Raw genomic sequence first — 56,345 nt, 5'->3', positions numbered from 1 at the left:
ATCTAATGGATGCCGACACCGGAAAATTCTACTTCATCGAGGTCAACCCGCGCATCCAGGTCGAGCACACGGTCACAGAAGTCGTGACCGGCATCGATATCGTCAAGGCACAGATCCACATCCTCGATGGCCACGCGATCGGGACGCCTGAATCGGGCGTGCCCAAGCAGGCTGACATCCGCCTCAACGGCCACGCGCTGCAGTGCCGCATCACCACCGAGGATCCGGAACAGAACTTCATTCCCGACTATGGCCGCATCACCGCCTATCGTTCGGCGGCCGGTTTCGGCATTCGTCTCGATGGTGGTACTGCCTATTCGGGTGCGATCATCACCCGCTACTATGATCCGCTGCTGGTCAAGGTAACGGCGTCGGGCAGCACGCCGCAGGAAGCGATCAGCCGCATGGACCGCGCGCTGCGCGAGTTCCGCATCCGTGGTGTTGCCACCAACTTGACCTTCCTCGAAGCGATCATCGGCCATCCGAGCTTCCGCGACAATTCCTACACGACCCGTTTCATCGATACGACGCCGGAACTCTTCCAGCAGGTGAAGCGTCAGGACCGTGCGACGAAGCTTCTCACCTATCTCGCTGATGTGACCGTCAACGGCCATCCGGAAGTAAAGGGTCGTCCCAAGCCGCCGGCCGATGCCGCCGAGCCGGTCGTTCCCTATATCGACGCCGATATCAAGCCGGGCACAAAGCAGCTGCTCGACGAGCTCGGGCCGAAGAAATTCGGCGACTGGATGCGCAACGAAAAGCGCATCCTGATGACCGACACGACCATGCGTGACGGCCACCAGTCGCTGCTGGCGACGCGTGTCCGCACACATGATATCGCGAGGATCGCGGATACCTATGCGCGGGCGCTGCCGAACCTGTTCTCGCTCGAGTGCTGGGGTGGCGCGACCTTCGACGTCTCGATGCGATTCCTGACCGAAGACCCGTGGGAGCGTCTCGCTCTCGTGCGTGAAGGCGCGCCGAACCTGCTCCTGCAGATGCTGCTGCGCGGCGCGAACGGCGTCGGCTACAAGAACTATCCCGACAACGTGGTGAAGTATTTCGTCCGCCAGGCGGCCCAGGGTGGGATCGACCTCTTCCGCGTCTTCGACTGCCTGAACTGGGTCGACAACATGCGGGTGTCGATGGATGCCGTCATCGAAGAGAACAAGCTCTGCGAGGCGGTGATCTGCTACACCGGCGACCTCCTCAACTCGGCCCGTCCGAAGTATGACCTCAAGTACTATACCGCGCTTGCCGCGGAGCTGGAAAAGGCCGGGGCGCATATCATCGCGGTCAAGGACATGGCGGGCCTGTTGAAGCCTGCCGCCGCCAAGGTGCTGTTCAAGGCCCTGCGTGAAGAGACGGGTCTGCCGATCCATTTCCACACCCATGACACCTCCGGCATTGCGGCTGCGACTGTGCTCGCCGCTGTTGAGGCCGGCGTCGATGCGGTCGATGCCGCCATGGACGCCTTCTCGGGCAATACCTCGCAGCCGTGCCTTGGCTCGATCGTCGAGGCCCTGCGCGGCTCCGAACGCGATCCAGGTCTCGATCCGCACTGGATCCGTCGTCTGTCCTTCTACTGGGAAGCCGTGCGCACGCAGTATGCGGCCTTCGAGAGCGACCTCAAGGGGCCGGCTTCGGAAGTCTATCTGCACGAAATGCCGGGTGGCCAGTTCACCAACCTCAAGGAACAGGCCCGTTCGCTCGGTCTTGAGACCCGCTGGCATGAAGTCGCCCAGGCCTATGCCGACGCCAACCAGATGTTCGGCGACATCGTCAAGGTAACGCCGTCGTCCAAGGTCGTCGGTGACATGGCGCTGATGATGGTGAGCCAGGATCTCTCTGTGGCCGAGGTCGAAAACCCGGCCAAGGACATCGCTTTCCCTGATTCGGTTGTCTCGATGCTGAAGGGCGATCTCGGTCAGCCTCCAGGCGGTTGGCCGGAAGCGCTGCAGAAGAAGGTGCTGAAGGGCGAGGAGCCCTATACGGCCGTGCCGGGCTCGCTTCTGCCGCCGGCTGATCTGGACGCCGAGCGCAAGGTGATCGAGGAGAAGCTCGGTCGTGAGGTCAGCGACTTCGAATTTGCCTCGTATCTTATGTATCCGAAGGTCTTCACCGATTACGCGCTCGCGGCCGACATGTATGGTCCGGTCTCGGTCATTCCGACGCCGCAGTATTTCTATGGCCTGCCTGCCGGCGAGGAACTGTTCCTCGACCTCGAAAAGGGCAAGACGCTTGTCATCGTCAATCAGGCGCTTGGCCATACCGACGACAAGGGTATGGTGACCGTGTTCTTCGAACTGAACGGGCAGCCACGCCGTATCAAGGTGCCGGATCGGGCCCATGGAGCTTCAGGCAGCGCCGTCCGCCGCAAGGCGGAAACCGGCCATACCGCGCAGCTCGGTGCGCCGATGCCGGGCGTCATTTCGCAGGTTTCCGTCTCTGCCGGCCAGACGGTCAAGTCTGGCGACGTCTTGCTTTCGATCGAAGCGATGAAGATGGAAACGGCGCTGCATGCCGACCGCGACGGGACGATTGCGGAAGTGCTGGTGCGGATTGGTGACCAGATCGACGCCAAGGATTTGCTGATCGTGTACTCGGCCTGACGGCCGGCACCATTGCGAAACAGCAAAGAGGCCCCGCCAGCGCTGGCGGGGCCTCTTTCGTTTGCTGCATTGGCTGCCTATTCGGCTGCCTTGATCTTCTGCTTGCGCGCCGGTTTCTTGGCCGGCGGCGGTGCAGGCGGTAGATCCTCACTGGTTGCCTGCAGCTTGCCATCGAGGGTCACATCGTAGCCTTCTGCGGTCCGTGTGACGGCGACAGCGACCTTTCGACCATCGACGTCGACCTTGGCCTTGAAGCCTTCCCAATGTTCGGGCAGGGCAGGGTTCACGACAAGCTCGCCGTCCTTGCGACGGATGCCGAGGAAGCCTTCGACCGCGAAACGATAGAGCCAGCCTGCAGATCCCGTGTACCAGGTCCAACCACCGCGTCCGGCATAGCCGTCGCCGCCATAGATATCGGCCGCAACGACGTAAGGCTCGACGCGATAACGCTCTGCCTCGTCTGCCGTTCTTGCATGATTGATCGGGTTCAACATTTCGAAGACGCGCCAGGCATCGGCGAGACGACCGGCCTGGACCAGGGACAGGCCGAGCCAGATCGCCGCATGGGTATACTGGCCGCCGTTTTCACGCACGCCAGGCGGATAGGCGCCAATGTAGCCCGGATCGATTTCGGGTTTTTCGAAAGCCGGCGTGAAGAGGCGGACGATGCCATTCTCTGCGTCTACAAGCTTCGAGACGGCGGAATCGAGTGCCTTTCCGGTATGGGCGGGATCTCCCATTCCGGACAGAACGCTCCAGGACTGGGCGATGGAGTCGATCTGGCACTGGCGTGAGTCATTCGAACCGAGCGGCGAGCCGTCGTCGAAATAGCCACGACGATAATGCTCTCCGTCCCAGCCTGCCGTTTCCAGGGCAGCCTTGAGCTTTGCCACATGCTCGCTCCAGCGGGCACTGCGGTCTCGATCGCCACGCTTGTCCGCCTGCAGCCTGAAACGTTCCAATGTGGCGGCAAGCAACCAGCCAAGCCAGACACTTTCGCCATGGCCTTCGATCCCGACGCGGTTCATGCCGTCGTTCCAATCGCCACCGAGGATCAAGGGCAGGCCGTGTTCTCCGGTGCGGGCAATGGCGAGGTCGAGCGCGCGAGCCGCGTGCTCATAGAGATCTGCCGTTTCAGCGGCGGTATTGGGCAGGAAGAAGCTGTCATGTTGACCCTGCGTAAGCTGCGGTCCGTCGAGGAACGGGATCTGTTCCGACAGGATCGCCTGGTCACCCGTCGCCGAGACATACTGGTCGACTGCATAGGCGAGCCAGACGACGTCGTCGGAGATCATGGTGCGGACACCCGCGCCTGTCTGCGGCAGCCACCAATGTTGAACGTCCCCTTCTACGAACTGACGCGCAGCGGCATTCAGGATCTGGCGACGGGCGAGCTGTGGTTCGACCGTCAGGAATGCCAGCGTGTCCTGCAACTGGTCGCGGAAGCCGTAGGCGCCGCTTGCCTGGTAGAAGCCGGCACGGCCGAAGATGCGGCAGGCAAGCGCTTGGTAGGGCAGCCAGCGATTGACGAGGTTGTCGAATGCCTTGTCGCCGGTTTCCACGGAGAGCTTGCCGGTGAAGCCTGTCCAGAAGTCGCGGTTGGCCTTGAGGACCGTCTCGAACCCTGAGCCGCGAACCGTCTTCACAAGATCGACTGCGGCTTCCGCTGTCTCGGTTTCACCGAGCAGGAAGGTCATGTCGCGCGACTGACCGGGAGCAAGCTCGACATCGAAGGCAATTGCCGCACAAGGGTCGCTTTCGCTCTCGATCGAGCCCGTAAGTCCCGAGGCACGGGCGACGGCCTGTGGCAGCTTGATCGTGCCGTTGCGACCGATGAATTCGCGCCGGCTGGCCGTATAGCCATCCGGCTGTTCCGGTCCAGCCAGGAAGGCGAAGCGGCCCGGATAGTTGATGTCATACGGATTGGAGGCAAGCAGTGCCCCAGTCTCCTCATCGAAGGTCGACAGAACGAAAGGTGCGGTGCGGGCCGGATTGTTGCCGAGGACCCATTCTGCGTAGCCATAGATGCGGAACTTGCGTGGCTCCGGGCTCGCATTCTTCAGCCGGATCTTCGTGAGCTTCACCGGGCGCTCGCGATCCACAGTCTGGGTCAGTTCGATTTCGAGATCGCCATGCTGGCTGACGAAGGTTGAGTAACCCATGCCGTGGCGTGTCTCGAAGGTGGCCGCAGGATCGGTGTTCAGCGCGCTGACGGTCGCATAGGCGCGTCCGCTGCCAAGATCGGTGACGTAGAAGGCCTCGCCCGGACGGTTTACCACGGGATCGTTGGTCCAGGGCGTTACCTGGTAGTCGCGCGAGTTCTGGCTCCAGGTGAAGCCGGCCCCTTCTGCCGAGACGTGGAAGCCGAAGTTCTCGTTGGCGATGACGTTGATCCACGGCTGCGGCGTTGCCGCAGATCCGTCGAGACGCACGACATACTCCGAACCGTCTTTCGAGAAACCGCCGAAGCCGTTCCAGACGTCGAGGTCGGAACCGTCGATCACGCGGCCCGTTTTGGCGGGTGCCGACTGTACGGGCGGCAAGCCGGCCCATTCGAGCTCACCATCGATCGTGCGCGGAGTGGCGAAGAGCGAGACGGCGCGGTTCACCTGGTCGACGATCTTGCCGTTGCGGGTGTGGAGTACAACGCGGGCGGCTGCCAGGACTGCAAGTGTCGAGCCCTCGTCCTGCAGGTCGTCGCGGACCGTGAACACATGCTGGCGACCGCCGGGCAGGCGGTGGCGCAGATTGTCCGCCATCTGGTCGAGCGCATGCTGCATGTCCTGCGCATAGGAGGTCGCGCGCTCGTTAATAATCGCGAGATCGGCCACGACGCCGCGGCGACGCAGATATTCCAGTGCACTCATCGCCTCGCGGGCGATGTCCATGTCCATGTCGTCGTTGATGCGCAGCGCAAAGATCGGGAAGTCGCCCGAAATCGCCATGGGCCACAGCGCCGACTGCGACCTCAGCCCCTTGCGGACCGTTTCGGGATCCGCACGCAGGTGATTGTCGGGATAGGTCAGGTAACGGCCCAGATGCTGGAAGGCAGCCGCCTGCTGTGAGGTGATGCCGATGTGGCGAAGCTCGACCTGGGCACGCGTCCAGGCATGGATGAGCTCGTGGCTGAAGGCATCCGGATGACGGTAGCGTTCGATCGCCTGATCGATTTCCTCGCGGTTCGGGGCGGCCATGGTCCAGAAGATCACCTGGACCTTCTTGCCAGCCGGCACGCGCACCACGCGGCGGAGGCTGAGGATCGGATCGAGCGTAAATCCTTCCGAGCCGGAGAGGTTGGCGCCGGGGTCAAAGGCGGCTGCCTCTCCGAGGCTGCGGCCACGGCCGAGGAACTTGCGGCGGTCGGTTTCGAATTCCGTCGGGCGACCCTGGCCCGCACTGTCGACCACCAGATGGGCAACGCAGATATCCGGATCGGACGGGCTGCGCTTGTTGCGCTCGGCGCGGATCACGTCCCGGCGACGACCGAATTCGGTCTTGACGAACATGCGCGAGAAGAGCGGATGGGCGTTGTCGCTATCCTCGTAGGCCAGCACCGGCTCGGTGTAGGACGTGACCTCGATGTAGCGGTCTTCCGTGCCGGTGTTCAGGATCGTCAGTCTGCGGCCTTCGGCATCATGCTCGGTGCCGACGATGCATTCGACCGAGGTCGAGATGTCGCCGACGGTCTTGAAGAATTCCGCCTTGTCGTCGCCGAAGATGACCTTGGTCTTTTCATCTTCTGCGCGGCGCGGCGCCGATGTCGCCGACCACCACTCATTGGTGGCGGTATCGCGCAGGAAGAGGAAGGTGCCCCAGCGGTCTTCGGTCGTGTCGGGTTTCCAGCGGGTGACGGACTGACCGTTCCAGCGCGAGAATCCGGAGCCGGTGGCTGTCATCATCACAGAATAGTGGCCATTCGAAAGGAAGACGACTTCGCGGTCCTTGGTCGCGGGATCCTCGATCGTGCGGACTTCGGCGCGCAGAAGGTCCGCCTGGCCCTTGCCCGGGGTCTGTGGCTCGTATTTCGCGCTCATGACCGGGATTTCGCGGGGCGTCTTCTCCTGCAGGAGAAGTTCTGCCGCTTCGATCACCGGATCGGCGTGGAAGAGCGCGCGCAGGCGGCCGTTGAAGGCGACATTGGCGATGGCTGCGATCGACATGCCATGATGGTGGGCATAGTAGTTGTAGACGACAGCGCATTTCTTGCCGTCTGGCAGGCGCGTCGGGGTGAAGTCGACCGCGTCGTGGAAACCGTAAGCCCCGAGCGCGCCGAGCTTGCGCAGGCGTTTGAGGTTCTCAAGCGCTGCCTCGGGGTAATACTGGCTTGCGAGGATCGAGGCATAGGGTGCCACAACGGCGTTCTGGCCGAGGCCGCGTTTCAGGCCGAGTGTCGGCACACCGAAGTTGGTGTACTGATAGTTCATCTCGTGGTCGCGGGCATTGAAGGCTGCTTCCGAAATGCCCCAGGGGATGTTCAGCCGGCGGCCGTGGTTCATCTGTTCGATGACCACGAGATTGTTCGTCTGGTTGAGAATGCCACCCTGTCGCTCCTGCATGACGAGCGGCGGCATCAGATACTCGAACATCGAGCCCGACCAGGAGATCAGCGCAGCGCGGGCACCGATCGGCACGACCTGGCGACCGAGGCGGTACCAGTGTTCCGTCGGCAGATCACCCTTGGCAATCGCAAACAGGCTGGTCAGACGGCATTCCGACGCGAGCAGGTCGTAGCAGGCCTCGTCCAGTTCGCGGGCGTCGACGCGATAACCGATCGACAGCAGGCGACGCTCCGGTCGGAAGAGGAAGGTGAAATCCATCGAGAAGGCGAGGTTGCGGGCGCGCTCGGAGAGCTGGCTCAGGCGCTGGCGCAGCGGATCGATGTTCGAGAGGTCGAATGCGGTGTCGGCAATGTGGGCTTCGCAAACCGACACCAGCGATTCCGTCCAGCGAACGACTTCCGCACTCGCCTCCGAGCGAATTTCGTGGTGGAGATTTGCCGCCAGTTTTTGTGCGTCACGCGCGAGCACGGCAAGATTGATGATGCGGATCGAGGCGAATTCATGCTCGCGCTTGACGGCGGCAAGCGCCGTGTTGAAGCCGATGATGCGTTCCTCAAGACGACGACGGAGCGGACGCACCGTCTTTCGGTCGTCCGGCAGCTCGCCGAGGACTTCGAGCAGGATGCCGCCGACATCGCCGATGCCGTCGAAATTGCCCTGAAGGTGTGCGGACGGCGCCTCCGCCCATTCGCGGCAGGCCGAGGAGATCGCGATCAGATGGCCGGCGAGATTGCCGCTGTCGACCGCCGAAATATACTTCGGGCCAAGCGTGTTGAGCGTGTCCGTGTAGTACCAGTTGTAGAGATGGCCACGATACTTCTCCATCCGTTCGACGGTGGAGATCGTCTGCTCCATGCGCTCAATGGTCTGTTCGAAGCTCAGCCAGCCGAAATGGCGAGCGGAGACGACGGAGAGCAGATAGACGCCGATATTGGTCGGCGAGGTGCGATGGGCGATCAGCGGTTCCGGCGTTTCCTGGAAATTGTCCGGGGGCAGATAGTTGTCGCCGGCGGTCGTGAAGGTCTCGTAGTAGCGCCAGGTGCGGCGAGCGATCTTGCGCAGTTCGTACGAGACGTTTTCTGGAACCTCGAGGCTGTCTTCCGTTTCGGCAGACTGGCTGACATACCAGGCGAGTAGAGGCGACAGGACCCAGAGGAAGGCGAACGGAAGGCCGATCAGATAGCCATAGCCGCCGGGTATGGCCGCGACGCCGACCGAGAGGATGGCGAGGATCGGCGCATGGCGCATGTTCTCGTAATATGAGGCGATCGAGCCCTGGGCTGCCGACTGGACGCTGGCGGCCGTGCGCCATTCGAGCAGCAGCTTGCGGCTCACCAGCATGCGGTAAAGCGAGCGGGCGATGGCATCGGCCATCATGCAGGCATTGTCGGCGATGAAGACGATGCGGAGCGCGACCTGGGCGTTGATCGAGCGGACTTCCGACCACAGCGTTTGGAAATGCGCGGCCGGCACGATATCGGTCTGACGCGGGACGATGCCCGACAAAAGCGATAGGGTCGGGGCGACGAAGAGGCTGAAGATCAGAAGCAGCTGCCAGATGGTGGCGCCCACCGGCTCCATGGTGGCCCAGCCGAGAACCGAGGCGGCATACCAGGCAATCGGGGTCAGCGAGCGGCGCAGGTTGTCGACCATCTTCCAGCGGCCGAGGCTGGTGATGCCGCGGCTGGTATCGCCGATATAGGGGATGAGCTGCCAGTCGCCGCGGGCCCAGCGATGCTGGCGCGAGATCTCGACCTCGTATCGGGTTGGAAAGTCTTCGACCAGCTCGACGTCGGTGACAAGCGCGCAGCGGGCGAAGGAACCTTCGAGCAAGTCGTGGCTGAGCACGCTGTTCTCGTCGATGCGGCCCTTGATCGCCGTCTCGAAGGCGTCGACGTCGTAAAGGCCCTTGCCAGTGAAGGTGCCTTCGGCGGTGATGTCCTGATAGACGTCGGAGACCGTGAAGACATAAGGGTCGAGGCCGCGGTTCATCGAGAAGATGCGCTGGAAGACCGAGGCATCCTTGCCCGTGGTCAGAGAGGGCGTGACACGCGGCTGCAGGACGCCGTAGCCGCTGATCACGCGGCCGGTCTTCTCGTCATGCACCGGACGATTGATCGGATGGTGCATCTTGCCGACGAGCTTGGTGACGGCGTCGCGCATCAGGCGCGTGTCGGCATCGAGCGTCATCACGTAACGCACGTTTTCCGGCACCATATTGGCGCCCGGGAGATAGGAGGTGTCGCGATCGCCGCGCAGCAGCAGGTTCAGCTCGTGCAGCTTGCCGCGCTTGCGCTCCCAGCCCATCCAGCAGCCTTCGGCCTCGTTGTAGAGGCGGCGACGATGCAAGAGGTAGAAGCGGTTCCTGCCGCCGAAATCGTAGCGACCATTGAGCTGGGCGAGTTCGCGTTTGGCGTAATCGAGGACCTCCAGATCGGCAGGGGTCTCTTCCGTCTGGCTGTCCTTCCAGTCGCTCAAGAGCGCGAAATAAATCTCGCCATGCGGGTTGGTCAGGTAGTGGACTTCGAGATTGCGGATGAGTTCGTCGACGTCGTCACGCTTGGTGATCATGCAGGGCACGACGACGAGGGTGCGTGCTTCCTCGGGAATGCCCTGCTTGAACTCGTAGCCGGTCAGGCGGAACGGTTTGACGAAGAAGGTGACAAGCGTGTTGAACAGTCCCGTCGCGCCTTCGGAAACCGGCAGCGAGACCAGGACCAGCAGGACCATGATGAGCGAGGTCGGCAGGCCGGCCTGATTAAGGAAGTAACCGATAACCGCTAGGGCTGCGACGGTGAGCGCAATGACGGGGATTGCGATGGAGAGCCAGTTCAGGCGCTTTATGCCGTCGGTCAGGATCCGGGAGAGAGGCTGGCTGTAGCCGATGGCGTTTTCCAGCTCGGTCCGTCTGTTGCCGACGAGATAGCTTCCAACATCGAGCTGTCCATCGGGTCCCGCCGATTGTGTCGCCAGATCGATCGCCGTCTGGGCAATCTCGATCTCGCTCTGGTCGCAGCGACGCGCCAGCCTTTCGATCGTGTTGCGATAGGCGTTTCGCGAGCCGAAATCGAGTTCGCGGTAATCGGTGTGCTGGCCGAGGACCCGGTCGACATGGCTGACCTCTTCGACCCAGACCGACCATTCCTTGTCGTCGATCTCGCGCAGGCCCCGCACGATGTTGCCCATCGTAACGTTGCCGGAGGAGAGACGGTTGTGTTCGGCGTCCATCGCCTCCTGGGCGGTGCGGCCGGCCGCTTCCAGTCGGCTTTCCAGCCATTCGACGGCAAAGCTCGTGTTCTGCGAGCCATTGCGCAGGCGGTACAGGAACTGTGTCGCGAAGGTGTTGTCGTCAGCCAGCTGCTCGATCTGGCTGAGATAGGTCGCGGCCGCCACAGGATCGTTGAGACGGATGATCTCGTCGGCGACCTCGTTGGCCCGGCGACGCATCCGGCGGGAGCGATCGACGCGGGTTGCGATGCGTCGGAGATTTTCGATGAGCACGAAGCGCGCGATCGACGGCAGTGCCCAGAGTTCACCGATCTCCAGCGTCCGGTGCTGCTGGTAGCCCTCGACAAGGGCCGTCATGCTTTCCTGGCTGACTGTCGAGTGGGTATGCGCGACGTAGAGCCATGCCATCGCCATTGTCCGCGGGATTTCACGGCTTCCCACCTTCATCGTCGGCAGCTGGCGATAGAACTTCTTCGGGAAGTCGCGGCGAACTTCCTGGATCGCTTCTTCGATGATGTAGTGGTTGTCGAGCAGCCACTCGGCCGCAGGCGTGATCGTGGCCCCGGCTTCGACGTCAGCCGCCGTCGCGCGATAGACGCGCAGGATCTCGCGCTCGTTTTCCTTGTGCCTAGCGAAGAAGTCGAAGTCCAGCAGGCCGGGTAGTTCATCGACGCCGTTCAGCGCCAGAGAAGCGGCGCTTTCCCGCAATTCCTCGATCGTAAAATAGGCAGATCGTATGGAATCGTTATGGTCGATCTGCTTGGTTTCGAGGTCGCGCGATGGGACATGCAGCGTCATGAAAAATAGGTTCTCGGTTCGATGGTTCAATAGAAAGCCGTTGTGGTCCGACCGTCCGGTCTTCGCCGCCGCGCCTCATTGCACAAAATTGGGTTGTTGACCAACAATCGAGGCAGAAAGAGGCCGTAATACGACGGCTAACAGAGGCGGTTGAACTCTCTTTGCGACTTTCGCATCCTGGCAGGTGAGTTGGCGTTTTTATGCCTTATTTCAAGCGGCTGGCCAAGGGGCTTGATCGCAGCCGCCGAGCATCGATCAAGCAGGTCGAAACTTCGCAGGTCAGCGATCTGTCGGTGAGGTTACCAGATCGCGAACGCGACGCGTACCGGATGCTTGTTTGCGATGCGGGTCTCATCTCTCAGTCCGCACCTCTCAAGGACAATCCGCCCAGCAGAGCCTCGACGGCATCCAGTGCGATCTGCGGCAAACGTCCCTCGTCGAAGAGGTCACTTGCGAGCGAATTCTCAAGCCACAAACCGTCGATGAGGCCGTTGATCGCGACCGCGAGATGCCGGACTTCGGAGAAGGGCGGGTTGTGCCGTCGCGCCGCCAAGACGGCTCCGACAAGGTCTTCGAGTATGCCGATGAAGACCAGATAGTTTTCTCGATGGATGCGGGCGAGTTCCTCGTCCGATCGCACCCGACCGATGAACGCTGCCCAGAGGGACAGTGCTTTCGGATCGGCAATCGGTGGGCTGACATTGGCAACGATGAAGTCGTGCAGGCGCCGCTGCGGGTTCGCCCCGACTTCCGCCATGGCATCGACGGCGGAGCCGGTCATTCCTGCCAGCATTTCGCGATAGGCCGCCTGGACCATTTCGTCCTTGCCGGAGAAATAATGACGGATCAAACCGCCGGTCACGCCGGCTCTGGCGGCGATGTCGCGGACGGTCGCGCCTTCCAGGCCATGTTCCGAAACGCTGTCCAAGGTCGCCGCGATCAGATCCTTCCGGCGCTCGGCTTCACCGGCACGCTGGAACGTGCGTCGTGTCATGGTGGTCTCTCCGGCACGGATAGGGCAGCAGATTTTCGTCAGCGATGGACGTCTTTTTATACGGTTGAACAACTGGCCGGCAAGTGCCACAGTCTGCGCTTTCATGCTCATGCCCAGACGACCGAAAGGTAATTTCCGTGACGATCCACGCGCCCAATGTGATGGCTGAAGTGCTTGCGACGCGGCATCATCTGCATCGGTTTCCGGAGATCGGCCTGTCGGAGTTCAAGACGTCGGATTATGTCGCCGAACAACTGACCGCTTTCGGCTATGAGGTGACGCGCGGGCTTGCCAAGACCGGTATTGTCGCCACCCTCAGAAACGGGTCGAGCGAGCGAAGCATCGGCATTCGAGCCGACTTCGACGCTCTGCCGATCCTCGAAGAGACCGGTCTTCCCTATGCCAGCGAGATACCGGGCGTGATGCATGCCTGTGGCCATGATGGTCATACCGCAATGCTGCTCGGTGCGGCGAAGATCCTCGCCGAACGGCGGAATTTCGATGGTGTCATTCACCTCATCTTCCAGCCAGCCGAAGAGAATTTCGGCGGAGCCCGGATCATGATCGAGGATGGCCTCTTCGATCGCTTCCCCTGCGATGCAGTTTTCGCGCTGCATAACGATCCGGAGATCCCGTTCGGCCATATCGCGCTCCGGGAAGGGCCGATAATGGCTGCCGTCGACGAGTGCAAGATCACCGTCAACGGCCGTGGTGGTCACGGGGCCGAACCGCAATCGACGGCCGATCCCATTGTGTGTGGCGCGTCCATCGTCATGGCGCTGCAGACAATCGTGTCGCGCAACATCCACCCGCTCGATCCGACCGTCATCACCGTCGGCGGGTTCCATGCGGGTGCGGCGAGCAATGTCATTCCGGAGCGGGCGGAGATGGTGCTGTCGATCCGCTCCTTCGATCCCAAGGTCCGCGACCAGCTCGAGCAGCGCATTCGGGCGGTGGCCGAAGGTCAGGCGGCGAGTTACGGCATGGGCGTGACCATCGACTATGAGCGGGGATACGACCCGACCATCAACCACAAGGCCGAAACGGATTTCGTCCGCGATCTCGCGGTGAGCTTTGCTGGACAGGACAAGGTCTATGACCTGCCGCGCCCGATGATGGGGAGCGAGGATTTCGCCTACATGCTCGCCAAGCGCCCGGGCAGCTACTTCTTCCTCGGCACGCAACGGACACCCAACGATCCGCCGCTGCACCACCCACGCTATGACTTCAACGACGATATCCTGCCCGTCGGGACCACCCTCTGGGTGGAGCTTGCAGAGCGCTATCTCTCGAGGTCCTGAGCGGGCATTTTGCGCCGCTGGGCAAAGAGAATGATCAGGCCTGCGCCGGCGATCAGTACGGCGCCGGCCCAGACATTCGGTCCCGGGATGTCTCCCCATATCGCGTAGCCAAGCGCGAAGGCCCAGACAAGCGCCGTGTATTCCAGGGGCGCAATCACCGAGATCGGCGCGCGGCGCAGTGCCTCGAAAAAGCTCATCTGACCAAGACCGCCGATGAAGCCGACGGCCAGCAACAGGATTTGCGTCGGACCGCTTGGGGTTGTCCAGGAGAGGATGGCCATGGGTGTCGTCAGGGCCAGGAAGAAGACATTCGTCATCGTCATCTGAACCATGCTGCTGGCGCTCTTGCTGGTGGTTCTGAGCAGCGTCGTGGCGATCGCCCAGCAGACGGCGGCGATGAGGGCGAGGTAGACGGGCCAGCCGGTCGCAAGGCCTGTCGGATTGCTGGCGACGACCACACCGACGAAGCCGGTGATGACGGCAATCCAGCTGCTCATGGGAACTCGTTCGCCCAGAATGGGGATGGCGAGCAGAATCGCTGCGATTGGTGCGGCGAAGTAGAGTGTCGTGAGATCGGCGAGCGGCAGATGCTTGGCCGCGTTGAAATAACAGAGCCAGGCGGCGAGCAGGAAAAGACTGCGCAGCATCATCGGGCGAAGCGCCGGCGACGTCACCGTCTCCCGCGCGAGTGAGCGGCCACCGAGGATGTAACAGCCAAGCAGGATCGCAATACTGCGGCAAAACAAGATCTGCCAGACGGTTGTCGTTTCCACGAGCAACTTGATCATGGCGTCGTGCATGGCAAAGAAGAGATAGGCGAGACTGGAGAGCAGGATGCCAGCGCCAACGGCGGTTTTCACGGAAGCGTCTTTCGGGTCGGGCGGCGCAAGCAGAGGGCCGCAATGACTATCTGTGTCAGACGCCGGCTCGTCCCTGTCAATCCCCGTTCAGAACTCCCGACAATGTTGTCATGCGAAACAAAAATTTACAGTTGGGACGCGCGGGACATGTTGTCGTTTAAATCGATTTAATTACAGTGCGCCCGACTATGGGAGCAGGACATGAATGACATAGCCCACACCATCACTTCCCCGGCCGAACCAGCGCCGATCGTCACCAGGGAGAGGGCCGCTGTCGCCCTGCTCTTCTTCCTGAATGGCCTCGTCATCGGAGCCTGGGCACCGAAAATTCCGTTCTTCTCAGAGGCGCTCGGGTTGTCGGAGTTGATGCTGGGCGTGATGATCTTCGTCTTCGGCGTGGGTTCGCTGGTGCTGATGCCGATCGCCGGCATGCAGATTGCCCGTTACGGCTCGCGGCGCGTCGTGGAAGTGACCACGCTCTTGTTCATCCCGACCATCGTGCTCGTCACGCTGGTTGACAATATCTGGACGGGAGCCATCGCCATCTTCCTGTTCGGTGGCCTGACCGGGGCGATGGACGTGGCGATGAATGCCAATGCGGTCGAGGTCGAGCGCAACATGCGCCGTTCGATCATGTCCTCCTGTCACGCCTTCTGGAGCCTTGGTGGGCTCTGCGGTGCGGCGACCGGCGGTTTTCTGATTGCGGCGCTCGGTGTCACTGGTCACGTGCTGCTTCTGGCCGCCGTCTGCGTCGTTCTCTTTCTTGTCGCCCGCCCGATGATCCTCTCGGACGCGCCGCATCCAAGTGACGAGCCGGCCAAGGCCAAGCTGCCGATGACGCCGCTGCCCTGGCTGATCGGCACGATCGCGCTGTTCTGCATGATCCCTGAGGGCACCGTGCTTGACTGGAGCGCGCTCTACCTGCGCAACGAGCTGAATGCCTCGACCGAGATGTCGGGCTTCGCCTTCGCGGCCTTCTCCCTCACCATGGCGGTCTGCCGCTTTGCGGGCGATTTCATCCGTGACCGCTTCGGTGCCGTGAATACACTGCGCTTCTGCGGTGTGGCTGCGATCATCGGGCTTGTCATGGCGGGCCAGTCTTCCAGCGTGACCTTTGCGCTGATCGGCTTTGCCATCACCGGAATCGGGATCTCGAACATGGTGCCGATCGCGTTTTCGGCGGGCGGCAACATTCCGGGGCTTGCACCCGGTGTTGGCCTCTCGGTCGTCACCACCATGGGCTATTCCGGCATCCTCTTTGCGCCATCGCTGATCGGGTTTGTGGCCGAGCACACGTCGCTGTCGAGTGTCTACACAGCGATCCCAGCGCTGCTGATCGTGGTTCTGGCTCTCTCCAGGCTCGCGCGTCATGCGGACCGGGCGACAGGTCACTGAAAGATGTGGGGACGTCGCTTTGGACAGACTTGCGCACGCGGGCATGTGAACGCGTAAAGGCGTCTTTCAGTTGACAAGCGATCGGCTTTGATCCACCTCCATGGCGATTGAGGCTTGCAGAGAAACAGCCATGAACGCACCCCTGATCCCGCCCGCCGATGCCTTTGACCCCAAGCCGCGCCGTTCGTCGGTCGCGGTGGAAGTGGGTGGCGTCATCATCGGTGGTGGAGCTCCTGTCGTCGTTCAGTCGATGACCAATACCGATACCGCAGATGTCGATGCGACCGTTGCCCAGGTTGCTGCCCTCTACAAGGCAGGCTCCGAGGTCGTCCGCATCACCGTCGACCGTGACGAGAGTGCCGCTGCCGTTCCAAAAATCCGCGAGCGCCTGCTCCGCCTCGGTATGGACGTGCCGCTGATCGGCGATTTTCATTACATCGGCCACAAGCTGCTCGCCGATCACCCGGCCTGCGCCGAGGCGCTCGCCAAGTATCGCATCAATCCCGGCAATGTCGGCTTCAAGGACAAGAAGGACAAGCAGTTCGCCGAGATCGTCGAGATGGCGATCCGCTACGACAAACCTGTCCGCATTGGGGTCAACTGGGGTTCGCTCGATCAGGAGCTCTTGACCCGGCTTATGGACGAGAACGCGGCCAATGGTTCGCCGCTTTCGGCGCGTCAGGTGACGCGTGAGGCGATCGTGCAATCCGCGCTCCTGTCGGCCGAGCTTGCCGAAGAGATTGGCTTGCCCCGTAACCGCATCATTCTCTCGGCCAAGGTCAGCCAGGTGCAGGACCTGATCGCCGTCTATTCGATGCTCGCCGAGCGCTCGAACCATGCTCTGCATTTGGGGCTTACCGAGGCCGGCATGGGCTCGAAGGGCATCGTCGCCTCGTCCGCGGCCATGGGCTACGTGCTGCAGCATGGTATCGGTGATACGGTTCGCGTGTCGCTCACCCCGGAACCGAATGGTGATCGGACCCGTGAAGTCCAGGTTGCCCAGGAACTGCTGCAAGTCATGGGCTTCCGCCAGTTCGTGCCTGTTGTCGCGGCCTGTCCGGGTTGCGGTCGCACGACATCGACGGTCTTCCAGGAACTCGCCCAGAAGATCCAGGACGACCTGCGCAAGAACATGCCGGTCTGGCGTGAAAAGTATCCGGGTGTCGAGGGCCTGAACGTTGCGGTCATGGGCTGCATCGTCAATGGTCCTGGCGAAAGCAAGCATGCCGATATCGGCATCTCGCTTCCGGGCACCGGGGAAAACCCGGCGGCTCCCGTGTTCATCGACGGCGAGAAGGCGATGACTCTGCGCGGCCCGAACATCGCAGCCGATTTCGAGGCGCTGGTGGCAGACTATATCGAGAAGCGTTACGGCCAGAAGTCGGCGGCTGAGTGAGCTTGCTGGCCAACTTTTTGTTGCCGCAATTTCACGGTTGACGGATTATCAGCCGAATCCTGGAGGGACACCGAGCATGATCAAGAAGTTCGCCATTCTCGCGCTGTGCGCGACCTATCTGAGTGCCTGCACCACGACCGACCCCTATACGGGGCAGCAGAAGGTGTCCAACACGGCGGGCGGCGCGGCGCTGGGCGCTGCCGTTGGCGCGCTTGGTGGCCTCGCTGTCGGCGGTTCGCCGGAAGGCCGCCGCAACGCAGCCCTCATCGGTGCCGGTATCGGTGCGCTGGCGGGCGGCGCGATCGGCAATTACATGGACCAGCAGGAAGCCGAACTGCGCGCCCAGCTGCAGGGAACCGGGATCTCGGTCACCCGCGTCGGCGATCGCATCGTCCTGAACATGCCGTCGAACATCACGTTCAATACCGATCAGGATGCGGTCATGCCGCAGTTCTACCCGACCCTGAACTCTGTCGCGATCGTGCTGCGCAAGTTCGACCGGACGCTGATCGATATCAACGGTCACACCGATTCGACCGGCAGCCAGGCCTATAACCAGGGTCTGTCCGAGCGCCGCGCCATGTCCGTTGCCGGCTATCTCAACAGCCAGGGCGTCGACCCGCGTCGTGTCTCGGCTGTTGGCTTCGGCCCGAACCAGCCGATTGCATCCAACGCGACACCGGACGGCCGTGCGCAGAACCGTCGCGTGGAAATCCAGATCTCACCGCTGACCCAGGGCTGATCTGCGATCCAAACACTTGCAAGAGGCGCCGCAACCCATGCGGCGCCTTTTTCGTTTCAGCGGAAGGTCAGCATCTTCACGCCTGCGGTCGCGAACAGGACCGCGAGCGTTCCATCGATGTAGCGACGCGCCGCGCGGTAGATGCGCAGTGCCCCGGGCGTTGAGAACAACAATGCGTAGCCCATGAAGACAATGAAGCCGGTCATAAGGCAGCCGCAGACGATGATCGCAACGGCAACCGGTGTGGCATTGGCCGGCAGGCCGAGCGAGATGATGGCGAGCCAGGCAAAGATCGCCTTGGGGTTCGTCAGGTGGATCGCATAGCCCATCAGAAAAGTGCGTTTCAGGCTCGAAGCGGCCTTGGTCAGGGAAAGCGGGTCAATGCTGCTCGCGGCGGAGCGGAATGCGCGCCAGGCGAGATAGAGCAGATAGAGCCCTCCGAGGATCCGCATCAGGATCAGCGCCTGCGCATATTGCGACAGGACCGCGGCCAGCCCTAGGGAGGCGGCAATCGCCCAGGTCATCGATCCGCAAAAGATGCCCGCCGCAATCGTCAGGCCGTGCCTCCGTCCCTGGCCAAGCGAGGCGGAAGCGATCGCCATGGTGGCCGGACCGGGGCTCAAGACTGCCACGAGGTAGACGAGATAGGCGGTCACGACCTGAGGCCAGTGTTGCAGGATTTCAGTCACGGGCACGCTCCGGCTCTCACTAAAGTTGCAGGAGCGTAGCGCTTTCCGGCGCGGACGACACGTCAGATGATTTGATCGATCGCGTCCAGAAACTGATGGCATTCCTCTGTCGTGCCGATTGTCACGCGGAGGAAGTCCGAAATGCGCGGCTTGTTGAAGTGGCGAACGAGGACCGCTCGCTCACGCAGACCTTTTTGCAGAACGGCACCCTGATGCGCCGGATGGCGGGTGAAGACGAAGTTCGTCGATGACGGCAGGACCTCGAAGCCACGGGTCTCTAGCGCCTTTGTCACCATGTCGCGGTTGGCGATGATCTTGCTGCGTGCCTCGTCAAACCACATCTCGTCCTCGATCGCCGCGGTTGCAGCGGCCTGGGCCAGCATGTCGACGGGATAGGAGTTGAAGCTGTCCTTCATCCGCTCCAGCGCCTCGATCAGCGGCCGCTGGCCGAGCGCAAAGCCGACGCGCAGGCCTGCGAGCGAGCGGGATTTCGAGAAGGTCTGGACAACGAGCAGGTTGTCGTAGCGCGGAATCAGCGAAGCTGCCGTCTCTGCGCCGAAATCGACATAGGCCTCGTCGATCACCACGACCTGATCAGGGTGCGAGGCGACCAGCTTTTCGATCTCAGACAGCGGGAGAGCGATGCCGGTCGGGGCGTTGGGATTGGCAAGGATGATTGCACCGCAAGGGCGGTCGTAATCGCCGATACGCACGCGCAGGCCCTCGTCCAGCGGGATCTCCTCGACCTTGACCTCGAAGAGACGGGCATAGGTCTTGTAGAAGCTGTAGGTGATGTCGGGATAGAGGAGCGGCGCGTCGTGCTTCAGCAGGCCTGCGAAGGTGAAGGCCAGCACTTCATCAGAGCCGTTGCCGACGAAAACCTCGTCCATGGTCAGGTCGAAGCGCTTCGCGATGGCCTCGCGCAGGGCCGTGGACGCCGGATCGGGATAAAGGCGCAGACGCTCACCGGAAGTGGCTGCGATCGCGTCCAGCACCTTCTGCGAGGGTCCGTATGGGCTCTCATTGGTGTTGAGTTTGACCAGACCCGGGATTTTCGGCTGTTCGCCGGCGACATAGGGTTCCAGTGCGTGGACGGCGGACGACCAGAAACGGCTCATGCTATTTCTTCCTGTATGCGATGAAATGGGCGGCTTCCTTGAGCGGCTCGGCCTGTTCGCCGTAGGGCTCAAGGAGTGCGTTGGCTTCGGCGACCAGCCGGTCGAGTTCGGCGCGGGCCCAGTCGGTGCCCTTGAGGCCGACCAGCGTCGCCTTGCCCTTGGCCGCGTCCTTGCCTGTTGCCTTGCCAAGGGTGGCGGCATCCGAGGTAATGTCGAGCAGATCGTCGGCCAGCTGGAAGGCGCGGCCGATGATTTCGCCAAAGCGGCGCAGGCGATCGCGGTCTTCCGCCAGGCGACCGGCGATGATGGCGCCTGCCTCACAGGCAAACCGCAGTAGCGCGCCCGTCTTCATGGCCTGCAGCGTCACGATGCCTGCTTCGTCGGGCTGATCCGTCTCGGCAGCGAGATCAAGCATCTGGCCACCAGCCATGCCGCCGATTCCGGCTGCTCGTGAGAGCTCGAGGACAAGGGCGAGTTTGGCTGTGTCGGGCAGGGGTGTTTCCGGTGAAGCGATGATGTCGAAGGCGTAGGTCAGCAGACCATCGCCGGCGAGGATCGCGGTTGCTTCGTCATACTGTCTGTGAACCGTCGGCTTGCCGCGGCGCAGGTCGTCGTCGTCCATGGCGGGCAGATCGTCATGGACGAGCGAATAGCTATGCAGGCATTCGAGCGCACAGCCGACCTGAAGGGCTGCCTCTTCGCTTCCGCCGAAAAGGCGTGCCGCCTGCATCACCAGATAAGGCCGAAGGCGCTTGCCACCGTTCAGGGCGCCGTAATGCATGGCCTCGATCAGCCGCCGGGGGCGAGCGACTTCCGCCGGACGCGGCGTTGCGTCCAGCAGGATGTCCAGCCTCGCCTCGACGAGTGTGGCGTGGGCGTTCAGGCTTTTTTCAAAGGCATCGGCGCTCTTGGTCATTCCGGCTATTTGGCACGCTACCCCTGGTCAGGCAACGGGAAATTGAGCCGGGGAAAGAGGCGGAAGCGCGCACCCAGACTGGTCATTTGCCAAGAGGGCGGCTATGAGGGGCCATCATCGATCACGGACCCCACTTCATTGACACTGGAAGTCGAGGCATTGGAGCAAGACGAGAAGTTTGCGCCCGAGAAGAAGCGGCGGCGTCGGCCCCGGATCGTCCGGGCCGTGCTCATTGCACTCTTCATCTTCCTCGCCGCGCCTTACCTTCTCATTCTGCTCTATCGTCTGGAGTTTGTCCGGCCGGTCTCGACGCTGATGCTGGCGGATCTCGCCACCTTGCAAGGCTACGATCGTCGCTGGGTGGAGTTCGAGGATATCTCGCCGAATGTCGTGCGGGCCGTCATGATGTCGGAGGACGGCCAGTACTGCAATCACGGCGGGGTGGACTGGACCCAGCTGCAGTCCGTGATCGACGACGCAATGGCGGGTGAGGCGACGCGCGGCGCCAGCACGATCCCGATGCAGACAGCGAAGAACCTGTTCCTGTGGAACGGTCGCTCTTTCATTCGCAAAGGCCTCGAACTGCCCCTGGCGCTGGCGCTGGATGCTGCCTGGCCGAAGGAGCGGACGATGGAGATTTATCTCAATGTCGCCGAATGGGGTCCGGGTATCTACGGCATCGAAGCGGCTGCGCAGCATCACTTCAAGACGTCGGCCGCGAAGCTCAGTCGCCAGCAGGCGGCCCTTCTCGCCGTCTCCCTCCCCAATCCGATCGATCGTGTCGCGAGCAAGCCGGGGCCGGGTCTGAGGCGTCTGGCCGGGGTCGTCGATCGTCGTGCGCGCGCCTCGGGTGATTACATCACCTGTCTTTATGGCTGAGATCAGAAGCTTTCGTTGGTCGGAACCACTCCCTCGCGTCTAGGATCGGTTCTCGACAACGCGGAGCGCGCCATGGACGACCTGATCCTCTACATCGCCAACAAGAACTACTCCTCCTGGTCGTTTCGGCCCTGGATCGCGATGACGGCCGCCGGCATACCGTTTCGCGAAGAACTGATCCCCTTCGGGCCGGGTGCCACGCATCCTCAGTTCCGTGAGCTTTCGCCGACGGGCAAGGTGCCTGTGCTGCATCACGGCTCTGTCCGGGTCTGGGAATCGCTCGCCATCATCGAATATGTCGCCGAGCTCTATCCCGATGCCGGGCTCTGGCCTGCGGATCGCGAGAGCCGGTCGCTCGCGCGATCCATCTCGATGGAAATGCTATCCGGGTTCCGAGCCTTGCGCAGCGCTTGCCCGATGAACCTGCGGCGGCCCGTGAGGGCGATCCCGTTGCCCGAGGGGGTGGCGGCCGATGTCGCCCGCATCGAGGCGATCTGGCGGGAGATGCGGAAACGGTCGGGCGGGCCCTTCCTGTTCGGCGCCTTTTCCGCGGCGGATGCCATGTTCGCGCCTGTCGTGAATCGCTTTGCAGCCTACGATCTGGTAGGAGATGCAGAGACGGCCGCCTATATGGATGCCATGCGAGCGCATCCGGCCTGGCGTAGCTGGGAGACGGCGGCACTTGCTGAACCCTGGATCGTGCCCGAAGACGAGGCCTGAGCGGGCCTCGGTTAGATTCGAAAAAAGTGGCCCGGGGTCTGGTCAAACCGACTTCGGGCATGTATAAGCCCGCCAAATTCCGAGTTCGAGACGTGTTCTGTCCGGTCTCATCGAGGCCGAATAAACCCGTCTTGCCCGTCACGTGGAGTAACGAAAATGGCTGTACCAAAAAGAAAAACAAGCCCGTCCAAGCGCGGTATGCGCCGCTCTGCTGACGCGCTGAAGGCATCGACTTATGTCGAAGACAAGAACTCCGGCGAACTGCGCCGCCCGCACCATATCGATCTGAAGACCGGTATGTATCGCGGCCGTCAGGTTCTGACGCCGAAGGAAAGCGCATAATTCCTGCGCTTTGACTGACTAGTTTGAAGGGCCGGCGCTTGCGCCGGCCTTTTCATTTGTCATTTGGCATAGTTAAATTGCGCCGCGCCCGCCGCGGAGCCGGACGGGATCGCAGTGCAAGGAAGGATTCCGCATGCTGATTGCCGTGCCGCTGATGATCGTTCCCTTCATCTTCTACAACGCCGTGATGCTCGGAAGCGGGATTGCCGCCTTCTCGACAGTGATCATGACCGTGCCGATGCTGTCGGGTGCCGTCTGGACGATGACGCTCGGCGATCTTGTCATCCTGTCGGCGCTGATCGCCCTGTTTTTCGAGGTGTTGAAAGCGACGCTGAGTACCCGGGGGTCGCTGATGAACCACATGTTTTCCATGGTGGTCTTTATCGGCTTTCTCGTCGAATTCCTGCTCGTGCGCGACGCAGCAACGCAGCTGTTCTTCAGCCTGATGGTCATCGCCTTCATCGATGTCGTTGCAGGCTTCACGATCTCCAATCGGGCCGCCGGACGGGACGTCTCGATCGGGCTCTGATCCCCAATATGAAAAAGGCCCCTTCCGGGGCCTCGCTCTTCAAAGATTGTCGAGTTTGTTCTGCAGGGAGCGCAACTGCTCCTTCAACTCGTCGATATCCTTGGCTTCCGCCTTCTTGGTTTCCTTGGCTGGCTGCTGGCCACCGAGGAAAGGCGAGAACATCTGCATGGCCTGCTGGAACATATCGGTGTTGCGTTTGACCTGCTCCTCCATCAGCTGGATCGGCATCTGCAGGTTCTTGGACAGTGGATGGTCACCGAAGGCCTTGGTCATCTGCTCGCGCATCTGGGTCTGCTGTTCGGTGAAGGCTTTCATCGAATGCTCGAGGAAGCTCGGGACGACCATCTGCATCTGATCGCCATAGTAGCTGATGAGCTGGCGCAGGAAGGAGATCGGCAGCAAGGTATTGCCGGTCTTGGATTCCTGTTCGAAGATGATCTGGGTCAGGACGGAATGCGTGATGTCGTCACCGGACTTGGCATCCTGCACAACGAAATCCTCGCCCTTCTTGACCATCTTGGCGAGGTCCTCAAGGGTGACGTAGGTGCTGGTCCCGGTATTGTAGAGGCGTCGATTGGCGTACTTCTTGATAACGATTTCGCCATCGGCTTTGGCCATTTCTGTCTCCTAACCCGTCGTTTTTCGATTGTTTTTGCTCTTCCCGAAGTCAAGTGTAAGCGCAAATTCAGTCCGGTGACAATCTCTTTGTGCGATGCAGGATCGGCATTTGACGAAAGACAAGAAAGCGCAACCAAAGAACGAGAATGTCGGGCTTATCTTGTTTGACACCGGCGGCAGTCTTTGTCAGTTTCTCCTCAATCACAAAACCCGAGGAGACCTCCATGAGCACCCCGTCCATCGTTATCGCGAGCGCTGCCAGAACCCCGGTCGGATCTTTCAACGGGGCGTTGTCATCCGTCGCAGCGCATGATCTCGGCGCCATCGCCATCAAGGCCGTGCTGGAGCGCGCCGGCGTGGAGGCGGGTGAAGTCGACGAAGTCATTCTCGGGCAGATCCTTACCGCAGGGCAGGGGCAGAACCCGGCTCGCCAGGCAGCGATGAAGGCCGGTATTCCGCAGGAGGCGACAGCCTGGGGTCTCAATCAGCTCTGCGGTTCCGGCTTGCGTGCCGTCGCCATCGGCATGCAGCAGATCGCGACAGGCGACGCGAGGATCATCATTGCCGGCGGGCAGGAATCGATGTCGATGGCGCCGCACTGCGCGCACCTGCGCAACGGCACAAAAATGGGCGACCTGAAGATGGTCGACACCATGATCAAGGACGGCCTTACCGATGCCTTCTACGGATATCACATGGGCACGACCGCGGAAAATGTTGCCCGGCAGTGGCAGCTGACCCGTGACGAACAGGACGCCTTTGCGGTCGCTTCGCAGAACAAGGCGGAGGCCGCCCAGGTTGCCGGCCGTTTCAAGGACGAAATCGTTCCTGTCATCGTGCCCGGCCGCAAGGGCGACGTCACTGTCGATCAGGATGAGTACATCCGCATCGGTGCGACGCTCGAAAGCATGCAGAAGCTGAAACCCGCCTTCGACAAGGAAGGCACGGTCACCGCCGGCAACGCATCCGGTATCAATGATGGTGCGGCGGTCGCCCTGCTGATGACCGAGGCCGAGGCTTCGCGTCGTGGTATCGCGCCGCTCGCCCGTGTCGTCTCTTGGGCAACCGCAGGTGTCGATCCGAAGATCATGGGCACTGGCCCAATCCCGGCGTCGCGCAAGGCGCTTGAGAAGGCCGGCTGGAAGATTTCCGATCTCGACCTCGTTGAAGCCAACGAAGCCTTTGCCGCACAGGCCTGCGCCGTGAACAAAGATCTCGGCTGGGATACCTCGATCGTGAACGTCAATGGTGGCGCGATCGCGATCGGCCATCCGGTCGGCGCGTCCGGCGCCCGCATTCTCAACACGCTGCTGTTCGAGATGAAGCGTCGCGGCGCCAAGAAGGGCCTCGCCACGCTGTGCATCGGCGGTGGCATGGGTGTTGCCATGTGCCTCGAGGCATTCTGATCCGGCCTCTTCGAATGGCGGCCGTTCGCCCTTGACCCGACGAATTTCCATCCCGGCTCTTGGCCGGGATGGGCAAGTCATGCCGTTGCGACGGGAACGCGACGGTGATCCAGATGGGAACCCATAGAAGAAGAACGGGGAGGACAGCATGAGCAGAGTGGCTTTGGTAACCGGTGGCACGCGCGGCATTGGTGCTGCGATTTCGGTCGCCTTGAAGAATGCAGGCTACAAGGTCGCGGCGAACTTCGCCGGCAATGAAGAGAAGGCCAAGGCCTTCGAAGCCGAGACCGGCATTCCCGTGTTTAAATGGGATGTCTCCAATTACCAGGCCTGCGTCGACGGTATCGCTGCGGTTGAGGCTGCACTCGGTCCGGTGGAGGTGCTCGTCAACAATGCCGGCATCACCCGCGACGCGATGTTCCACAAGATGACGCCCGAGCAGTGGGGCGAGGTGATCAACACCAACCTCACCGGTCTCTTCAACATGACCCACCCGGTCTGGACCGGCATGCGTGACCGCAGCTTCGGTCGCGTCATCAACATCTCCTCGATCAATGGCCAGAAGGGCCAGATGGGGCAGGCCAACTATTCCGCGGCGAAGGCCGGCGATCTCGGTTTCACCAAGGCGCTCGCCCAGGAAGGAGCCGCCAAGGGCATCACCGTCAATGCCATCTGCCCGGGCTATATCGGGACTGAGATGGTGCGCGCCATCCCGGAAAAGGTGCTGAACGAGCGGATCATTCCACAGATCCCGGTCGGTCGTCTCGGCGAGCCCGAAGAAATCGCCCGTTGTGTCGTGTTCCTTGCCTCCGACGATGCAGGCTTCATCACCGGATCGACGATTTCCGCGAATGGTGGGCAGTTTTTCGTCTGAATTACGATGAGGTTTCGACTTCAAGGCCGGCCTTGCGCCGGCCTTGTTCGTTCCTGGGAAGCGCCATGATCCAATCGGCCGTCGATATCGCGCAATTTGCCGAGCGCCTGACAAAAGCTTGGTCGCGTGAGACCTCCAGCCTTTGGTCATCGGACAATCCGGCAAGGGGCCAGTGTGGTGTCACCAGCCTTGTTGTTCAGGACCTGTTTGGCGGCCAGATCTTAAAGACGCCCCTTCAGCAGGGGCCGCACTTCTACAACCTGATTGCCGGTCGCCGCTTCGACTTCACGTCAGTCCAGTTCGCTGAGCCGATCGACTACGAGGATCTGCCCTCGGACCGGAAAGAAGCGATGTCCGATACTAATGCGGTACAGTATCGCGCCTTGCGCGGAAGGCTCGGACTTCCTGTTAATGATTGAACTCATCAGCTGCGTGCGAAATTCTTAATATCCACCGCTGCATATGGTTAACTGATTGTTATTCCACCATATATAGCAGTGAACAAACCGGGAAGACCAATGAGTCCGCGATTCGTCGTCGATTCGTTCCGGCTTTGGTCGACCGGTTAATGCAGGGCACGAAAAAGCCGCCGAACCCTGGGGATCGGCGGCTTTTGTGCAATATGCCTGTTAGCGGCAGCGTGCTTCGTAGGTCTCGCCGTAGCGGTTGCGGTAGACGCAGTAGCCGCGGCGTTCCTGCGAATTGCCGATAAGGGCGCCAGCAACGCCACCTACGCCTGCTCCGATGGCTGCGCCACGAACATTGCCGGTCGCCACACCACCGATGACGGCGCCGGAAGCTGCGCCGATGCCGGCACCACGTTCGGTCGCCGTGCAGCCGGCGAGAGGTGCGATCAATGCGAGTGCCAGAAGGGTCTTTTTCATCGTCCTATACCTTTTCTCGTCGAGTTGGAGTTCAGTTCAGGTCAAATGCGACCCATCAACATCAGGATGATGAGGATGAGCAGTACGAGCCCCAGTCCCCCCGACGGACCGTAGCCCCAGCCGCGGCTATAGCCCCAGCTTGGCAGAGCGCCGACAAGAAGCAGAATTAGAATGACGATAAGGATGGTACTCATTTGGACCCTCTCCTGAGCCTGGATGAAAAACAGTTTGTTGTGCCGTCTGAACGCGAGCCGAGACGGTTTGTTCCGTTCGGCGAAGACGCAGACCCATCAGACGGAACAGATCAGCTGCGGGCTTCCCGGCTTGCGAGGTCATGTGGCGCGGCCGCTTCTCCTCGATCGTGGCCATGCCATCGACGAAAGCGCTGATGACCCCTGCCGTCAGGGTCTGGTGCTCGACCATCGGCAGATGACCGCAATTTCTCAGAAGAACCGTCTGCACCTGGGGCAAGAGCTTCGATACCCGCAACTGATGCGCCGAAGGAACGATGGCGTCCTCGGCTCCGACGATATTGAGCACCGGCCGCCGGATCTCGGATAGATCGCTGATCAGGCTTGTTGCCGACATGAAGCGAATGCAGGCTGCGATGTCCTCGGGCCGGGCTTGCTGCAACTGCAGCCGCACTTCTTCCATAGCCGCCACGGCGCGTTCGTTTTGCCAGGGACAACCTTTGTCGAAGACGCATTCTATCGATCCCCAGCGGAATTGCTCGCTGGTGGAGATCCAGCGCCGGAAGAACTGGCGAAACAGGAGAGGGCCAATGCGTGGTACTCGCAACAACTTGGCTGGAAGTCGTTCCTGGCCTTCGAAACGACCGCAGGCAAAGGCGCCGATCAGAACGATGGACTTCACGAGTTCCGGGTAATGCCGGGCGATCAGGAGAGACACGAAGCCGCCGGTCGAATGGCCGATCAGCGTCACCGGCCTGCCGCCGAAGTCTCGCTGGATCGCTTCGGCGTAGGCGGAAGCGACGGCTTCGGGCGTGATCGCCTGGCCTGGCTCCGTTAGTTTCCAGGGATGATGTCCTGGCAGGGCGTAAGCGGCACTGCGCGCCCTTCGCACGACGTCTGGGGAATAGGTGCGCCAGAATGACGGGGCCATGACCATGCCGTGAATCAGGACAAAGTCCTGCGGCAGGTCGTTAGCTCCAATCCATTCGGCAGGCGGCGGGGACAGTGTCATCAGGTTTCACCTCGGCGGCGCAACGTGAAGCTGTTCGCAATTGTTCCATCTCCGTGTCGTCGTCTCTCGGTGCAGCTCCTTGAGGTCCAGCGTTAACGTAATCCCGCTGCGCTCCTGATTGCGGCTCAAGAACAAAGCCTGAATCTGCCGGAGTCATCGATTCGTCGCTGATTCGTTCCCAGCCTGTTCCGGGTGTGCAAGGCTCTGATCGGACTCAGCTTTCTGCCGAATTCTGGGATGAATGCATCAAGCGCCTTGCCTTTACCCTCCTTCGTCGCCATGTGTTGGCCGAGGGTGCCGGTGTGCGGAAAAGCGCGGTCCCGACTAGCGGAGCGGTCTTTGAATACGCAACCCATGATCCTGAGTGGCCGCGGCGTCAGTGCTGTGCTGGGGCCAACCAATACCGGCAAGACCCATTTTGCCATCGAACGCATGGTCGCGCACGGGTCGGGCATCATTGGTCTGCCGCTGAGATTGCTTGCCCGTGAGGTCTACACGCGCGTGGTCGAGCGTGTCGGTGCACAAAACGTTGCACTCGTGACCGGTGAGGAGAAAATCAGCCCGCCGAAAGCGCGCTTCTCCGTTTGCACGGTCGAGGCGATGCCGCGCGAAACCAAGGCGGCCTTCGTTGCCATCGACGAGATTCAGCTCGCGGGCGATCTGGAGCGCGGGCATATCTTCACCGATCGTCTGCTGCATCTGAGGGGGCGCGAGGAAACCCTGCTTCTCGGTTCGGCGACGATGAAGTCGATCCTCATTCAGCTCTTGCCCGGGATCACCATCGTCGAACGACCCCGCCTGTCGCAGCTTTTCTATGCAGGCCAGAAGAAGATCACACGTCTGCCGCAGCGGACAGCCATCGTCGCGTTTTCCGCGGAAGAAGTTTATGCGATTGCCGAGCTGATCCGCCGCCAGAGGGGCGGGGCGGCTGTCGTGTTGGGTGCGCTCAGCCCACGGACGCGCAATGCCCAGGTCGGTCTCTACCAGGAAGGCGATGTCGAATACCTGGTGGCGACCGATGCCATCGGCATGGGTCTCAACCTCGACGTCGACCATGTCGCCTTTGCGCAGGATCGAAAGTTCGACGGCTATCAGTTTCGCAACCTCAATCCGGGCGAGCTTGGCCAGATCGCGGGTCGTGCCGGGCGTCACATCAAGGATGGCACGTTCGGTGTGACCGGACGGGTGGCTCCCTTCGATGAAGAGCTGGTCGAACGGCTGCAAACGCATCAATTCGATTCCGTCAAAGTTTTGCAATGGCGGACTGAAAAATTCGATTTCTCGTCGATTGCTGGCCTGCAGAGAAGCCTCGATGCGGTGCCGCGTGTCGAAGGATTGACGCGCGCGCTGCCGGCGACGGATCAGCAGGCGCTGGAGTATCTTTCGCGCTATCCCGAGATCGCCGACATCACCAATCGACCCGAGCGGGTGGAAAAACTCTGGGAAGCCTGCGCGCTGCCCGACTATCGGCGCATTACGCCTGCACAGCATGCTGATCTGATTCAGAGTCTGTATTTTGATTTGGTCAGGCGGGGCACCGTCAACGAGGACTTTCTCGCCGAGCAGGTGCGCCGAGCCGATCGCACCGACGGCGAAATCGATACGCTGTCGGCGCGGATCGCGCAGATCAGAACGTGGACTTATGTGTCGAACCGGCCCGGCTGGCTTGCCGATCCGACACACTGGCAAGAAAAGACGCGGGAAATCGAAGACCGATTGTCCGATGCGTTACATGAACGGTTGACGAAACGCTTTGTTGATCGCAGGACATCTGTGCTCATGAAGCGCTTGAGAGAGAATGCGATGTTGGAAGCTGAAATCAGTGTGAACGGCGATGTCTTCGTGGAAGGCCATGCCATGGGACAACTTGCGGGGTTCCGGTTCACGCCGATCTCCGGCATGGAGGGCCCGGACGCGAAGGCCGTTCAGGCGGCCGCCTACAAGGCGCTGGCGCTGGAATTCGAGGCGCGCGCCGCGCGCCTGCACGCTTCCGGCAATAATGATCTTGCCATCGGCTCGGACGGTCTCGTTCGCTGGCTGGGCGATCCGGTTGCGCGTCTGATCGGGACGGACCACATCCTGCATCCCCGTGTCATACTGCTGGCCGATGAACAGCTGACCGGCATGGCCCGGGATCACGTTGCCGCCCGCATCGAACGTTTCGTCAATCATCATATCTCGACGGTCCTGAAGCCGCTCGACGATCTGTCGCGCGCCGAAGACCTGCAGGGCCTTGCCAAGGGTCTGGCCTTCCAGCTGGTCGAAAACCTGGGCGTTCTGTTCCGCCGTGATGTCGCAGATGACGTCAAGACCCTAGATCAGGATGGCCGCGCATCGATGCGCCGTTATGGTGTGCGCTTCGGTGCCTACCACATCTTCATGCCGGCCCTTCTCAAGCCGGCGCCGGCAGAACTTATCACGCTCCTTTGGGCGCTGAAACATGACGGTCTGGACAAGCCGGGTTACGGCGATCTGATCCCGGTATTGGCTGCCGGCCGCACCTCCGTCGTCACCGATCCGAGCTATGAGCGCATGTTCTACAAGCTCGCCGGCTTCCGGTTCCTCGGCAAGCGTGCAGTCCGTATCGACATCCTCGAGCGTCTCGCCGATCTCATTCGTCCGCTCCTGCAGTGGAAGCCGGGTTCGCCGGCGCGTCCGGACGGTGCATATGATGGTCGTCGCTTCACCACGACGACTGCCATGCTGTCGATCCTCGGTGCGACCCCTGATGATATGGAAGAGATCCTGAAGGGTCTCGGCTACCGTGCGGATAGCGTTTCTGCCGAAGAAGCGGCCGCGTTCCTTGCGGCGCATAATGGCTCGGCCCCCACGGAGGCCGCAGCTGCCGAAAAGAGCGAAGACGACAGCGTCGACGATGCCGATCAGGCTGGTGAAACGGCAAGCGAAGGCGAAGCCCCTGCGGCCGTTGCCGAAGAGCAGCCCGCAGCAGCAGCGGAAGATGTCGCCTCGGCGGAGCAGCCTGCTGAAGCCACCGAGCCGAAGCCGGTACTCCTCTGGCGTCCAGGTGGCCGCAGCGACAACCAGCGTGGGACGGGCCGCCCCGGCGGCGATCGTCGTCCGCAGGGTCAGCGCAACCAGGCGCCGCGTGAAGGCGGCGAGGCTGGTGGCGAGAAGCGTGGCGAAGGTCGTCGTGACGATCGGCGCTCGGACAATCGTGGCGAGCGTCGTGACGACAATCGCGGCAAGTTTGCCGGCAAGGGCGACCGCCAGGATCGTGGCGACCGCAAGGACCGTGGTCCGCGGCCGGAGCGCGACAACAACAAGTCGCAGCCAGCACGCTTCGAGGCGAAGCCACCGCGCAAGGAGAAGCCGCTCGATCCGGATTCGCCCTTCGCCAAACTCGCGGCTCTAAAGGAACAGCTGAAGAAGTAATGGACGACAAGCAGCCACCAAGCGGTTCGCGCCAGCGCATCGACAAGTGGCTGTTCTTCGCCCGTGTAGCAAAGTCACGCAGCCTCGCGCAAGAGCGGGTGGCTGCGGGCCATGTCAGCGTCAACGGGCAGAAGGTTCGTCAACCCAGTCATCAGCTCAAGGTCGGCGACCGTCTTGATATCGCCATGCCCGAGCGTGACCTGGTGCTGGTCGTGAAGTTGCCGGGTGAGAGGCGTGGTCCCTACCAGGAAGCGAGGCTCCTCTATGAGGATCTCACGCCGCCGCCCGAGAAGAAGCCCTTCAGTCCATCCGAGCCGGGCGTTCGAGCTCCAGGCGCGGGGCGACCAACCAAGAAGGAGCGCCGGGCGCTGGATGATCTGCGCGGCGAGCCGGATTGGTCTGCTGATTAGAAAATTTCTACAAAGGCGCCCGAATTGAGGGTGTTTATCCTTGCCTTGGCAGGGATTCCGCATTAGCTCACTTGCCGTCCGACAGAAATTTCCGGTAGGGCGCGGGCCGTTCCAAACGGGGTCGTTTTCCCGACGGAACCACCCACGTTCGTCTTTCTCCTGCCGTTCGAGAACGCCATCCTGGAGTGCCGCATGACATATATCGTCACCGATAACTGCATTCGCTGCAAATACACCGATTGTGTCGAGGTCTGCCCTGTCGATTGCTTCTATGAGGGCGAAAACTTCCTCGTCATTCACCCGGACGAGTGCATCGATTGCGGCGTGTGCGAGCCGGAATGTCCTGCTGAGGCGATCAAGCCCGACACGGAGCCGGGGCTGGACAAATGGCTGAAGATCAATGCGGAATACGCAAAGATCTGGCCGAACATCACGGTCAAGAAGGAACCGATGCCGGAAGCCAAGGAAATGGACGGCGTCGATGGCAAGTTCGAGCAGTTCTTCTCGGACAAGCCGGGCTCCGGCGACTGAGGCCTTTCGGCGCGGCGTCGTGAGATGGAAGCCTGCCCAAAATTCCATCACTTGGCTGCGGATTCGCCGTTGCGTGCGCCATGATTGTGGCGCACTGCACTAAAATATTGATTTCCTCGTCTTTTTGTGATAGCGTCTCGGAACTGTTCCACTTTGCGGCATAGCTATGCCCTGAACCATCACGAAAGCAAACTCACTACCGCGCGATATACGTGACATCGGCGACACTTTTGTGTCGTGTCTCAGTCGCGACGAGGGTGGCGTTTGATTGTGTCGCGGACTGGATCAGGATGACAAGTCTCGCAACCTTGTCGTCTCATCCGGGCCTGACCGACCCGGCGCCGGCATCACGCCGGGAGCAAAACAGGGAGTATTTGAATAGAATGACGACCCAGCAGAAGAAGACTTCCTCGGCACGCCACGGCTTCAAGACCGGCGAGTCGATCGTATACCCGGCCCATGGCGTGGGTACCATCACCACCATCGAAGAGCAAGAAGTCGCCGGCATGAAGCTCGAGCTTTTTGTCATCGATTTCGAAAAGGACAAGATGCGTCTGAAGGTTCCGGTTGCCAAGGCCGTGAGCATCGGAATGCGCAAGCTGTCCGAGACAGATTTTGTCGATCGCGCGCTGAAGGTGGTTCAGGGCAAGGCTCGCGTGAAGCGTACCATGTGGTCGCGTCGCGCTCAGGAATATGATGCCAAGATCAATTCCGGTGACCTGATCTCCATCGCTGAAGTCGTTCGCGACCTCTATCGTGCCGAGAACCAGCCGGAGCAGTCCTACTCCGAGCGTCAGCTCTATGAAGCTGCTCTCGATCGCATGGCACGTGAAATCGCTGCCGTGAACAAGATGTCCGAGACGGAGGCCGTTCGCCTTGTCGAGGTCAACCTTGCCAAGGGTCCCAAGCGCGGCAAGACGATCGAAGAAGACGATACACAGGAAGAAGCGGCGTAAACCGCTTCGACTTTTGGTCATGAAAAAACCTCCGGCGAAATCCGGAGGTTTTTTTGTGCCTGCCGTCGGCCGAAGTCGATTGCCAGGCAAAGAAAAACCCCGCCGAAGCGGGGTTTCCCAGAGCCTGCCTTTAACCGTCAGTTCCGGTTTCCAAGGAAACGCAGGAGGAACAGGAAGAGGTTGATGAAGTCGAGGTAGAGACGCAGAGCGCCCATGATGGCGTTGCGGCCAGCCATCTCGCTCGAATTGCTCTCGTGATAGGACTCCTTGATCGACTGCGTGTCATAGGCGGTAAGACCGGCAAAGATCAGTACGCCGATCACTGAGATCGCGAAGTCGAGGGCCGAGGAGGCCATGAACAGGTTGACCAGCGAGGCGATGATCAGGCCGAAGAGACCCATCATCAGGAACGAGCCCATCGCCGACAGGTCACGCTTGGTGGTGTAACCATAGAGCGACAGGGCGCCGAACGAGGCGGCCGTGACGAAGAAGGTCTGCACGATGCTTGCGCCCGTGTAGATCAGGAAGATCGACGACAGCGACAGGCCCATCATTGCGGCATAGACCCAGAAGGTCGTCTGCGCGGCTGCAACGCTCATCTTGTGGATCCTGAAGCTCAGGAAGAAGACCATGGCGACCGGTGCCAGGATGACCACCCACTTCAGCGGGCTCAGGAAGATCGCCTGGCCGAAAGCCGTGAGTTCGCCGCCGGAAACCGCCAACTGAAAGGTTGCAAAGGCTGCGATACCGGTGATGGCGAGGCCCAATGCCATCAGGTTGTAGACCTTCAGCATATAGGCGCGCAGACCTTCGTCGATCATCGTGGCCGACTGGGTCTGACCCTGACGGCTCTGATAGTTGCGAAGTTCGGACATGTTTTCCTCTCTCAAAGCTTCGATATTGGACAGCAGAGCCCGGATGGCTCCCGCGCCGCTGCGAAGCCCAGCATGCGTGCTTTCAATATGAGAGGTTCCCCCGTCCACGACAAGGGCCACAATCTTAAATCGCGGTAATACTGCGGGCGGCGGGGTCTTGCCCGCCGCATCCGACCTTAAAGCTCGCGAAGGACAGGGGCTGCCTTCTGACCGAGGATGCGCCAGGTTCCGGCCAGACCGATACCGATCGTGACCACCAGCGCGATCACGAGGGTCATCGCTGCGACATCGGGCAGGAAGTTGGACGGCAGCTTCATGATCTGGCTGAGCACGAACCAGGCGATCCCGCCACCGGCTACGAGCGCAAAGAGCGCCGTGGCCGCGCCAAGCAGCATGTATTCGTAGGTGAAGGCGCGGATCAGCATGGCGCGGGTCGCCCCCAGCGTCTTCAGGATGACTGCATCATGGGTGCGTGCCCGGTTGCCGGCTGCCAGTGCACCCGACAGAACCAGGACGGACGCAATCAGCGCGATGGCAGCGGCCGCACGGATCGCCGTTGCCAGCTGTCCGACGAGGCGATCGACGACATCGAGGGCGTCCTTCACCCTGACGGTCGTGATTGTCGGGAACTGTTGTGTGACCGAGCGCAGGATCGAGGCTTCCTCCGCGGAGGTCGCGTCCTGGTCGATCAGCGTCGCCAGCCAGGCATGAGGGGCGCCGGCGAAGGTGTTCGGCGAGAACACCATGACGAAATTCATCGACAGGCTTTCCCATTCGACGGTGCGGAAATTGGCGATCTTCGCCGTGATGTTGCGGCCGAGGACATTGATGGTGATCGTGTCGCCAATCTTCAGGCCGAGCTCGCGCCCTTCCTGCTCTGCAAAGGAGACGAGCGGCTCCCCGGTGTAGCCGTCCGCCCACCATTCACCCTCGGTGACGGTGCTATTTTCCGGTATGTTCTTCGCATAGGTCAGACCACGGTCGCCGCGCAAAACCCAGCGGCCTTCCGGCGGCACCTCGACCTTGGCGACATCGGTGCCGTTGAGCTCGACGATACGGCCGCGCAACATTGGTACCTCGATCAGCTTGCCTTCGGGTGCCATGCCTTCGACGAGATTGCGGAAGCCGTCAATCTCACCGCTCTGGATGTCGACGAAGAAGAAGTTCGGTGCCCGCTCCGGCAGGTTTCCGGTCAGCTCACGTCGCAGGTTGCCATCGATCAGCGCGAGCGCCACGAGCAGGCTGAGGCCAAGGCCGAGCGACAGTGTGACTGCAGGGGTCAGGGCTCCGGGGCGGTGGATATTGCCGACGGCAAGCCTCAAGGCTGCGGAATGGATCGGAGGGCTGCGCTTCGCAAGCCAGGCGATGCCCATGGCAACCACACGGAGCAGCACGAAGCCTGCCGCCATGGCGGCCAGGAAGATCGTCGCGATCCGCTGTTGCTCCGAGGTGAAGATGGCAAGCGCCGCCAGGGCGCCGAGCGCCAACGCCATGGCAAACAGGTATGGCCAGGACGGAAGGCCCGAAGCTTCGAAGCCCTGCTCGCGGAACAGTGCCGTCGCCGGCACCTTGCGGGCATGGCCCAGCGGCAGGATGGCAAAGGCAAAGGTGACCAGCATGCCGAAGACGGCCGCCAGAAGAAGTGCGCGCGGATAAAGCGTTGCTTCGGCGGAGATCGGCAGGATGCCGGAGAGATAATTTGCGACGATTGGTGGGGCGATTGCACCGAGCACGAGGCCGGCGAGGATACCCACGGATGCCACCAGAGTGATCTGGATCAGGTAGACCATGACAACGACCGAGGCCGGTGCGCCGACGCATTTCAGAGTGGCGATGACGGTTCGTTTGGAATCGAGGAAGGCGCGAACGGCATTGGCGACGCCGACCCCGCCGACCACAAGCGCCGTGAGGCCGACCAGAGTCAGGAACTGCGAGAAGCGCTCGACATTCTCCGTCAGGGCGGGAGCCGCCCGATCACTGCTGCGGATCGACCATCCTGCCGTCGGATGCTCGGCTTGAGCGCGCTCGCGAATGGCATCTGCCGTCGGTGCGGGCTCGTTATAGCGGATTTTGTAGGCGTGTTCGACGAGGCTGCCGGTCGCCACTAGGCCGCTTGTGAAGAGGCCTTCGCGGCTGGTCAGGAAGCGCGGGGCAAAGCCGAAACCGTCAGAGATCGAATCTGGCTCTGTGACGATCGTGCCGTTGATCCGGAACCGAGCATTGCCGACGAGCAATTCGTCGCCGACCTTCATGTTCATGCGTTCAAGCAGAAGAGGGGCGACAACCGCGCCATAGGCGCCATTGTCCGCAACGAGCAATTCGGAAAGTGGCTGGTCAGGGGCGGCGATCAGTCTGCCATAGAGCGGATAGGCTTCATCAACCGCCTTGATTTCGACCAGTGACTGATCCGATCCGTCCGGCAGGCGGGCCATGGAGCGCAGATTGGTGGTGACGGAGACCGTGCCGAAGCCTTCGAGGAATGCCAGCTCGTCCGAGGTCGCCTCGCGATTGTCGAGTTCGAAACGAACGTCGCCAGCCAGGAGCGTCCGTCCTTCCGATGAGATGGCATTAGTGATTGCTGTCGATACGGAGTTCACGGCTGCGATCGCACCGGTTCCCAGCGCAATGCAGGCGAGGAAGATGTAGAAGCCACTTAGGCCGCCACGCAGTTCGCGCAGGGCGATACGGAAGGCAATGGACAGACGCGTGCCGAAGGATGTCATGCGGACACCGAAGCGAGACGGGTCTGCTCGGTTCGGCTGTCTCCGGCGATGCGGCCGGATGCCACCTTGATCTGCCGGGTGCAGCGGGCGGCAAGCGCCGTATCGTGGGTGACGAGGATCAGTGTCATGCCGCGTTCCTGCTGCTTGGAAAACAGAAGGTCAGCGATCTGGCGGCCGGTCTCTGTGTCGAGATTGCCGGTCGGCTCATCGGCGATCAGGACAGCGGGAGACGGCGCGAGCGCTCGGGCGATCGCCACGCGCTGCTGTTCACCACCGGAGAGCTGGCCCGGATAATGGCTAAGGCGCTCCCCGAGGCCGACGGACTCCAGTTCCTTGCGTGCGATGTCAAAGGCGCCCTTCACATTGGCGAGTTCCAGAGGAACTGCGACGTTCTCGAGCGCCGTCATGTTGGCGATCAGATGGAAGGACTGGAAGACGATGCCGATGTTCTTGCCGCGGAAATCGGCGAGCCGGTCTTCACTCAGGGTGTGAAGCGGCGTGTTGCGAACGTGGATCTCGCCACTGTCGAGGCGTTCGAGGCCGGCCAGCACCATCAGAAGCGTCGATTTGCCAGAGCCGGATGGCCCGACGATGCCCACAGCTTCACTTTCAGCGATCGAAAGATCGATGCTCTTCAAGACGTGAACGGATGCTGCGGCGTTGCCAAGGGTGAGATCGGCGCTTTTCAGTTCGATGATGCTGTTTCTCACACTCATCCATCCTATATCTGCGGGAATGAAGCTTCGCCGCACTGCGGCATTCTTGCCAATCTAGGGAAGCCACCATGACATTTAAAGCAGTGCTCCTTCATTTCGCCGTGATCCTGCTGGCCACCTTTGCCGGTCCGCGGATTGCTGCGGCCGAACCGCTCCAGCTAGTGGGCCTCGGTGACAGCCTGATGGCAGGCTATCAATTGCCACAGGAAGACGCCTTGCCGGCCCAGCTGCAGCGCGAGCTTGTGGCCAAGGGACATGACGTCGTGATCAGCAATGCCGGCGTTTCTGGCGATACGACCTCCGGCGGTCTTTCTCGCGTCGACTGGTCGGTGCCGGAGGGGACCGATGGCGTCATCCTCGAACTGGGCGCCAACGACGCACTGCGCGGTATTCCGCCGGAGCAGACCGAGAAGAATCTGGAGCAGATCATTATCCGGCTGAAAGAGCGGGATATCCCGATCCTGCTCGTGGGTATGCTGGCGCCGCCGAATATGGGTGATGACTACGGCAAGAGGTTCAATGCGATCTATCCACGGCTTGCCGAAAAACATGGTCTGCCGCTCTACCCCTTTGTGCTCGACGGCGTGATCACCGAACGCAGCCTCCTGCTCGAGGACGGGATGCACCCCAACACGGAAGGCCTGAAGCTGATGGCAGAACGTATCCTGCCTCTCGCCGAATCTTGGGTGGCAGGCATCAAGGGGCAGTCAAACTAAACGCTTGCGCCTGATGTCATTGCATGATTCGCTGTGAGCACCTGCAAAAGATTCGGGGAGCGCTCCATGCCGAGATTGTTCACTGCCCTCGAAATTCCGCGCAGCGCAGCAATGAGCCTTTCATTGCTGCGCGGTGGTCTCCCCGGGGCTCGCTGGATCGATGTGGAGAATTACCACATCACGCTGCGCTTCATCGGTGATGTGGATGGCCGAACGGCAGACGAAGTCGTCGACAGGCTCGACCGGATCGACCGCCCCGAATTCTCCCTGACCCTGAATGGTATCGGTTCCTTTGGTTCAAAGAAGCCGCATTCGATCTGGGCAGGCGTCTCTCCTGCGCCCGAACTCTTCGCGCTGCAGAGCGAGATCGAGCGCATCTGCCAGCGCATCGGCTTGCTGCCGGACCCACGCAAGTTCACCCCGCACGTGACACTTGCCCGCTTGAAGGCCTCGCGCGTCGAGGATGTCGTTCACTACCTGAGCGGCCGTGGCAACTTCCATACCATGCCATTTTGCGTTGGACGCTTCGTGCTCCTGTCGTCCCGGGAATCCGTCGGCGGCGGTCCCTATCTCACCGAGGAGATCTTCCCTCTCTACGAGACGGGTGGTTACTCGAATTTCGAGACGACCGCGCAGCAGCCCGAAAAAAGCATGCTGTAGACCCGCTCGAAATCTTCAGTTTCACCGTAGTAGGGGTCGGGCACATCTTCTTGCCTCCCGAAAGCGAGCTCGGCGAAGAGATGCAGGGCAGCTGTCGCGTCCTGCGGCCGAAGCGTTTGCAGGCTTGCGAGATTGCTTCTGTCCATCGCGACCACCAGATCGAACCGGCCGAAGTCCTGTGGCTGCACCTGGCGGGCGCGCTGCCGGGAGATGTCGATCCCGTTTGCCGCCGCGGCCTTGATCGACCGGCGATCCGGCGGATTTCCGATGTGCCAGTTGCCAACTCCGGCCGAAGCGATCACGGGCTTTTCGCTGGTCCCTGCGGTAAGGTGGCGGTAGATTCCTTCCGCCAGCGGTGACCGGCAAATGTTGCCCAGGCAGACGAAGAGAATGGATGGTGCCGGCATCGGTTGATCCAGAAGGAGGAGTTTCAGCATGAAATACGAGAAACTGGATACGACGTCCATCGCAGCGCGATTGGAGGAGTTGCATGGCTGGGCGCTGGGGCGTGATGGTGCCGCGATCGAAAAACACTTCGTCTTCCGCGATTTTCGCCAGGCCTTCGGCTTTATGGCGGAATGTGCGCTGGCTGCGGAAAAGCTCGATCATCACCCGGAATGGTTCAATGTCTATAAAAAGGTCGATGTGACCCTCACGACCCATTCTGCCGGCGGTGTGACGGAACTCGATTTCAAGCTCGCCGTTCTCATGGAACTGGCAGCTGCCAGGAACGGATGACGGTGATTGAAATTGCAGGCTGCCATTCACATATGATTGATCGGGTCCGAACGAAAGGATCGATGGGCTATGGATGACGTGAAGATCGGTGAGATCCTGCTTCCCGGCGACGAGGAAACCCAGGAGCGACAGGAAGCGAAGGTTCGTAGCCGTTTTTGGCCAACCTTCAAAAAGGCTGCCCGACAGATACCGTTTTCGCGGGATCTTGTGGCCGCTTACTACTGTGCCACGGATCGCGAAACGCCCTTTCGTGTCAGGGGTATCCTGTTGGCGGCTTTGGGCTATTTCGTCCTGCCGATCGATGTCGTGCCAGATATTCTCGCGGTTGTCGGCTTCACCGATGACATCGCGGTACTCACCACGGCGATCGCCCTGATCAACAGGCATATCAAGGATCGCCACTATGAGGCAGCCGACGTCGTCCTGGCGGACAAGGAGAGGCGGGCCTGAACTTTGCCCCAGGCTGCCTTGATGCCCAAAGCAGCCCAACTCTTGCCTTTTTCTTTCCTTCTACATCATCGGCAGGACCGAGGTCCCAAACCGTTTTTTGCCGGATTTTGGGGCGCTAGACGGTATGCCGACACCGAATGTGACAACAAGGCGTGCGTCGTTCACCGTTTGGTAAGGTAAATTAAGTCAAACTGAACACAGGTTTTGACGATGAGCGCCCGGTCTTTTGGCTGGGTGATGGATGGAAACAACCGGCAGGAAGACATGTTCGTAAGAAGTAGCGTAACCGCACTGGCAATCCTCCTGGCGAGCAGCGGGCTCGCCAACGCGCAATCGCCCACGCGAATCGAGCAGTTCAGGGCCTGGGGTGCCTACTCCTACAAGTCGAATGGCGGCACCGTGTGCTACGTGCTTTCCGTTCCGACGGCCAAGGAGCCGGCGAGTGTCAATCATGGCGACATCTTCTTTGTCGTCTCGCAGCGCCCGGGTCAGAACATCTCGTATGAGCCACAGGCCATGATGGGTTACCCGATGAAGGGCGACTCCAAGGTGAATGTGACGATCGACAACAAGAATTTCGTGCTGTTCGTCAAGGACAGCTCGGCATGGGTCGAAAACGCAGCCGAAGAACCGGCACTCGTTGCCGCCATGAAGGGCGGCTCGACCATGACCGTCAAGGCGACGTCGGCTCGCGGCACGGCCACAAGCTACACCTACTCGCTTTCGGGGATCTCTGCCGCGCTGCAGAAGATCGAGAACTGCAGGTAAGCCTGCATTGCATGTTTGGTTTGGGGAAGGCCGGCGCAACATCGCCGGCCTCCTTCATTTCTGCATGACCGCCCTTCGTGAGGTCGGGGTGACGGAAGGCAAAAAAGCTGCTATTGGCCGCTGCAAATGAAAGCGATGGGGCCGTTCCCCTGTTCGCAAGGTCCACGAATCCATATCTGCCAGCCGGGAAAGCGCTCCATCCGAGCGTCTTTGTCCTGTGGTCCAGAGGTCCAGACGATGACTGTCACCGTGACGCTTCCAGAGCGTAGCCAGACTGCGGCCCCGCTTCGCCCGGCCGCTTCCCTTGAGAAACCGAGCCTCATCGGCCTCGATCGTGAAGCCTTGGGCGCTGCTCTGCGGGACAAGGGTGTGCCCGAGAAGCAGATCAAGATGCGCGTGGCGCAGATCTGGAACTGGCTCTACGTTCGCGGCATCTCCGACTTCGATCACATGGCGAATGTCTCCAAGGACATGCGTGAAATGCTGAAGACGCATTTCACCATCGCGCGCCCGGAAATCGTCGAAGAGCAGGTGTCCAACGACGGCACGCGCAAGTGGCTGCTACGCTTTCCTCCGCGCGGTGCCGGCCGTCCGGTCGAGGTGGAAAGCGTCTATATCCCGGAAGAAGGACGCGGCACGCTCTGTATCTCGAGTCAGGTCGGCTGCACGCTGACCTGTTCCTTCTGTCACACCGGCACCCAGAAGCTGGTGCGCAACCTGACGGCCGAGGAAATCCTCTCGCAGCTTCTGCTTGCCCGTGACCGTCTCGGCGATTTCCCGGACCGTGAAATTCCCGTCGGCACGATGATGCCGTCGAGCGATCGCAAGATCACCAATATCGTCATGATGGGCATGGGCGAGCCGCTCTACAATTTCGAAGAGGTGAAGAAGGCGCTGCTGATCGCGACTGATGGCGATGGCCTGTCACTGTCCAAGCGTCGCGTCACGCTGTCGACTTCCGGCGTCGTACCGGAGATCTACCGGACCGGCGAAGAGATCGGCGTGATGCTGGCGATCTCGTTGCATGCCGTGCGCGATGAGCTCCGCGACATGCTGGTACCGATCAACAAGAAGTATCCGCTGAAGGAGCTGATCGAAGCCTGTCGCAACTATCCGGGCTTGTCGAATGCCCGCCGCATCACCTTCGAATATGTGATGCTGAAGGACGTCAACGACAGCCTCGAGGATGCCAAGGGGCTGATCCAGCTCTTGAAGGGCGTTCCGGCGAAGATCAACCTGATCCCGTTCAACCCGTGGCCGGGCACCAATTACCAGTGTTCAGACTGGGCGCAGATCGAGAAATTCGCGGACTTCATCAATCAGGCGGGTTTTGCCTCGCCGATCCGCACACCGCGTGGCCGCGATATTCTTGCTGCCTGCGGTCAGCTGAAGTCGGAATCGGAGCGCATGCGCAAGACCGAGCGTCTGGCGTTTGAAGCGATGATGATCGCCAATCACGGCGAAGACGACGATTGAGGGTGAGGCGGGACGGTTGTCCTGCTTTCGATCCTACTTGGCCTGCGTCATGAAGATCTTCACCGCGAAGATCGAGAAGACGCCGGCGAAGGTGTAGTCGATGCCACGCAGCACCTTGCGGTTCGTCTGCAGCCAGCTCGACATGAAATCCGCTCCATAGACGATACCGACGCCGATCGGCAGCGACAGGATGATAGACCACATGCCGAGGAAGATCAGCTTGCCCGTCACGTTTGGGTCGGTGGCGGTGACGAATTGCGGCAGGAAGGTCATGAAGAAGATGATGACCTTGGGGTTCAGGAGATTGACCCAGAGCCCGTTCAGGAAGGCGCCCTTCTTCGAGACGACCGCATCACCATCCGCCTTGATGACGAAGTTCGAGCCGTGCCTGACAGCCTGCAGAGCGAGCCAGAGCAGATAGGCAGCTCCCCCGGTCTTCAGGAGCATAAATGCCGTCGGCGAGGCGACAATGAGGGCCGAAATGCCGAAGGCGACCAGCATGGTGTGGATCGAGATCCCGAAGCTGGTTCCGGCGAGCGTCATCAGGCCAATCGTCCGACCGTCGCGTAGGGAGCGGCTGATCCACAGCGTCATGTCGGGACCGGGCGTGATCGCCAGCAGCAGAAGTGCAAGACTGAAGGCAAGAAAGACGGGAAGGCTCGGGATAAAATCCATTGATGTCACCGTATGACGAAGCACCCGCGACCTGCGGGTGCTCAATCCATAACGGCCTTCAGCGAGCTTGCCAATCAGCCCTTGGGAACGGACAGGTAGGTCTTGAAGGCGTCGGCGTAGTCGGGATGCCAGCGCGAGAGTGGCGGGCGGTTTTCGATGATATCGCCGGCGGCCCAGGCGATGCGCTTCTCGTCCAGCGCGCGGTTCACATCGTTATCCGGGCAGAGAATATAGAAGTCGCCACTGACAAGGCTTTCCAGCATGAACTCGACAGTCTCTTCCGGCGTCCATGCGCCGGACGGCTTCTCGGTGCGGCCGTTCGCCGTCAGGCCCGTGAAGACGAAGCCGGGGATCAGCAGGTGGGCGGTAACATTGCAGTCCGGCGTGTTGCGCAGCTCGTGCTGAAGCGCTTCGGTGAAAGCTTTCACGCCGGCCTTCGAGATATTGTAGGCCGGGTCGCCCGGGGGCGTCGTGATGCCCTGCTTGGAGCCTGTGTTGATGATGAGGGCCGCATCCTTGTGGGCGACCATGCCCGGGCCGAAGGTGCGGGTGCCATTGATGACGGCCATCAGGTTGACGCCGAGCACATTGTCCCAGTTGGCTTGCGGACCGAACAGCGCACTGCCCGGCTGGATACCCGCATTGTTCATCAGCACATGCACGCGTCCGAAACGCTGGATGACGGCGCGCTCCAGCGCTTCGAGTTCGTCCAGTTTCGACACATCTGTGCCTATTGCAACGACATCCGTGTCACCACTAGCGGAAAGTGCTGCAACCTCCAGGGCTGCCGCGGCCAGCTGGTCGCCTTCGAGGTCAACCAGAACGACGCAGAGACCCATGCCAGCAAATGCCTTGGCGCTGGCGAGGCCGATGCCCGAGGCGGCGCCGGTGATGACGGCGACATGACCTTTTTCGAGAGCGGGATGCTGGGTCGTCATGGCGAACTCCTTCAGAACCTGTAGTGTTGTGGCTGGTCGCGATATGGTACCCTGCCCGGACATCGTCAACGTGACAGCGCTCGATGGAGGCAATGCTGCCCATGAACAAGGTTACGACCGTCACGGTCTCGGGGGAACTGGCGGAGTTCATCGAAGCCAAAATTTCTGCTGGAGATTATGCCTCGGAAGCCGAGGTCATTGAGGCTGCCCTCGCATTGCTGCGTGATGAGGTGGATGGACTTGCCGCTATCCAGGCTGCTATCGATGAGGGTGAGGCCTCTGGTCAGCCGCAGCCGTTTGACTTTGATGAGTTCATCGATCGCAAGCGTCGCCGCTCCGCCGCCGAATGAAGCCCCTGATTGTTTCGCCGCGGGCTGCTCACGACCTCGACGCGCTGTTCGACTACACCGAAGAGCGTTGGGGTTTGGATCAGGCGATTGCATACACGCTTGGGATCAGGCGCAACCTTCAAGAAATCTGCGGGGGACGACGCTATGGCCGGAAAATTCCCGGACTTAGGAAAGCCTATCTCAGCTTAGCGTATCAATCCCACTACCTCATCTATCGAGAGACGTCGCATTCCATAGTGCTGATCCGGATCCTTCACCGGCGCATGAATATTGGTCGCCATCTCTGACCCAGTTGCCTCCCGCCCTTGCACACCAGCGGAATCTCGCTAAAAGTGCCGCCATTCTTGATCCAGGCGGGGTTTGAGCCTCGCTCCTTCCAGACGGAACATCGACATGGCACTCCCCAAAGACGTGAAGAAAGTCGTCCTCGCCTATTCCGGCGGTCTCGACACCTCGATCATCCTGAAATGGCTCCAGACCGAACTCGGTGCTGAAGTCGTGACCTTCACCGCCGATCTCGGCCAGGGCGAAGAGCTCGAGCCGGCCCGCAAGAAGGCCGAGATGCTCGGTATCAAGGAGATCTTCATCGAGGACGTGCGCGAAGAGTTCGTGCGTGATTTCGTCTTCCCGATGTTCCGCGCCAATGCCGTCTATGAAGGCGTCTACCTGCTCGGCACTTCGATCGCCCGTCCGCTGATCTCCAAGCACCTGATCGACATCGCCAAGAAGACCGGCGCCGATGCCATCGCCCACGGCGCGACCGGCAAGGGCAATGACCAGGTTCGTTTCGAACTCTCGGCCTATGCGCTGAACCCCGACATCAAGATCATCGCACCCTGGCGCGACTGGGCGTTCAAGAGCCGCACCGATCTGCTCGCCTTCGCCGAGCAGAACCAGATCCCTGTTGCCAAGGACAAGAAGGGCGAAGCGCCGTTCTCCGTCGATGCCAATCTCTTGCACTCCTCGTCCGAGGGCAAGGTTCTCGAGGATCCGTCCGTCGAAGCGCCGGAATACGTGCATATGCGCACGATCTCGCCGGAAGCCGCACCGGACAAGGCCACGATTATCAAGGTCGGCTTCGAAAAGGGTGATGCCGTCTCGATCAATGGCGTCCGTATGAGCCCGGCCACGCTCTTGGCTGAACTCAACACCTATGGCCGTGACAACGGTATCGGCCGTCTCGACCTCGTCGAGAACCGCTTCGTCGGTATGAAGTCGCGCGGCGTCTACGAGACCCCCGGCGGCACGATCCTTCTTTCGGCACACCGTGCGATCGAATCGATCACGCTCGACCGTGGTGCAGCCCACCTCAAGGACGAGATCATGCCGCGTTACGCCGAGCTGATCTATTACGGCTTCTGGTTCTCGCCGGAGCGCGAAATGCTGCAGGCTCTCATCGACAAGAGCCAGGAGCATGTCGAAGGCGAAGTGACGCTGAAGCTCTACAAGGGCAATGTCATGGTCATCGGCCGTGAATCGACGAAGTCGCTCTATTCCGACCAGCTCGTCACCTTCGAAGACGACCAGGGCGCCTACGACCAGAAGGACGCCGCCGGCTTCATCAAGCTGAACGCGCTTCGGCTGCGCACGCTCGCCAAGCGCAATCTCGGCAAATAAGCCAGTTCAGACATTCAAGATCGCCCGTCTCCCCCTCGGGGGAGGCGGGCTTTTTCATGCCTTGCGTTCGAGGTGGCGGAGCCAGAAGAAACCGGCGACAGCGCTCAGTTCCATGAAGGGTATGATGATGCCGAAGGCGGTCAAGGGATCGCCGATCGATGCGGCGATAACCCCGCCGGCAAAGCCTGCGCTCATCTGCAGGAAACCGGTTAAGGCGGATGCCGATCCCGCAATATGCGGGAAGGGAGCCATGCTCGTCATCACGACATGGGGGCTCAGGAAGGCCAGACCGAAGGTGCAGACGGCCACCGGGGCCATGACGGAAAGGAAGAAGGGCGGCACGAATGCGACCGAAAGCGCCATGATGACAGCGCCCAGGCCGCAGAGGGCTATGCCGATCCGAGACGCCGTCAGCCCCGAAATCTTGCGGGAGACGAGTTTCAGGGTGAGCGATCCTGCGAGGTATGCGCCTGATTGCATCAGCATGCCCAAACCAAACGCGGTCGGTGTCAGGCCGACCTCGTTGATCAGGACGAAGGGCAACATGGTCGACTGCGCATAGAGCGCGCCGATAGTGCCACTCAGGACGAGCGATGCTGCAAGGAAGCGGGCATTGCGGGCGACCTCGATATAGTTGCGCCACAACCGGCTGGGCCGCAAACGACCCATGTCCGGGACGATTGTTTCCCGGAGCAGAAACACCGTGAAGGCCATCGCCACCAGGCCGAAGGCGACCATCAGCAGGAAAACCGCATTCCAGCCGAAAGCGGCGAGCGTCAGCCCGCCGAGGGTTGGCCCCATGGCCGGGCCCACCGCGAGAAAGATGCCGATCGTGTTGAGAATGCGGGAGGCATCCGCGCCGGTGTAGAGGTCTCGAACGATCGCGCGCCCGACGACAACGCCGACGGAAGCGCCGATGCCCTGGACGAGGCGCGCGGCGAGAATGAACTCGACGCTGGGGGCCAGCGTCGCGAGAAGTGATCCAACGAGATAGATTGCCAGAAAGATCAACGTTGCCTTCTTGCGTCCGAGCGCATCAGCGAGGGGGCCTGCGACCAGCTGGGCAAGCGCGAACCCGGCGAAGAACATCGAGAGGCTGAGTTTGATTGCTGCATCGGTCGTGCCGAAGGCGCGTACCAGCTCTGGCATGGCCGGTGTGTAGATGGCCATGGAGATTGGGCCGAGCGTGGTCAGGAAAGCACCGAGGAAGGTGGTGCGACGCTCGCTCATGCGCATCGGTGTCATCAGAACTCGTCCGGAATCAAGAAGAAAGGCGCCACTGCGGCGCCTCCTGCTGATGACTTAGTGCGATTGTGGTCCGGGATCGAGTGCCAATTGTCGCTTCCTGCGCGATCAGGTCGATTTCGAAAAGAAATCCAGAACCTTCGAATAGGAGCCCGCCATGTCCATGTCGCCGATCATCTCGGCAAGCGACTGCTGTGTCCGGTAGTATTCCGCATAGTCGAAATGGGAGTCGTCGGTCAGTGTGGACAGATCCATCATCTTGCCGTTGCGATCGACGATCTGCAAGGGCAGCTCCGTCGAGAGTTCGCGATAGGTGTCGGCGTCGATCTCTTCCCGCTGAAAGCTCTCCGACGCAATCTCGCGCAAGCGGCGGGGCGTCATGCTGGCGAAGACCGACAACGCCTCTTCGAAAACCTCGGTTTCTTTCGAGACCGCTACCTTCGGCGAAAGCTCAGGTAGGCCGACATTGGATTGCGGGCTGCTTTCTTTGACGCGAAGGGAGGATGCGCCTACCGGTTGGATCGGAAAGATTTCCATGGCCGTGACCGTCCTTTCATAGGATGTATCGATCTATGTTCTTATTCGAAACTACGTCAATCAGCGCCTGAACCCGTGGTGGAAAAATTCTGCCTTGTTCACCGATTTTTGCGTGCTCACCCATATGTTGCCGGGATAACATGGAGGAAAATCAGTGCTTCGCTCCTTTGCAGCGCGAAGCTTCAGGAGGTTTTCGCATGGTCCAGTCGTCTGTTTTCAATCCCGCCGTCACCGAGTGGCAGGGGCCGCATGGCCTGCCGCAGTTCGAGAAGGTTGGCGACGACGACTATGCGCCGGCCTTTGACGCGGCGCTGAAAGAGCACGACGCGGAAATCGATGCGATCGCAGGTAATCCTGAACCGGCGACTTTCGCGAACACGATCGTTGCACTGGAAATCGCGGGCGACGCGCTCTCCCGTGTGTCGGCCCTGTTCTGGAACCGTGCCGGTGCCCATACCAATCCCGACATCCAGGCTCTGGAGCGCGAGATCGCGCCGAAGATGTCGCGCCACTATTCGAAGATCGGCATGAACGCGGCGCTGTTCCGCCGCATCGATGACCTCTGGACACGCCAGGCGGATCTCGGGCTGACGGTTGAGCAGACCCGCGTTCTGGAACGCCACTGGAAGGGCTTCGTGAAAGCGGGTGCCAAGTTGCCGAAGGCCGAGCAGGAGCGTCTGGCGGCGATCAACGAAAGGCTCGCGAGCCTCGGTGCCAGTTTCGGCCAGAACGTCCTCGCCGACGAATCGTCGTGGACCCTGCCGCTTGTCGGCGAGGAGGATCTCGCTGGTATCCCCGCCTTCCTGCGCGATGCCATGGCGTCTGCGGCTGCCGCCCATGGCGGCGGACACAGCCATGTGGTGACACTGTCGCGGTCGATCATCGAGCCCTTCCTCACCTTCTCCGAACGTCGCGACCTGCGCGAGATCGCCTTCAAGGCCTGGACCACGCGCGGCATCAATGGCGGGGCAACGGACAACCGGGAAATCGTCAAGGAAACCCTGGCTCTCAGGGCAGAGAAGGCGGCTCTGCTCGGCTACAAGGACTTTGCCTCCTACAAGCTCGACAACACGATGGCGAAGACACCGGAAGCGGTGAACGGTCTCCTGATGCAGGTCTGGGAAAAAGCGGTCTCTCAGGCGCGCGCCGAAGAGGCCGAGCTTGCCGCCTTGATTGCTGAAGAGGGAAAGAACCATGACGTCGCGCCGTGGGACTGGCGCCACTACGCCGAAAAGCTCCGGGCACAGAAGTTCAATTTTTCCGAAACCGAACTGAAGCCCTATCTGCAGCTCGAAAAGATCATCGAGGCCTGCTTCGACGTCGCGGGCCGCATCTTCGGCATCCGCGCCGTGCCGCTTGCCAATGTCGTTGGCTATCATCCGGATGTGCGGGTCTTCGAGATCCGCGACCGGAACGACAAGCTGGTGGCGCTTTTCCTCGGTGACTATTTCGCCCGTTCATCGAAGCGCTCGGGTGCCTGGATGAGCAGTTTCCAGGCGCAGCACCGGCTGCCGCTGAAGAACGGCCGCCAGGGTGAGCTGCCGATTATCTACAATGTCTGCAATTTCGCCAAGCCCGAGCCCGGCAAGCCGGCGCTGCTGTCACTCGACGATGCCCGCACACTCTTCCACGAATTCGGCCACGCCGCACATGGCATGCTGTCGGATGTCACCTATCCTTCTGTCTCGGGCACGGGCGTATCACGAGACTTCGTCGAACTGCCGTCGCAGCTCTACGAACACTGGCTGACTGTGCCGCAAATCCTCAAGACCTATGCGGTCCACTACCAGACCGGCGAACCGATGCCGCAGGCATTGCTCGACAAGGTGCTCGCCGCCCGAACCTTCAACGCGGGCTTCAACACCGTCGAATTCACCTCGTCGGCGCTCGTTGATATGGCCTTCCACACACGCGGGGCGGTCGAAGACCCGATTGCGGTGCAGGCCGAGGTGCTCGAGAAGATCGGCATGCCCGCTTCGATCGTCATGCGCCACGCCACGCCGCACTTCCAGCATGTGTTTTCCGGTGACGGCTATTCTGCCGGCTACTATTCCTACATGTGGTCGGAAGTCCTCGATGCCGACGCCTTCGCGGCCTTCGAGGAGACCGGCAATCCCTTCGATCCGGAGATGGCATCGAAGCTCAAGACCCACATTTATGCCTCGGGTGGATCGGTCGATCCGGAGGATGCCTACAAGGCATTCCGCGGCAAGCTGCCAAGCCCGGAGGCGATGCTGAAGAAGAAAGGGCTTGCCGCTTAAGGCTTGCAGTGCACCCGAAATTTGCCGTCGGCGGTAACCATCGCCGGCGCATCGGGCGTTTCCCCCTTTCGCAAATGCAAAAAACAAGGTATGAGCGCGCCAAAGTAAATCGGCGCCACTCTCCCGTATTGCGCCCCAGCTATCAGAGATCACAAACATGAAAATGCGCAACATCGCGATTATCGCGCACGTCGACCATGGAAAAACGACCCTTGTGGACGAGCTTCTGAAGCAGTCGGGGTCTTTCCGTGAGAACCAGCGCACCGCCGAGCGCATGATGGATTCGAACGACCTCGAAAAGGAACGTGGCATCACGATCCTGGCCAAGGCGACTTCGATCGAGTGGAAGGGGCACCGCATCAACATCGTCGATACGCCCGGTCACGCCGACTTCGGCGGTGAAGTAGAGCGTATCCTGTCGATGGTGGACGGCGCGATCGTTCTGGTCGACTCGTCTGAAGGCCCGATGCCGCAGACCAAGTTCGTTGTCGGCAAGGCGCTGAAGGTCGGTCTTCGCCCGATCGTCGCGATCAACAAGATCGACCGCCCGGACGGCCGCCACGAAGAAGTCATCAACGAAGTCTTCGACCTCTTCGCCAATCTCGATGCGACCGACGATCAGCTCGACTTCCCGATCCTGTACGGCTCTGGTCGCGATGGCTGGATGAACGTGAACCCGGAAGGTCCGAAGGATGCCGGTCTCGCGCCGCTTCTCGACCTCGTGCTCGAGCATGTTCCGGAGCCTAACGTCGAAGAAGGCCCGTTCCGCATGATCGGAACGCTTCTCGAAGCCAACCCCTTCCTCGGTCGCATCATCACCGGTCGTATCGCTTCCGGCTCGATCAAGCCGAACCAGGCTGTCAAGGTTCTCGCCCAGGATGGCAAGACCGTTGAAACCGGCCGTATTTCGAAGATCCTCGCGTTCCGCGGCATCGAGCGCCAGCCGATCGAAGAAGCCCATGCTGGTGACATCGTCGCCATCGCCGGCCTTTCGAAGGGCACGGTTGCTGACACGTTCTGCGATCCGTCGATCACCGAAGCCATGACGGCACAGCCGATCGATCCGCCGACCGTCACCATGTCCTTCCTCGTCAATGACAGCCCGCTTGCCGGCACGGAAGGTGACAAGGTCACAAGCCGTGTCATCCGCGATCGCCTGTTCAAGGAAGCTGAAGGCAATGTCGCCCTGAAGATCGAAGAATCCGACGGCAAGGACTCGTTCTTCGTGTCCGGCCGTGGCGAATTGCAGCTCGCCGTTCTCATTGAGACCATGCGCCGCGAAGGCTTCGAGCTTGCCGTTTCGCGTCCGCGCGTCGTCATGCACAAGGACGAGAGCGGCCAGACCATGGAGCCGATCGAAGAAGTCGTGATCGACGTCGATGAAGAGCATTCCGGAGTCGTCGTTCAGAAGATGTCCGAGCGCAAGGCTGAAATGGTCGAGCTTCGCCCGTCTGGCGGTAGCCGCGTTCGTCTGCGCTTCTACGCACCGACCCGTGGCCTGATCGGCTACCAGTCGGAACTCCTGACCGATACGCGCGGCACGGCGATTATGAACCGCCTGTTCCACGACTACCAGCCTTACAAGGGTGCGATCACCGGTCGCGTCAACGGCGTTCTGCTGTCCAACCAGTCGGGTGAAGCTGTTGCCTATGCGATGTTCAACCTGGAAGACCGCGGCCCGATGATCATCGAGCCAGGTGAAAAGGTTTATGCCGGCATGATCATCGGCATCCACACGCGTGACAACGACCTCGAAGTCAACGTTCTCAAGGGCAAGCAGCTGACCAACATCCGCTCGGCCGGCAAGGACGAAGCCGTCAAGCTCACCCCGCCGATCCGCATGACGCTGGACCGCGCGCTCTCCTGGATCCAGGACGACGAGCTGATGGAAGTCACGCCGAAGTCGATCCGTCTGCGCAAGATGTTCCTCGATGCGAACGATCGCAAGCGCATGGAAAAGTCCAAGGCTGCCATCTGAGGCGCAAGTCTCTGAAAATATGTTTCGTTTTGAAACCCCGGTCCAAAAGGCCGGGGTTTTGTTTGTGCAACCTGCGCCTTCTGCCTTGCGAGTAATCTTAAAAAAGCGTTAAATTTTCTCGTTGGACCGATGCAGGTCCAGGCTCCGCGTCTCATCAGGGGGCGCGCCAGAGTGGGTTTACGTTATGAAGACGTTGTCGATCGACATGCGCTTGGCAGGCCCCGGTGATGCCGCCGCGATCGCGGATGCTCATCGCAATGCCTGGATGCACGCCTATTCCGGCATCATTCCCTATCGTGCGCTGACCCGTATGGTCGAGCGCCGCGGCGAAAGCTGGTGGCGAAAGGCGACGCGTGGTCCCGCCACGATCCTTGTTGCCGAAGTGGCTGGTCAAGTCGCTGGTTATGCTTCCCTCGGCTACAACAGAGCGCGCGTCTTGCCGCATGAGGGCGAGATCTATGAGTTGTATCTCCGGCCCGAATATCAGGGTATCGGGCTCGGTTACCAGCTGTTCCACGAGGCGCGGCGGATTTTGAACTCACTGGGCTGCAACGGCATGGTCGTCTGGTGCCTTGAAGACAGCGAGATTGCCGCAAATTTCTTCCGGACGAACGGCGGTACGGATGCCGTCGAGGGGATGGAAGACTTCGACGACGTGCACCTGAAGAAGCTTGGCTTCATCTGGAACTGACCGCGTTTGCCTCAGTCAACGACGTAACCCTCGGGCCAACTGAAGGTGCGCTCACTGGTCAGGTCGCCGCGCTTGCCATACCATTCCGGTGGCTGCATGCCGCAGTCGAAAGTGTCAGCAATATCGTCTGCCACCTGTCTGGCCACCCTGTTGGCGTCGGCGGTCGCCTTCGCATCCACCATCCCGACGAAGCAGGAGCCCGGATAGGCTGCCGTTCCGACGCGAGAAATGACAAGAGCCTGGCCTGTGCTTTCCGGGCTGGGTGATCCGCTGGGTCCCGGGTTTTCGATGAACCAGCGCAGGATTGCCGCCACCGGTGTGCCCGCCCCATTGAGTCGCCACTCGATCTTCGTATTGACCCGGTTGAAGGCAGAAAAGCTCTCGAAGGCGCCCTCGATGAGTTCCCGATCGACCTTGCCGAAGATCACGCTCTGCCGAAGGTCGCCCTCCTTGAAGTAGACGGGAAACTCGCCGTAACCATCGCACTTCAGCGATACGCTCATCGGGTCCTCTGCCAATGTCTCACAGGCATCGAGGTCAAGATCCGTATAGCTGCTGTCGTTTGCGGGAGCGGGGCTCGCAAGTGTCAGGACGGTCAGAAGCGACAGGCCCGACATCACTCCATTCTTCTTGCTCATGCTGTCTGCACTCCCCGTCTTTTGGCGTCGTGCCCGGTGACCTGCGACTCAGCCGAAAGCCGTGTTGCATTGCGCCATAATTCGCATTAGGTAGCGCAGGAATTCAACACTCTACGGGGTCCAATAATATGCGTATTGATGCAATTGCCATCGGCAAGAACCCGCCGGAAGACATCAACGTCATCGTCGAAGTTCCTGTCGGCGGCCAGCCGATCAAGTATGAGATGGACAAGGACGCCGGCACGCTGGTCGTCGACCGCTTCCTCTACACCCCGATGACCTATCCGGGCAATTACGGCTTCGTGCCGCACACGCTCTGCAAGGACGGCGACCCGCTCGACGTTCTGATCTGCAACACGCGCCCGCTCGTTCCGGGCTGCGTCATCAATGTTCGCCCGATCGGCGTGATGATGATGGAAGACGATGGCGGCATGGACGAGAAGATCCTCGCCGTGCCGGTACCGAAGCTGACGCGTCGCTATGACAAGATCACCAACTACACGGATCTTCCGGAAATCACGCTGAAGCAGATCCAGCACTTCTTCGAGCACTACAAGGATCTGGAGCCCGGCAAGTGGGTCAAGATCGGCGACTGGATGGATGTCGATGCTGCCAAGCAGATCATTCTGGACTCGATCCAGCGCGCCAAGGACGAAGGCAAGTAAGTTCTCAGGCGGACGCGAGAGCGTCTAACCGCGATTTCAAATCCTCCGGGTCGCCCTCGATCCGGAGGATTTTTTGTCTTGAGGTTTCGCCGGAGACGACTGTTATCGTCGATTTCGGGACCTTCAAGGATTTTGAGAGCAGGGCGATGAGGGCCTTGTTGGCCTTGCCCTTTTCGGGCACGGCGGTCACGCGGGCCTTCAGATGTGACTGGCCGTCGGCGGAAACTTCCACCCCGTCAAACGCATCGCGCCCGCCGTTCGGTGTCAGCCGGACGGCGAGCAGGAGATGGTCATGGCCAAGACGGTAGGGGCTTGTCACGCCACCAGCGGGTAGATGCTGTTCCAGAGGAAGGAACGCAGGAAGAAGATGATCAACAGCAGGACAATCGGCGAAATGTCGATACCGCCGAGATCCGGCATGAAGCGGCGGATCGGGCGGAGGGCCGGTTCGGTGACGTTGTGGAGGAATTGTCCAAGCGTCGCCACGAATCGATTGCTGGAGTTGATCACGTTGAAGGCGTAGAGCCAGGAGAAGATCGCACTGCCGATCAGAATCCAGGTAAAGATGCTCAGGGCAAGGTCGATCGTCTGAAACAGTGCGTACATTCAGGTCTCCATTTCTCGGTTGACAGTGATGTAGACATTGGCGACTTAACGGACAAGTGGATGGGGCCCACGCACTCCGAATCATGTTTAACGGCGGGCCTGTCCGCAGCTTAAGGTCACTTCGATGCACCCGTCCTCGGCCGATGATCGTTTCGCCGCGTTTCGGCATTCCTCCTACACGCGTTTCTTCTTTGCCCGCTTCCTGGGAGCCTTCGCCACCCAGATCCTCAGCGTCTCCGTCGGCTGGCAGATGTATGACATGACGGGCAATGTCTTTTATCTCGGTCTGATCGGTCTGGTGCAATTCCTGCCGTCACTGCTCCTGATCCTCGTCACCGGTTCCGTCGCCGACCGCTATAACCGCCGGGCCATCGTCTCGATCTGCATGATCGTCAGCGCCATCTGCGCCGGAGCGCTGCTTGGGCTGACCATCGCCGATGCCTTCGAGCCGACGATCGTATTTGCCATCCTCGTCGTCTTCGGCATCGAGCGCGCCTTTGCAGCGCCCGCCGTGCAGTCGCTTGCGCCCAACCTGGTGCCGCAGAAGGATCTCTCCAACGCGGTCGCCTGGAATTCGTCCTCCTGGCAGACAGCGTCGATCGTCGGCCCCGTGGCCGGTGGTCTGCTCTACGGAGCGAGCCCTGTTGTTGCTTATTCCGTGTCCTTTGCTTTCTTCGCGGCTGCGGCGATCCTGGTCTTCCTCGTCAAGCGCCCGCCACAGCGGAAGTCGGAGAAGGCCGTCAGTCTCGATACGCTGTTTGCCGGCTTCCGCTTCATCTTCGGCGAGAAGGTGGTGCTGGGTGCGATCTCGCTCGACCTCTTCGCCGTCCTGCTCGGCGGCGCCGTGGCGCTGATGCCGGTCTTTGCGCGTGACATTCTCGATCTCGGCCCCTGGGGGCTAGGTCTCCTGCGCGCCGCACCCGGGATCGGCGCCATCATCGTTGCCATCGCGCTGGCGACCTTCCCGATCCGTCACAATGCCGGGATCTTTATGTTCATCGGTGTTGCGCTGTTCGGGGCCGGCACGATCGTCTTTGGCTTGTCCGAATATGCGTGGCTTTCGATCCTCGCCTTGATGCTGATGGGTGCCGCCGACATGGCGTCCGTCTATGTGCGTGAGACGCTGATCGCTCTCTGGACTCCAGACGAGGTGCGTGGCCGGGTCAATGCCGTCAACATGGTCTTTGTCGGAGCTTCCAACGAGCTCGGCGAATTCCGCGCCGGCACCATGGCGCATTTCATCGGGCCTGTGCCAGCTGTCGTGATCGGTGGTTTCGGCACGCTCGCCGTTGCGGCCGTCTGGGCGCTCGGTTTCCCGCAGCTGCGCAAGATCGACAGTCTCGAAGTGCCGGAGCGTCAGGAGGCGCGCTGATCACGCTCGAAGATCAGGTCGAGGAAATCCGAAAGCCAGGCGCGCAAGGGGGCGTCGAAGATCATCCGGCCTTCCAGATGTTCCCGGCCTTGCTGGGCATTCGGTAGCACGAATCGATGTGCACCATGGACGACCCAGCGGTGCATCATGGCGCGGGTCAGTTCGGCATGGAACTGCACGGCCCAGGCGTTTTCGCCATAGCGGAAGGCCTGGTTCGGGTAGAGGTCGCCGGTCGCGAGCAATTTTGCACCATTGGGCAGGCTGAAACCCTCGCGATGGAAGTGATAGACCATCTTC

At 61.0% G+C, this 56,345-nt stretch carries 52 protein-coding genes (2 of these 52 cut by a window edge); 30 read left to right on the top strand and 22 right to left on the bottom strand.

All coding sequences use genetic code 11. The features are described from left to right. Positions 1–2,612, top strand: the 3' portion of a protein-coding gene (pyc, locus tag GH983_RS18950; protein ID WP_153763228.1) for a pyruvate carboxylase. 850 nt of this gene lie to the left of the window's left edge; only the last 2,612 of its 3,462 coding nucleotides appear in the window; its start codon lies off the left edge, out of view; it ends in the stop codon at positions 2,610–2,612. 77 nt (positions 2,613–2,689) lie between these two features. Here the strand turns inward: pyc and GH983_RS18945 are convergent, their stop codons facing one another. Together GH983_RS18945 and GH983_RS18940 are read right to left on the bottom strand one after the other, a co-directional pair. Continuing rightward, a complete protein-coding gene (locus GH983_RS18945; RefSeq protein ID WP_153763227.1) occupies positions 2,690–11,197 on the bottom strand; it encodes a GH36-type glycosyl hydrolase domain-containing protein in 8,508 nt (2,835 codons plus the stop codon). 358 nt (positions 11,198–11,555) lie between these two features. Further along, positions 11,556–12,191: a TetR family transcriptional regulator C-terminal domain-containing protein gene (locus GH983_RS18940; protein WP_153763226.1), complete on the bottom strand. Its 636-nt coding sequence runs from the start codon at positions 12,189–12,191 to the stop codon at positions 11,556–11,558. Between the two features lie 161 nt (positions 12,192–12,352). On the opposite strand from GH983_RS18940, the gene GH983_RS18935 reads away from it, so the two are divergent. Then, complete coding sequence (locus GH983_RS18935) at positions 12,353–13,492, top strand: M20 aminoacylase family protein (RefSeq protein WP_069043999.1); 1,140 nt, start codon at positions 12,353–12,355, stop codon at positions 13,490–13,492. On the opposite strand, the gene GH983_RS18930 is transcribed toward GH983_RS18935, so the two are convergent. After that, positions 13,474–14,352 (bottom strand): DMT family transporter, encoded by an 879-nt coding sequence (locus GH983_RS18930; RefSeq protein WP_069042841.1) that lies wholly within the window; start codon positions 14,350–14,352, stop codon positions 13,474–13,476. The two genes, GH983_RS18935 and GH983_RS18930, sit on opposite strands and share 19 nt — an antisense overlap. Positions 14,353–14,553: 201 nt before the next feature. Here GH983_RS18930 and GH983_RS18925 point away from each other — a divergent pair, with 201 nt between their 5' ends. The 3 genes from GH983_RS18925 to GH983_RS18915 all read left to right on the top strand — a co-directional run bounded on the left by GH983_RS18925 (position 14,554) and on the right by GH983_RS18915 (position 17,885). Continuing rightward, on the top strand, positions 14,554–15,747 hold the full coding sequence (locus GH983_RS18925; protein ID WP_069042842.1) for an MFS transporter: 1,194 nt from the start codon (positions 14,554–14,556) through the stop codon (positions 15,745–15,747). A gap of 130 nt (positions 15,748–15,877) precedes the next feature. Then, a complete protein-coding gene (ispG, locus tag GH983_RS18920; protein ID WP_194842753.1) occupies positions 15,878–17,143 on the top strand; it encodes a flavodoxin-dependent (E)-4-hydroxy-3-methylbut-2-enyl-diphosphate synthase in 1,266 nt (421 codons plus the stop codon). 76 nt (positions 17,144–17,219) lie between these two features. Then, positions 17,220–17,885 (top strand): OmpA family protein, encoded by a 666-nt coding sequence (locus tag GH983_RS18915; protein ID WP_153763225.1) that lies wholly within the window; start codon positions 17,220–17,222, stop codon positions 17,883–17,885. Positions 17,886–17,941: 56 nt separating this feature from the next. On the opposite strand, the gene GH983_RS18910 is transcribed toward GH983_RS18915, so the two are convergent. From GH983_RS18910 to GH983_RS18900, 3 genes are all read right to left on the bottom strand, one after another. Continuing rightward, complete coding sequence (locus GH983_RS18910; RefSeq protein WP_069042844.1) at positions 17,942–18,574, bottom strand: LysE family translocator; 633 nt, start codon at positions 18,572–18,574, stop codon at positions 17,942–17,944. Between the two features lie 62 nt (positions 18,575–18,636). After that, a complete protein-coding gene (gene hisC, locus GH983_RS18905) occupies positions 18,637–19,692 on the bottom strand; it encodes a histidinol-phosphate transaminase (protein WP_069042845.1) in 1,056 nt (351 codons plus the stop codon). 1 nt (position 19,693) lies between these two features. Next, positions 19,694–20,608, bottom strand: coding sequence for a polyprenyl synthetase family protein (locus tag GH983_RS18900; RefSeq protein ID WP_069042846.1), 915 nt, complete (start codon positions 20,606–20,608; stop codon positions 19,694–19,696). Positions 20,609–20,821: 213 nt separating this feature from the next. On the opposite strand from GH983_RS18900, the gene mtgA reads away from it, so the two are divergent. The 4 genes from mtgA to GH983_RS18880 all read left to right on the top strand — a co-directional run bounded on the left by mtgA (position 20,822) and on the right by GH983_RS18880 (position 23,078). Then, on the top strand, positions 20,822–21,487 hold the full coding sequence (gene mtgA / locus GH983_RS18895) for a monofunctional biosynthetic peptidoglycan transglycosylase (protein ID WP_236759381.1): 666 nt from the start codon (positions 20,822–20,824) through the stop codon (positions 21,485–21,487). A 72-nt stretch (positions 21,488–21,559) separates the two neighbouring features. Then, positions 21,560–22,207, top strand: a complete 648-nt coding sequence (locus GH983_RS18890) for a glutathione S-transferase family protein (protein ID WP_069042848.1) — start codon at positions 21,560–21,562, stop codon at positions 22,205–22,207. A gap of 156 nt (positions 22,208–22,363) precedes the next feature. Further along, complete coding sequence (gene rpmF, locus GH983_RS18885) at positions 22,364–22,549, top strand: 50S ribosomal protein L32 (RefSeq protein ID WP_006724402.1); 186 nt, start codon at positions 22,364–22,366, stop codon at positions 22,547–22,549. A 133-nt stretch (positions 22,550–22,682) separates the two neighbouring features. Then, positions 22,683–23,078 carry a hypothetical protein gene (locus tag GH983_RS18880; RefSeq protein ID WP_054150337.1) on the top strand — a complete coding sequence of 132 codons (396 nt, stop codon included), beginning with the start codon at positions 22,683–22,685 and terminating at the stop codon, positions 23,076–23,078. Between the two features lie 39 nt (positions 23,079–23,117). Here GH983_RS18880 and phaR read toward each other — a convergent pair whose 3' ends face one another. Beyond that, a complete protein-coding gene (phaR, locus tag GH983_RS18875; protein WP_054150338.1) occupies positions 23,118–23,696 on the bottom strand; it encodes a polyhydroxyalkanoate synthesis repressor PhaR in 579 nt (192 codons plus the stop codon). Positions 23,697–23,920: 224 nt separating this feature from the next. Between phaR and GH983_RS18870 the strand changes: the two genes are divergently transcribed. The 3 genes from GH983_RS18870 (at position 23,921) to GH983_RS18860 (ending at position 26,395) form a co-directional block, all read left to right on the top strand. Beyond that, entirely contained in the window at positions 23,921–25,102 is a 1,182-nt protein-coding gene (locus tag GH983_RS18870; protein ID WP_054150339.1) for an acetyl-CoA C-acetyltransferase, read from the top strand. Between the two features lie 148 nt (positions 25,103–25,250). Next, positions 25,251–25,976, top strand: coding sequence for a beta-ketoacyl-ACP reductase (locus tag GH983_RS18865; RefSeq protein ID WP_054150340.1), 726 nt, complete (start codon positions 25,251–25,253; stop codon positions 25,974–25,976). A 65-nt stretch (positions 25,977–26,041) separates the two neighbouring features. Further along, complete coding sequence (locus GH983_RS18860; protein ID WP_194842752.1) at positions 26,042–26,395, top strand: hypothetical protein; 354 nt, start codon at positions 26,042–26,044, stop codon at positions 26,393–26,395. Between the two features lie 210 nt (positions 26,396–26,605). Here the strand turns inward: GH983_RS18860 and GH983_RS18855 are convergent, their stop codons facing one another. The 3 genes from GH983_RS18855 to GH983_RS18845 are packed head-to-tail and all read right to left on the bottom strand — an operon-like array spanning position 26,606 to position 28,063. After that, entirely contained in the window at positions 26,606–26,860 is a 255-nt protein-coding gene (locus tag GH983_RS18855; protein WP_054150342.1) for a glycine zipper domain-containing protein, read from the bottom strand. Positions 26,861–26,901: 41 nt separating this feature from the next. Continuing rightward, on the bottom strand, positions 26,902–27,054 hold the full coding sequence (locus GH983_RS18850; RefSeq protein ID WP_076396891.1) for a DUF3309 family protein: 153 nt from the start codon (positions 27,052–27,054) through the stop codon (positions 26,902–26,904). Next, positions 26,987–28,063, bottom strand: coding sequence for an alpha/beta fold hydrolase (locus GH983_RS18845; RefSeq protein WP_153763224.1), 1,077 nt, complete (start codon positions 28,061–28,063; stop codon positions 26,987–26,989). The genes GH983_RS18850 and GH983_RS18845 overlap by 68 nt, the downstream gene beginning before the upstream one ends. A gap of 354 nt (positions 28,064–28,417) precedes the next feature. On the opposite strand from GH983_RS18845, the gene GH983_RS18840 reads away from it, so the two are divergent. The 4 genes from GH983_RS18840 (at position 28,418) to GH983_RS18825 (ending at position 33,353) form a co-directional block, all read left to right on the top strand. Beyond that, a complete protein-coding gene (locus GH983_RS18840) occupies positions 28,418–31,456 on the top strand; it encodes a helicase-related protein (RefSeq protein WP_153763644.1) in 3,039 nt (1,012 codons plus the stop codon). After that, a complete protein-coding gene (locus GH983_RS18835) occupies positions 31,456–31,866 on the top strand; it encodes an RNA-binding S4 domain-containing protein (RefSeq protein ID WP_054150345.1) in 411 nt (136 codons plus the stop codon). Before GH983_RS18840 ends, GH983_RS18835 begins: the two co-directional genes overlap by 1 nt. 192 nt (positions 31,867–32,058) lie before the next feature. Then, positions 32,059–32,397 carry a ferredoxin FdxA gene (gene fdxA, locus GH983_RS18830; protein WP_054150346.1) on the top strand — a complete coding sequence of 113 codons (339 nt, stop codon included), beginning with the start codon at positions 32,059–32,061 and terminating at the stop codon, positions 32,395–32,397. A 383-nt stretch (positions 32,398–32,780) separates the two neighbouring features. Continuing rightward, entirely contained in the window at positions 32,781–33,353 is a 573-nt protein-coding gene (locus GH983_RS18825) for a CarD family transcriptional regulator (protein ID WP_054150347.1), read from the top strand. A 137-nt stretch (positions 33,354–33,490) separates the two neighbouring features. On the opposite strand, the gene GH983_RS18820 is transcribed toward GH983_RS18825, so the two are convergent. From GH983_RS18820 to GH983_RS18810, 3 genes are all read right to left on the bottom strand, one after another. Continuing rightward, positions 33,491–34,228, bottom strand: a complete 738-nt coding sequence (locus GH983_RS18820) for a Bax inhibitor-1/YccA family protein (RefSeq protein WP_054150348.1) — start codon at positions 34,226–34,228, stop codon at positions 33,491–33,493. A gap of 176 nt (positions 34,229–34,404) precedes the next feature. Further along, positions 34,405–36,951, bottom strand: coding sequence for an ABC transporter permease (locus GH983_RS18815; protein WP_153763223.1), 2,547 nt, complete (start codon positions 36,949–36,951; stop codon positions 34,405–34,407). Further along, entirely contained in the window at positions 36,948–37,661 is a 714-nt protein-coding gene (locus tag GH983_RS18810; protein WP_150127478.1) for an ABC transporter ATP-binding protein, read from the bottom strand. The genes GH983_RS18815 and GH983_RS18810 overlap by 4 nt, the downstream gene beginning before the upstream one ends. A 74-nt stretch (positions 37,662–37,735) precedes the next feature. Here GH983_RS18810 and GH983_RS18805 point away from each other — a divergent pair, with 74 nt between their 5' ends. Further along, a complete protein-coding gene (locus GH983_RS18805) occupies positions 37,736–38,383 on the top strand; it encodes an arylesterase (protein ID WP_054150351.1) in 648 nt (215 codons plus the stop codon). A gap of 66 nt (positions 38,384–38,449) precedes the next feature. Then, complete coding sequence (gene thpR, locus GH983_RS18800) at positions 38,450–39,043, top strand: RNA 2',3'-cyclic phosphodiesterase (RefSeq protein ID WP_153763222.1); 594 nt, start codon at positions 38,450–38,452, stop codon at positions 39,041–39,043. Here thpR and GH983_RS18795 read toward each other — a convergent pair. After that, a complete protein-coding gene (locus tag GH983_RS18795; RefSeq protein WP_153763221.1) occupies positions 38,992–39,450 on the bottom strand; it encodes a low molecular weight protein-tyrosine-phosphatase in 459 nt (152 codons plus the stop codon). The genes thpR and GH983_RS18795 overlap by 52 nt on opposite strands. Positions 39,451–39,478: 28 nt before the next feature. Between GH983_RS18795 and GH983_RS18790 the strand changes: the two genes are divergently transcribed. The 4 genes from GH983_RS18790 to rlmN all read left to right on the top strand — a co-directional run bounded on the left by GH983_RS18790 (position 39,479) and on the right by rlmN (position 42,475). Further along, positions 39,479–39,781 (top strand): 4a-hydroxytetrahydrobiopterin dehydratase, encoded by a 303-nt coding sequence (locus tag GH983_RS18790; RefSeq protein ID WP_054150353.1) that lies wholly within the window; start codon positions 39,479–39,481, stop codon positions 39,779–39,781. Between the two features lie 69 nt (positions 39,782–39,850). After that, entirely contained in the window at positions 39,851–40,231 is a 381-nt protein-coding gene (locus tag GH983_RS18785) for a YkvA family protein (protein WP_054150354.1), read from the top strand. Positions 40,232–40,495: 264 nt separating this feature from the next. Further along, complete coding sequence (locus GH983_RS18780; RefSeq protein ID WP_054150436.1) at positions 40,496–40,999, top strand: invasion associated locus B family protein; 504 nt, start codon at positions 40,496–40,498, stop codon at positions 40,997–40,999. A 237-nt stretch (positions 41,000–41,236) separates the two neighbouring features. Next, positions 41,237–42,475, top strand: a complete 1,239-nt coding sequence (gene rlmN, locus GH983_RS18775) for a 23S rRNA (adenine(2503)-C(2))-methyltransferase RlmN (protein WP_153763220.1) — start codon at positions 41,237–41,239, stop codon at positions 42,473–42,475. A gap of 33 nt (positions 42,476–42,508) precedes the next feature. On the opposite strand, the gene GH983_RS18770 is transcribed toward rlmN, so the two are convergent. After that, positions 42,509–43,150: a LysE family translocator gene (locus GH983_RS18770; RefSeq protein WP_054150355.1), complete on the bottom strand. Its 642-nt coding sequence runs from the start codon at positions 43,148–43,150 to the stop codon at positions 42,509–42,511. 74 nt (positions 43,151–43,224) lie between these two features. Next, on the bottom strand, positions 43,225–44,088 hold the full coding sequence (locus GH983_RS18765; RefSeq protein ID WP_153763219.1) for an SDR family oxidoreductase: 864 nt from the start codon (positions 44,086–44,088) through the stop codon (positions 43,225–43,227). A 92-nt stretch (positions 44,089–44,180) separates the two neighbouring features. Between GH983_RS18765 and GH983_RS18760 the strand changes: the two genes are divergently transcribed. From GH983_RS18760 to GH983_RS18750, 3 genes are all read left to right on the top strand, one after another. Then, the gene (locus GH983_RS18760) at positions 44,181–44,438 is read left to right on the top strand and encodes a type II toxin-antitoxin system ParD family antitoxin (RefSeq protein ID WP_246727435.1); all 258 of its coding nucleotides are present in this window, start codon (positions 44,181–44,183) and stop codon (positions 44,436–44,438) included. Next, on the top strand, positions 44,435–44,725 hold the full coding sequence (locus GH983_RS18755) for a type II toxin-antitoxin system RelE/ParE family toxin (RefSeq protein ID WP_153763218.1): 291 nt from the start codon (positions 44,435–44,437) through the stop codon (positions 44,723–44,725). The genes GH983_RS18760 and GH983_RS18755 overlap by 4 nt, the downstream gene beginning before the upstream one ends. Before the next feature lie 106 nt (positions 44,726–44,831). Next, the gene (locus tag GH983_RS18750) at positions 44,832–46,055 is read left to right on the top strand and encodes an argininosuccinate synthase (RefSeq protein ID WP_054150357.1); all 1,224 of its coding nucleotides are present in this window, start codon (positions 44,832–44,834) and stop codon (positions 46,053–46,055) included. A 54-nt stretch (positions 46,056–46,109) separates the two neighbouring features. Here the strand turns inward: GH983_RS18750 and GH983_RS18745 are convergent, their stop codons facing one another. After that, positions 46,110–47,300, bottom strand: a complete 1,191-nt coding sequence (locus GH983_RS18745; RefSeq protein WP_054150358.1) for a multidrug effflux MFS transporter — start codon at positions 47,298–47,300, stop codon at positions 46,110–46,112. A gap of 108 nt (positions 47,301–47,408) precedes the next feature. Beyond that, entirely contained in the window at positions 47,409–47,837 is a 429-nt protein-coding gene (locus GH983_RS18740) for a hypothetical protein (protein WP_153763217.1), read from the bottom strand. Between the two features lie 197 nt (positions 47,838–48,034). Here GH983_RS18740 and GH983_RS18735 point away from each other — a divergent pair, with 197 nt between their 5' ends. From GH983_RS18735 to GH983_RS18725, 3 genes are all read left to right on the top strand, one after another. Continuing rightward, a complete protein-coding gene (locus tag GH983_RS18735) occupies positions 48,035–50,098 on the top strand; it encodes a M3 family metallopeptidase (protein WP_153763216.1) in 2,064 nt (687 codons plus the stop codon). Between the two features lie 157 nt (positions 50,099–50,255). Next, positions 50,256–52,076 (top strand): translational GTPase TypA, encoded by a 1,821-nt coding sequence (typA, locus tag GH983_RS18730; RefSeq protein ID WP_054150361.1) that lies wholly within the window; start codon positions 50,256–50,258, stop codon positions 52,074–52,076. Between the two features lie 184 nt (positions 52,077–52,260). Further along, positions 52,261–52,767, top strand: coding sequence for a GNAT family N-acetyltransferase (locus GH983_RS18725; protein ID WP_069042859.1), 507 nt, complete (start codon positions 52,261–52,263; stop codon positions 52,765–52,767). 11 nt (positions 52,768–52,778) lie between these two features. Here the strand turns inward: GH983_RS18725 and GH983_RS18720 are convergent, their stop codons facing one another. Beyond that, positions 52,779–53,405: a hypothetical protein gene (locus GH983_RS18720; RefSeq protein ID WP_083229636.1), complete on the bottom strand. Its 627-nt coding sequence runs from the start codon at positions 53,403–53,405 to the stop codon at positions 52,779–52,781. 128 nt (positions 53,406–53,533) lie between these two features. Between GH983_RS18720 and ppa the strand changes: the two genes are divergently transcribed. Further along, entirely contained in the window at positions 53,534–54,070 is a 537-nt protein-coding gene (gene ppa / locus GH983_RS18715; RefSeq protein WP_054150364.1) for an inorganic diphosphatase, read from the top strand. Between the two features lie 4 nt (positions 54,071–54,074). Here ppa and GH983_RS18710 read toward each other — a convergent pair whose 3' ends face one another. Together GH983_RS18710 and GH983_RS18705 are read right to left on the bottom strand one after the other, a co-directional pair. Continuing rightward, positions 54,075–54,389 carry a DUF167 domain-containing protein gene (locus GH983_RS18710; RefSeq protein ID WP_069042860.1) on the bottom strand — a complete coding sequence of 105 codons (315 nt, stop codon included), beginning with the start codon at positions 54,387–54,389 and terminating at the stop codon, positions 54,075–54,077. Further along, entirely contained in the window at positions 54,386–54,676 is a 291-nt protein-coding gene (locus tag GH983_RS18705) for a YggT family protein (protein WP_054150366.1), read from the bottom strand. The genes GH983_RS18710 and GH983_RS18705 overlap by 4 nt, the downstream gene beginning before the upstream one ends. 124 nt (positions 54,677–54,800) lie before the next feature. On the opposite strand from GH983_RS18705, the gene GH983_RS18700 reads away from it, so the two are divergent. After that, complete coding sequence (locus GH983_RS18700; protein WP_054150391.1) at positions 54,801–56,048, top strand: MFS transporter; 1,248 nt, start codon at positions 54,801–54,803, stop codon at positions 56,046–56,048. Here GH983_RS18700 and GH983_RS18695 read toward each other — a convergent pair. Further along, positions 56,033–56,345 carry the 3' end of a glutamine amidotransferase gene (locus GH983_RS18695; protein WP_153763215.1) on the bottom strand. The gene runs 422 nt beyond the window's last position, so only the last 313 of its 735 coding nucleotides appear in the window; the start codon falls outside the window, past its right edge; it ends in the stop codon at positions 56,033–56,035. The two genes, GH983_RS18700 and GH983_RS18695, sit on opposite strands and share 16 nt — an antisense overlap.

The organism is Agrobacterium sp. MA01 (assembly GCF_009650195.1).
GTDB lineage: Bacteria > Pseudomonadota > Alphaproteobacteria > Rhizobiales > Rhizobiaceae > Allorhizobium.
This window is presented reverse-complemented; position numbering and strand designations above follow the sequence as displayed.

What these genes read in the sequence shown, in the direction of transcription:
- GH983_RS18735 (WP_153763216.1), top strand. Translation starts at nt 48,035, where the DNA reads ATGGTCCAGTCGTCTGTTTTCAATCCCGCCGTCACCGAGTGGCAGGGG.
- GH983_RS18820 (WP_054150348.1), bottom strand. Translation starts at nt 34,228, where the DNA reads ATGTCCGAACTTCGCAACTATCAGAGCCGTCAGGGTCAGACCCAGTCG.
- GH983_RS18855 (WP_054150342.1), bottom strand. Translation starts at nt 26,860, where the DNA reads ATGAAAAAGACCCTTCTGGCACTCGCATTGATCGCACCTCTCGCCGGC.
- ispG (WP_194842753.1), top strand. Translation starts at nt 15,878, where the DNA reads ATGAACGCACCCCTGATCCCGCCCGCCGATGCCTTTGACCCCAAGCCG.
- GH983_RS18915 (WP_153763225.1), top strand. Translation starts at nt 17,220, where the DNA reads ATGATCAAGAAGTTCGCCATTCTCGCGCTGTGCGCGACCTATCTGAGT.
- GH983_RS18785 (WP_054150354.1), top strand. Translation starts at nt 39,851, where the DNA reads ATGGATGACGTGAAGATCGGTGAGATCCTGCTTCCCGGCGACGAGGAA.
- GH983_RS18945 (WP_153763227.1), bottom strand. Translation starts at nt 11,197, where the DNA reads ATGACGCTGCATGTCCCATCGCGCGACCTCGAAACCAAGCAGATCGAC.
- GH983_RS18935 (WP_069043999.1), top strand. Translation starts at nt 12,353, where the DNA reads ATGGCTGAAGTGCTTGCGACGCGGCATCATCTGCATCGGTTTCCGGAG.
- typA (WP_054150361.1), top strand. Translation starts at nt 50,256, where the DNA reads ATGAAAATGCGCAACATCGCGATTATCGCGCACGTCGACCATGGAAAA.
- GH983_RS18725 (WP_069042859.1), top strand. Translation starts at nt 52,261, where the DNA reads ATGAAGACGTTGTCGATCGACATGCGCTTGGCAGGCCCCGGTGATGCC.
- GH983_RS18720 (WP_083229636.1), bottom strand. Translation starts at nt 53,405, where the DNA reads ATGAGCAAGAAGAATGGAGTGATGTCGGGCCTGTCGCTTCTGACCGTC.
- phaR (WP_054150338.1), bottom strand. Translation starts at nt 23,696, where the DNA reads ATGGCCAAAGCCGATGGCGAAATCGTTATCAAGAAGTACGCCAATCGA.
- GH983_RS18745 (WP_054150358.1), bottom strand. Translation starts at nt 47,300, where the DNA reads ATGACACCGATGCGCATGAGCGAGCGTCGCACCACCTTCCTCGGTGCT.
- GH983_RS18890 (WP_069042848.1), top strand. Translation starts at nt 21,560, where the DNA reads ATGGACGACCTGATCCTCTACATCGCCAACAAGAACTACTCCTCCTGG.
- GH983_RS18925 (WP_069042842.1), top strand. Translation starts at nt 14,554, where the DNA reads ATGAATGACATAGCCCACACCATCACTTCCCCGGCCGAACCAGCGCCG.
- GH983_RS18835 (WP_054150345.1), top strand. Translation starts at nt 31,456, where the DNA reads ATGGACGACAAGCAGCCACCAAGCGGTTCGCGCCAGCGCATCGACAAG.
- GH983_RS18755 (WP_153763218.1), top strand. Translation starts at nt 44,435, where the DNA reads ATGAAGCCCCTGATTGTTTCGCCGCGGGCTGCTCACGACCTCGACGCG.
- GH983_RS18825 (WP_054150347.1), top strand. Translation starts at nt 32,781, where the DNA reads ATGACGACCCAGCAGAAGAAGACTTCCTCGGCACGCCACGGCTTCAAG.
- hisC (WP_069042845.1), bottom strand. Translation starts at nt 19,692, where the DNA reads ATGAGCCGTTTCTGGTCGTCCGCCGTCCACGCACTGGAACCCTATGTC.
- GH983_RS18750 (WP_054150357.1), top strand. Translation starts at nt 44,832, where the DNA reads ATGGCACTCCCCAAAGACGTGAAGAAAGTCGTCCTCGCCTATTCCGGC.
- GH983_RS18790 (WP_054150353.1), top strand. Translation starts at nt 39,479, where the DNA reads ATGAAATACGAGAAACTGGATACGACGTCCATCGCAGCGCGATTGGAG.
- GH983_RS18780 (WP_054150436.1), top strand. Translation starts at nt 40,496, where the DNA reads ATGTTCGTAAGAAGTAGCGTAACCGCACTGGCAATCCTCCTGGCGAGC.
- GH983_RS18845 (WP_153763224.1), bottom strand. Translation starts at nt 28,063, where the DNA reads ATGACACTGTCCCCGCCGCCTGCCGAATGGATTGGAGCTAACGACCTG.
- GH983_RS18860 (WP_194842752.1), top strand. Translation starts at nt 26,042, where the DNA reads ATGATCCAATCGGCCGTCGATATCGCGCAATTTGCCGAGCGCCTGACA.
- GH983_RS18770 (WP_054150355.1), bottom strand. Translation starts at nt 43,150, where the DNA reads ATGGATTTTATCCCGAGCCTTCCCGTCTTTCTTGCCTTCAGTCTTGCA.
- GH983_RS18850 (WP_076396891.1), bottom strand. Translation starts at nt 27,054, where the DNA reads ATGAGTACCATCCTTATCGTCATTCTAATTCTGCTTCTTGTCGGCGCT.
- GH983_RS18940 (WP_153763226.1), bottom strand. Translation starts at nt 12,191, where the DNA reads ATGACACGACGCACGTTCCAGCGTGCCGGTGAAGCCGAGCGCCGGAAG.
- rpmF (WP_006724402.1), top strand. Translation starts at nt 22,364, where the DNA reads ATGGCTGTACCAAAAAGAAAAACAAGCCCGTCCAAGCGCGGTATGCGC.
- GH983_RS18815 (WP_153763223.1), bottom strand. Translation starts at nt 36,951, where the DNA reads ATGACATCCTTCGGCACGCGTCTGTCCATTGCCTTCCGTATCGCCCTG.
- GH983_RS18865 (WP_054150340.1), top strand. Translation starts at nt 25,251, where the DNA reads ATGAGCAGAGTGGCTTTGGTAACCGGTGGCACGCGCGGCATTGGTGCT.
- GH983_RS18900 (WP_069042846.1), bottom strand. Translation starts at nt 20,608, where the DNA reads ATGACCAAGAGCGCCGATGCCTTTGAAAAAAGCCTGAACGCCCACGCC.
- GH983_RS18840 (WP_153763644.1), top strand. Translation starts at nt 28,418, where the DNA reads ATGATCCTGAGTGGCCGCGGCGTCAGTGCTGTGCTGGGGCCAACCAAT.
- GH983_RS18740 (WP_153763217.1), bottom strand. Translation starts at nt 47,837, where the DNA reads ATGGAAATCTTTCCGATCCAACCGGTAGGCGCATCCTCCCTTCGCGTC.
- GH983_RS18880 (WP_054150337.1), top strand. Translation starts at nt 22,683, where the DNA reads ATGCTGATTGCCGTGCCGCTGATGATCGTTCCCTTCATCTTCTACAAC.
- GH983_RS18760 (WP_246727435.1), top strand. Translation starts at nt 44,181, where the DNA reads ATGCTGCCCATGAACAAGGTTACGACCGTCACGGTCTCGGGGGAACTG.
- rlmN (WP_153763220.1), top strand. Translation starts at nt 41,237, where the DNA reads ATGACTGTCACCGTGACGCTTCCAGAGCGTAGCCAGACTGCGGCCCCG.
- GH983_RS18700 (WP_054150391.1), top strand. Translation starts at nt 54,801, where the DNA reads ATGCACCCGTCCTCGGCCGATGATCGTTTCGCCGCGTTTCGGCATTCC.
- thpR (WP_153763222.1), top strand. Translation starts at nt 38,450, where the DNA reads ATGCCGAGATTGTTCACTGCCCTCGAAATTCCGCGCAGCGCAGCAATG.
- ppa (WP_054150364.1), top strand. Translation starts at nt 53,534, where the DNA reads ATGCGTATTGATGCAATTGCCATCGGCAAGAACCCGCCGGAAGACATC.
- fdxA (WP_054150346.1), top strand. Translation starts at nt 32,059, where the DNA reads ATGACATATATCGTCACCGATAACTGCATTCGCTGCAAATACACCGAT.
- GH983_RS18870 (WP_054150339.1), top strand. Translation starts at nt 23,921, where the DNA reads ATGAGCACCCCGTCCATCGTTATCGCGAGCGCTGCCAGAACCCCGGTC.
- GH983_RS18705 (WP_054150366.1), bottom strand. Translation starts at nt 54,676, where the DNA reads ATGTACGCACTGTTTCAGACGATCGACCTTGCCCTGAGCATCTTTACC.
- GH983_RS18805 (WP_054150351.1), top strand. Translation starts at nt 37,736, where the DNA reads ATGACATTTAAAGCAGTGCTCCTTCATTTCGCCGTGATCCTGCTGGCC.
- GH983_RS18795 (WP_153763221.1), bottom strand. Translation starts at nt 39,450, where the DNA reads ATGCCGGCACCATCCATTCTCTTCGTCTGCCTGGGCAACATTTGCCGG.
- GH983_RS18765 (WP_153763219.1), bottom strand. Translation starts at nt 44,088, where the DNA reads ATGACGACCCAGCATCCCGCTCTCGAAAAAGGTCATGTCGCCGTCATC.